General features: G+C 66.4%; 51 protein-coding genes, 8 tRNA genes and 1 pseudogene (2 of these 60 cut by a window edge). 9 read left to right on the plus strand and 51 right to left on the minus strand.

What is annotated here, in order from left to right; translation table 11 throughout:
• Window positions 1-1,007 carry the 3' portion of a DEAD/DEAH box helicase gene (locus HWX76_RS15705; protein ID WP_050012927.1) on the plus strand. Its footprint begins 550 nt before the window's first position, so only the last 1,007 of its 1,557 coding nucleotides appear in the window; its start codon lies beyond the left edge, outside the window; its stop codon occupies window positions 1,005-1,007.
• 395 nt (window positions 1,008-1,402) lie between these two features.
• The gene (aceA, locus tag HWX76_RS15710; RefSeq protein ID WP_050012928.1) at window positions 1,403-2,710 is read left to right on the plus strand and encodes an isocitrate lyase; all 1,308 of its coding nucleotides are present in this window, start codon (window positions 1,403-1,405) and stop codon (window positions 2,708-2,710) included.
• A 210-nt stretch (window positions 2,711-2,920) separates the two neighbouring features.
• On the opposite strand, the gene HWX76_RS15715 is transcribed toward aceA, so the two are convergent.
• Complete coding sequence (locus tag HWX76_RS15715; protein WP_050012929.1) at window positions 2,921-3,355, minus strand: universal stress protein; 435 nt, start codon at window positions 3,353-3,355, stop codon at window positions 2,921-2,923.
• A 159-nt stretch (window positions 3,356-3,514) separates the two neighbouring features.
• A complete protein-coding gene (locus HWX76_RS15720) occupies window positions 3,515-4,420 on the minus strand; it encodes a LysR family transcriptional regulator (RefSeq protein WP_050012930.1) in 906 nt (301 codons plus the stop codon).
• Window positions 4,421-4,578: 158 nt separating this feature from the next.
• On the opposite strand from HWX76_RS15720, the gene HWX76_RS15725 reads away from it, so the two are divergent.
• Together HWX76_RS15725 and aceB are read left to right on the plus strand one after the other, a co-directional pair.
• Window positions 4,579-5,346, plus strand: a complete 768-nt coding sequence (locus HWX76_RS15725) for a haloacid dehalogenase type II (RefSeq protein ID WP_089488575.1) — start codon at window positions 4,579-4,581, stop codon at window positions 5,344-5,346.
• A 68-nt stretch (window positions 5,347-5,414) separates the two neighbouring features.
• The gene (gene aceB / locus HWX76_RS15730; RefSeq protein ID WP_050012932.1) at window positions 5,415-7,007 is read left to right on the plus strand and encodes a malate synthase A; all 1,593 of its coding nucleotides are present in this window, start codon (window positions 5,415-5,417) and stop codon (window positions 7,005-7,007) included.
• 138 nt (window positions 7,008-7,145) lie between these two features.
• Here aceB and HWX76_RS15735 read toward each other — a convergent pair whose 3' ends face one another.
• Window positions 7,146-7,559: a gamma-glutamylcyclotransferase family protein gene (locus HWX76_RS15735; RefSeq protein WP_050012933.1), complete on the minus strand. Its 414-nt coding sequence runs from the start codon at window positions 7,557-7,559 to the stop codon at window positions 7,146-7,148.
• 280 nt (window positions 7,560-7,839) lie between these two features.
• Between HWX76_RS15735 and HWX76_RS15740 the strand changes: the two genes are divergently transcribed.
• Window positions 7,840-8,721 carry a helix-turn-helix transcriptional regulator gene (locus HWX76_RS15740; protein WP_050012934.1) on the plus strand — a complete coding sequence of 294 codons (882 nt, stop codon included), beginning with the start codon at window positions 7,840-7,842 and terminating at the stop codon, window positions 8,719-8,721.
• A 25-nt stretch (window positions 8,722-8,746) separates the two neighbouring features.
• Here the strand turns inward: HWX76_RS15740 and HWX76_RS15745 are convergent, their stop codons facing one another.
• The 9 genes from HWX76_RS15745 to gltX form a co-directional block, all read right to left on the minus strand.
• Window positions 8,747-9,211 carry a GNAT family N-acetyltransferase gene (locus HWX76_RS15745; RefSeq protein WP_069617696.1) on the minus strand — a complete coding sequence of 155 codons (465 nt, stop codon included), beginning with the start codon at window positions 9,209-9,211 and terminating at the stop codon, window positions 8,747-8,749.
• A 349-nt stretch (window positions 9,212-9,560) separates the two neighbouring features.
• Window positions 9,561-9,637 (minus strand) — tRNA-Asp (locus tag HWX76_RS15750).
• A 73-nt stretch (window positions 9,638-9,710) separates the two neighbouring features.
• Window positions 9,711-9,786: transfer RNA gene (locus HWX76_RS15755), tRNA-Glu, on the minus strand.
• Between the two features lie 67 nt (window positions 9,787-9,853).
• Window positions 9,854-9,930: transfer RNA gene (locus tag HWX76_RS15760), tRNA-Asp, on the minus strand.
• 80 nt (window positions 9,931-10,010) lie between these two features.
• Window positions 10,011-10,086, minus strand: a tRNA-Glu gene (locus HWX76_RS15765).
• Window positions 10,087-10,149: 63 nt separating this feature from the next.
• Window positions 10,150-10,226 (minus strand) — tRNA-Asp (locus HWX76_RS15770).
• 78 nt (window positions 10,227-10,304) lie between these two features.
• Window positions 10,305-10,380 (minus strand) — tRNA-Glu (locus HWX76_RS15775).
• Window positions 10,381-10,518: 138 nt separating this feature from the next.
• Window positions 10,519-10,594: transfer RNA gene (locus HWX76_RS15780), tRNA-Ala, on the minus strand.
• Window positions 10,595-10,721: 127 nt separating this feature from the next.
• On the minus strand, window positions 10,722-12,131 hold the full coding sequence (gene gltX, locus HWX76_RS15785) for a glutamate--tRNA ligase (protein WP_050012936.1): 1,410 nt from the start codon (window positions 12,129-12,131) through the stop codon (window positions 10,722-10,724).
• 273 nt (window positions 12,132-12,404) lie between these two features.
• On the opposite strand from gltX, the gene HWX76_RS15790 reads away from it, so the two are divergent.
• The gene (locus tag HWX76_RS15790) at window positions 12,405-13,322 is read left to right on the plus strand and encodes a patatin-like phospholipase family protein (RefSeq protein ID WP_050012937.1); all 918 of its coding nucleotides are present in this window, start codon (window positions 12,405-12,407) and stop codon (window positions 13,320-13,322) included.
• A gap of 170 nt (window positions 13,323-13,492) precedes the next feature.
• On the opposite strand, the gene HWX76_RS15795 is transcribed toward HWX76_RS15790, so the two are convergent.
• The 9 genes from HWX76_RS15795 to HWX76_RS15835 form a co-directional block, all read right to left on the minus strand.
• The gene (locus HWX76_RS15795; RefSeq protein WP_050012938.1) at window positions 13,493-14,167 is read right to left on the minus strand and encodes a C40 family peptidase; all 675 of its coding nucleotides are present in this window, start codon (window positions 14,165-14,167) and stop codon (window positions 13,493-13,495) included.
• A gap of 128 nt (window positions 14,168-14,295) precedes the next feature.
• Entirely contained in the window at window positions 14,296-15,918 is a 1,623-nt protein-coding gene (locus HWX76_RS15800) for a dipeptide ABC transporter ATP-binding protein (protein WP_124631406.1), read from the minus strand.
• Window positions 15,915-17,012 (minus strand): ABC transporter permease, encoded by a 1,098-nt coding sequence (locus tag HWX76_RS15805; RefSeq protein ID WP_124556746.1) that lies wholly within the window; start codon window positions 17,010-17,012, stop codon window positions 15,915-15,917. The genes HWX76_RS15800 and HWX76_RS15805 overlap by 4 nt, the downstream gene beginning before the upstream one ends.
• A 48-nt stretch (window positions 17,013-17,060) precedes the next feature.
• The gene (locus tag HWX76_RS15810; RefSeq protein WP_050012941.1) at window positions 17,061-18,104 is read right to left on the minus strand and encodes an ABC transporter permease subunit; all 1,044 of its coding nucleotides are present in this window, start codon (window positions 18,102-18,104) and stop codon (window positions 17,061-17,063) included.
• A 50-nt stretch (window positions 18,105-18,154) separates the two neighbouring features.
• On the minus strand, window positions 18,155-20,029 hold the full coding sequence (locus HWX76_RS15815; protein WP_124594008.1) for an extracellular solute-binding protein: 1,875 nt from the start codon (window positions 20,027-20,029) through the stop codon (window positions 18,155-18,157).
• 140 nt (window positions 20,030-20,169) lie between these two features.
• Complete coding sequence (locus HWX76_RS15820; RefSeq protein WP_050012943.1) at window positions 20,170-20,526, minus strand: hypothetical protein; 357 nt, start codon at window positions 20,524-20,526, stop codon at window positions 20,170-20,172.
• 165 nt (window positions 20,527-20,691) lie between these two features.
• Window positions 20,692-21,387, minus strand: a complete 696-nt coding sequence (locus HWX76_RS15825) for a winged helix-turn-helix domain-containing protein (RefSeq protein WP_124556744.1) — start codon at window positions 21,385-21,387, stop codon at window positions 20,692-20,694.
• Window positions 21,388-21,403: 16 nt separating this feature from the next.
• Complete coding sequence (locus tag HWX76_RS15830) at window positions 21,404-22,795, minus strand: HAMP domain-containing sensor histidine kinase (protein WP_050012945.1); 1,392 nt, start codon at window positions 22,793-22,795, stop codon at window positions 21,404-21,406.
• An 11-nt stretch (window positions 22,796-22,806) separates the two neighbouring features.
• On the minus strand, window positions 22,807-23,481 hold the full coding sequence (locus HWX76_RS15835) for a response regulator transcription factor (protein ID WP_050013034.1): 675 nt from the start codon (window positions 23,479-23,481) through the stop codon (window positions 22,807-22,809).
• A 218-nt stretch (window positions 23,482-23,699) separates the two neighbouring features.
• On the opposite strand from HWX76_RS15835, the gene HWX76_RS15840 reads away from it, so the two are divergent.
• The gene (locus HWX76_RS15840; RefSeq protein ID WP_050012946.1) at window positions 23,700-23,999 is read left to right on the plus strand and encodes a DUF4148 domain-containing protein; all 300 of its coding nucleotides are present in this window, start codon (window positions 23,700-23,702) and stop codon (window positions 23,997-23,999) included.
• 108 nt (window positions 24,000-24,107) lie between these two features.
• Here the strand turns inward: HWX76_RS15840 and cyoD are convergent, their stop codons facing one another.
• The 7 genes from cyoD to HWX76_RS15875 form a co-directional block, all read right to left on the minus strand.
• The gene (cyoD, locus tag HWX76_RS15845; RefSeq protein ID WP_050012947.1) at window positions 24,108-24,440 is read right to left on the minus strand and encodes a cytochrome o ubiquinol oxidase subunit IV; all 333 of its coding nucleotides are present in this window, start codon (window positions 24,438-24,440) and stop codon (window positions 24,108-24,110) included.
• Entirely contained in the window at window positions 24,441-25,049 is a 609-nt protein-coding gene (gene cyoC, locus HWX76_RS15850; RefSeq protein ID WP_027784811.1) for a cytochrome o ubiquinol oxidase subunit III, read from the minus strand.
• Window positions 25,049-27,052, minus strand: coding sequence for a cytochrome o ubiquinol oxidase subunit I (gene cyoB / locus HWX76_RS15855; protein ID WP_050012948.1), 2,004 nt, complete (start codon window positions 27,050-27,052; stop codon window positions 25,049-25,051). Before cyoB ends, cyoC begins: the two co-directional genes overlap by 1 nt.
• Before the next feature lie 3 nt (window positions 27,053-27,055).
• Entirely contained in the window at window positions 27,056-27,943 is an 888-nt protein-coding gene (cyoA, locus tag HWX76_RS15860) for a ubiquinol oxidase subunit II (RefSeq protein ID WP_050012949.1), read from the minus strand.
• Between the two features lie 284 nt (window positions 27,944-28,227).
• Window positions 28,228-29,757 (minus strand): NADH-quinone oxidoreductase subunit M, encoded by a 1,530-nt coding sequence (locus HWX76_RS15865; protein WP_050012950.1) that lies wholly within the window; start codon window positions 29,755-29,757, stop codon window positions 28,228-28,230.
• Between the two features lie 465 nt (window positions 29,758-30,222).
• Window positions 30,223-30,819 carry a LysE family translocator gene (locus tag HWX76_RS15870; RefSeq protein ID WP_244137975.1) on the minus strand — a complete coding sequence of 199 codons (597 nt, stop codon included), beginning with the start codon at window positions 30,817-30,819 and terminating at the stop codon, window positions 30,223-30,225.
• 46 nt (window positions 30,820-30,865) lie between these two features.
• Window positions 30,866-32,125 (minus strand): NAD(P)/FAD-dependent oxidoreductase, encoded by a 1,260-nt coding sequence (locus HWX76_RS15875; protein ID WP_176016058.1) that lies wholly within the window; start codon window positions 32,123-32,125, stop codon window positions 30,866-30,868.
• Window positions 32,126-32,233: 108 nt separating this feature from the next.
• On the opposite strand from HWX76_RS15875, the gene HWX76_RS15880 reads away from it, so the two are divergent.
• Complete coding sequence (locus HWX76_RS15880) at window positions 32,234-32,953, plus strand: class I SAM-dependent methyltransferase (protein WP_050012952.1); 720 nt, start codon at window positions 32,234-32,236, stop codon at window positions 32,951-32,953.
• 48 nt (window positions 32,954-33,001) lie between these two features.
• Here HWX76_RS15880 and HWX76_RS15885 read toward each other — a convergent pair whose 3' ends face one another.
• Genes HWX76_RS15885 through HWX76_RS15970 form a run of 18 tightly spaced genes read right to left on the minus strand, consistent with a single transcriptional unit; the run spans window position 33,002 to window position 49,876 of the window.
• Window positions 33,002-33,424 carry an excinuclease ABC subunit A gene (locus HWX76_RS15885; RefSeq protein WP_089488578.1) on the minus strand — a complete coding sequence of 141 codons (423 nt, stop codon included), beginning with the start codon at window positions 33,422-33,424 and terminating at the stop codon, window positions 33,002-33,004.
• 23 nt (window positions 33,425-33,447) lie between these two features.
• Entirely contained in the window at window positions 33,448-33,870 is a 423-nt protein-coding gene (locus HWX76_RS15890; RefSeq protein ID WP_089488579.1) for a signal peptidase, read from the minus strand.
• Window positions 33,871-33,902: 32 nt separating this feature from the next.
• On the minus strand, window positions 33,903-35,126 hold the full coding sequence (locus HWX76_RS15895; protein WP_050012954.1) for a beta-ketoacyl synthase N-terminal-like domain-containing protein: 1,224 nt from the start codon (window positions 35,124-35,126) through the stop codon (window positions 33,903-33,905).
• The gene (locus HWX76_RS15900; RefSeq protein WP_050012955.1) at window positions 35,123-36,352 is read right to left on the minus strand and encodes a beta-ketoacyl-ACP synthase; all 1,230 of its coding nucleotides are present in this window, start codon (window positions 36,350-36,352) and stop codon (window positions 35,123-35,125) included. The genes HWX76_RS15895 and HWX76_RS15900 overlap by 4 nt, the downstream gene beginning before the upstream one ends.
• Window positions 36,352-37,077: a 3-ketoacyl-ACP reductase FabG2 gene (locus HWX76_RS15905; RefSeq protein WP_050012956.1), complete on the minus strand. Its 726-nt coding sequence runs from the start codon at window positions 37,075-37,077 to the stop codon at window positions 36,352-36,354. Before HWX76_RS15905 ends, HWX76_RS15900 begins: the two co-directional genes overlap by 1 nt.
• Window positions 37,074-37,577, minus strand: coding sequence for a hotdog family protein (locus tag HWX76_RS15910; protein ID WP_050012957.1), 504 nt, complete (start codon window positions 37,575-37,577; stop codon window positions 37,074-37,076). Before HWX76_RS15910 ends, HWX76_RS15905 begins: the two co-directional genes overlap by 4 nt.
• A 1-nt stretch (window position 37,578) precedes the next feature.
• Window positions 37,579-38,766 (minus strand): beta-ketoacyl-[acyl-carrier-protein] synthase family protein, encoded by a 1,188-nt coding sequence (locus HWX76_RS15915; protein ID WP_050012958.1) that lies wholly within the window; start codon window positions 38,764-38,766, stop codon window positions 37,579-37,581.
• Window positions 38,763-41,171: an MMPL family transporter gene (locus HWX76_RS15920; RefSeq protein WP_176016023.1), complete on the minus strand. Its 2,409-nt coding sequence runs from the start codon at window positions 41,169-41,171 to the stop codon at window positions 38,763-38,765. Before HWX76_RS15920 ends, HWX76_RS15915 begins: the two co-directional genes overlap by 4 nt.
• A complete protein-coding gene (locus HWX76_RS15925) occupies window positions 41,171-41,836 on the minus strand; it encodes an outer membrane lipoprotein carrier protein LolA (protein ID WP_050012960.1) in 666 nt (221 codons plus the stop codon). The genes HWX76_RS15920 and HWX76_RS15925 overlap by 1 nt, the downstream gene beginning before the upstream one ends.
• Window positions 41,827-42,255 (minus strand): thioesterase family protein, encoded by a 429-nt coding sequence (locus HWX76_RS15930; RefSeq protein WP_050012961.1) that lies wholly within the window; start codon window positions 42,253-42,255, stop codon window positions 41,827-41,829. The genes HWX76_RS15925 and HWX76_RS15930 overlap by 10 nt, the downstream gene beginning before the upstream one ends.
• A complete protein-coding gene (locus HWX76_RS15935; protein ID WP_124631410.1) occupies window positions 42,252-43,862 on the minus strand; it encodes an aromatic amino acid ammonia-lyase in 1,611 nt (536 codons plus the stop codon). The genes HWX76_RS15930 and HWX76_RS15935 overlap by 4 nt, the downstream gene beginning before the upstream one ends.
• Window positions 43,849-45,555 (minus strand): glycosyltransferase family 2 protein, encoded by a 1,707-nt coding sequence (locus HWX76_RS15940; protein WP_176016024.1) that lies wholly within the window; start codon window positions 45,553-45,555, stop codon window positions 43,849-43,851. The genes HWX76_RS15935 and HWX76_RS15940 overlap by 14 nt, the downstream gene beginning before the upstream one ends.
• Window positions 45,555-47,243, minus strand: coding sequence for an AMP-binding protein (locus HWX76_RS15945; protein WP_124556732.1), 1,689 nt, complete (start codon window positions 47,241-47,243; stop codon window positions 45,555-45,557). The genes HWX76_RS15940 and HWX76_RS15945 overlap by 1 nt, the downstream gene beginning before the upstream one ends.
• Entirely contained in the window at window positions 47,240-47,860 is a 621-nt protein-coding gene (locus tag HWX76_RS15950) for a hypothetical protein (protein WP_176016059.1), read from the minus strand. Before HWX76_RS15950 ends, HWX76_RS15945 begins: the two co-directional genes overlap by 4 nt.
• A 17-nt stretch (window positions 47,861-47,877) precedes the next feature.
• Window positions 47,878-48,126, minus strand: coding sequence for an acyl carrier protein (locus HWX76_RS15955; protein ID WP_176016025.1), 249 nt, complete (start codon window positions 48,124-48,126; stop codon window positions 47,878-47,880).
• On the minus strand, window positions 48,123-48,428 hold the full coding sequence (locus HWX76_RS15960; protein WP_050012966.1) for a phosphopantetheine-binding protein: 306 nt from the start codon (window positions 48,426-48,428) through the stop codon (window positions 48,123-48,125). The genes HWX76_RS15955 and HWX76_RS15960 overlap by 4 nt, the downstream gene beginning before the upstream one ends.
• Window positions 48,403-49,197 carry a lysophospholipid acyltransferase family protein gene (locus HWX76_RS15965; protein ID WP_050012967.1) on the minus strand — a complete coding sequence of 265 codons (795 nt, stop codon included), beginning with the start codon at window positions 49,195-49,197 and terminating at the stop codon, window positions 48,403-48,405. The genes HWX76_RS15960 and HWX76_RS15965 overlap by 26 nt, the downstream gene beginning before the upstream one ends.
• Window positions 49,181-49,876, minus strand: coding sequence for a beta-ketoacyl synthase chain length factor (locus tag HWX76_RS15970; protein ID WP_089488582.1), 696 nt, complete (start codon window positions 49,874-49,876; stop codon window positions 49,181-49,183). Before HWX76_RS15970 ends, HWX76_RS15965 begins: the two co-directional genes overlap by 17 nt.
• Before the next feature lie 506 nt (window positions 49,877-50,382).
• Here HWX76_RS15970 and HWX76_RS15975 point away from each other — a divergent pair.
• Window positions 50,383-50,637: pseudogene (locus HWX76_RS15975) on the plus strand (IS30 family transposase); the annotation flags it as partial.
• A 298-nt stretch (window positions 50,638-50,935) separates the two neighbouring features.
• Here HWX76_RS15975 and HWX76_RS15980 read toward each other — a convergent pair.
• The 5 genes from HWX76_RS15980 to HWX76_RS16000 all read right to left on the minus strand — a co-directional run.
• Window positions 50,936-51,029, minus strand: a tRNA-Ser gene (locus HWX76_RS15980).
• Window positions 51,030-51,139: 110 nt separating this feature from the next.
• On the minus strand, window positions 51,140-52,393 hold the full coding sequence (locus HWX76_RS15985) for an aspartate kinase (protein WP_050012969.1): 1,254 nt from the start codon (window positions 52,391-52,393) through the stop codon (window positions 51,140-51,142).
• 342 nt (window positions 52,394-52,735) lie between these two features.
• Complete coding sequence (gene tilS, locus HWX76_RS15990; protein WP_124631412.1) at window positions 52,736-54,157, minus strand: tRNA lysidine(34) synthetase TilS; 1,422 nt, start codon at window positions 54,155-54,157, stop codon at window positions 52,736-52,738.
• 46 nt (window positions 54,158-54,203) lie between these two features.
• Entirely contained in the window at window positions 54,204-55,175 is a 972-nt protein-coding gene (locus tag HWX76_RS15995; RefSeq protein WP_006478433.1) for an acetyl-CoA carboxylase carboxyltransferase subunit alpha, read from the minus strand.
• A 103-nt stretch (window positions 55,176-55,278) separates the two neighbouring features.
• Window positions 55,279-55,917 carry the 3' portion of a DNA-3-methyladenine glycosylase gene (locus HWX76_RS16000; protein WP_050012971.1) on the minus strand. The gene runs 189 nt beyond the window's last position, so only the last 639 of its 828 coding nucleotides appear in the window; the start codon falls outside the window, past its right edge; the stop codon is at window positions 55,279-55,281.

A 55,917-nucleotide genomic window follows, 5' to 3' on the forward strand; every position in this document is an offset into this window, starting at 1 on the left:
TCCTGGTTGCGACGCCGGGCCGCCTGCTCGATCACCTCGAGCGGGGCCGTATCGACCTGTCCGAACTGAAGATGCTGGTGCTCGACGAAGCCGACCGCATGCTCGACATGGGCTTCATCGAAGACATCGAAACGATCGTCGCCGCCACGCCGGAATCGCGCCAGACGATGCTGTTCTCGGCCACGCTCGACGGCAAGATCGGTTCGCTGACGGGCCGCCTGCTGAAGGACCCGGAGCGCATCGAGATCCAGCAGCGCCTCGAGTCGCGCACGAACATCGCGCAGACGGTCCACTACGTCGACGACCGCGATCACAAGGATCGCCTGCTCGATCACCTGTTGCGCGACGACGCGCTCGACCAGGCGATCATCTTCACGGCGACCAAGATCGACGCCGACCAGCTCGCCGGCCGTCTCGCCGACGCAGGCTTCGAATCGGCCGCGCTGCACGGCGACCTGCCGCAGGGCGCGCGCAACCGCACGATCCGTGCGCTGCGCGAGCGCCGCGTGCGCGTGCTGGTGGCGACCGACGTCGCGGCACGCGGCATCGACATCCCGGGCATCACGCACGTGTTCAACTACGACCTGCCGAAGTTCGCGGAAGACTACGTGCACCGTATCGGCCGTACCGGCCGCGCGGGCCGTTCGGGCACGGCGGTCAGCCTCGTGCACCACGCCGAGCAAGGCGCGCTCAAGCGCATCGAACGCTTCGTGCGCTCGCCGCTGCCGGTCAACGTGGTCGAAGGTTTCGAGCCGCGCAAGTCGCCCCCGCGTAACGGCGGCACCGGCGGCCGCGGCCGTCCAGGCGGTGGTAACGGCGGTCGTCGTTTCGGCGGCAAGCCGGGCGGCGGTTATGGCGGCAACGGCAATAGCAGCGGCAACGGTCGCAGCTACGGCGGCGGCAATGGCGGTGGCTGGAGCGGCAAGCCGGGCGGCAGCCGTGACGGCGGCCCGCGTCGCGACGGCCAGCGCAGCGGCGCCCCGCGCCGTAGCAATTCGGCATCGTAAGCATCTGGGCGGCCCTGCAGCCGCCCCCGCGGATGGGCATCTCGCCCATTCAACCAACCGGCGCATCCGCGCCGGTTTTTTTTCGCCCCACCGCCAATTTCACGATGCAGGAAATTTTTTTGCGTCGTAAAAAATCATGCTGCACGGCACAACCCGTGCGATTGCGGGATAGGAAAACGCATTTCTTATCTCGAAATGACGAATGCAACCCGTTGATTAAAAACAATTAAAAAATTCCGCACTTCCCGAGCCAGCCCCTGTTTCGCTCCCGCCGATTTGCCTAGACTCTTATACAAGACTTCGCGAACGGGAACGCATCGCTTCCCCGCCTCGCGAACCGCATCGTCACCGCCAGATTCGGCCCGTCACGCATACATCGCATCAAGGAGCTCATCATGTCGCGTCAGCAACAGGCACAGGAACTGCAGCAGCAATGGGAAACCGATCCGCGCTGGAAGGGCATCAAGCGCAGCTACTTGGCCGAGGACGTGGTCCGCCTGCGCGGCTCGATCCCGATCGAGCACACGCTGGCCAAGCGCGGCGCGGAAAAGCTGTGGAGCCTCATCAACAACGAGCCGTTCGTCAACGCCCTCGGCGCGCTGACCGGCAACCAGGCGATGCAGCAGGTGAAGGCCGGCCTGAAGGCCATCTACCTGTCCGGCTGGCAAGTGGCCGGCGACGCGAACGTCGCGGGCGAAATGTACCCGGACCAGTCGCTGTATCCGGCGAACTCGGTGCCGCTCGTCGTCAAGCGCATCAACAACACGCTCACGCGCGCCGACCAGATCCAGTGGTCGGAAGGCAAGAACCCGGGCGACGAAGGCTACGTCGATTTCTTCGCGCCGATCGTCGCCGATGCGGAAGCCGGCTTCGGCGGCGTGCTCAACGCGTTCGAGCTGATGAAGGCGATGATCGAGGCCGGCGCGGCGGGCGTCCACTTCGAGGACCAGCTCGCGTCGGTGAAGAAGTGTGGCCACATGGGCGGCAAGGTGCTCGTGCCGACGCGCGAAGCCGTCGCGAAGCTGTCGGCCGCGCGTCTCGCGGCCGACGTGATGGGCACGCCGACCGTGCTGGTGGCCCGCACCGACGCGGAAGCGGCCGACCTGATCACGTCCGACGTCGACGACAACGACAAGCCGTTCCTGACCGGCGAGCGCACGGTGGAAGGCTTCTTCCGCACGAAGCCGGGCCTCGAGCAGGCGATCTCGCGCGGCCTCGCGTACGCACCGTACGCGGACCTGATCTGGTGCGAAACGGGCAAGCCGGATCTCGAGTACGCGAAGAAGTTCGCGGAAGCGATCCACAAGCAGTTCCCGGGCAAGCTGCTGTCGTACAACTGCTCGCCGTCGTTCAACTGGAAGAAGAACCTCGACGACGCGACGATCGCCAAGTTCCAGAAGGAACTCGGCGCGATGGGCTACAAGTTCCAGTTCATCACGCTGGCCGGCTTCCATGCGCTGAACTACTCGATGTTCAACCTCGCGCACGGCTATGCCCGCACGCAGATGAGCGCGTTCGTCGAACTGCAGCAGGCCGAGTTCGCGGCGGCCGACAAGGGCTTCACGGCCGTCAAGCACCAGCGCGAGGTCGGCACCGGCTACTTCGACGCGGTGACGCAGACGGTCGAACGCGAAGCGTCGACGACCGCGCTGCACGGCTCGACCGAGGACGAACAGTTCTTCGACGGCAAGAAGGTCGCGTAACACGCCAGGCGTTACGCCGATGCCCGCCGCGTCTCGCGACGCCGCGGCATCGGCCACCGGAACAACAATCAGGGAGGAGACGGCAGGCGCGCGAGTCCCATCGCGCAACCGGCCGCGCGGCCTGCGGGCCGCCAGCAACGCTGCGCGCCGGCTTCGTCCGGCGCGCCCTTTTTCCGATGCGCAGCCCGCCCCGCCACGGCCGGCGCTGCCCTACCGATAGACGATCACCGGAATTTTCGTATGGGTCAGCACGCGCTGCGTCTCGCTGCCGATCAGCAGGCTGCCGAGCCCGCGGCGTCCGTGGGACGCCATGAAGATCACGTCACACCCGCCGCGTTCGGCCGCCTCGATGATGCCGAGATACGGCGACGGATGCACGCTCGTCCACGTGTCGCACGCGACCCCGGCCGCCTTCGCGGCCGCTTCCACCTCGTCGAGATGCGCGCGCGCCTCGCGCTCGCTGCGCGCGCGGAAATCGGCGGGCGGCTCGATGATCACTTCGGAAAACGGCGAGTACGGGTATTGCGGCAGGCACGCATAGGCCGTGACCTGCGCGCCGACCGCGCGCGCCAGGTCGATCGCGCCGTCGATCGCCTTTTGCGACAGTTCGGAACCGTCGGTTGGAACGAGGATGTGCCGGAACATCGCGCCCTCCTTCGTCAATCGCACGCCGCGCGCCCCGGCTCCGGCCGAGCCGGCCGCGACACCGCGTGCATGCCTCTTACGATTGTAGTGGGTGAAACCGCGCAAGCCGCACCGCCAGCGGGTTCGCCCTCATATCGGAAACACGCGGGCGCGCGGCGCCTACTCGCCCCAATAGCCGGGCCGCTCGTACGTGTGCTTCAGGTAATCGAGAAACAGGCGCACGCGCAGCGGCAGATGTCGGCGCTGCGGAAACACCGCGTGAATGCCGATCGGCGGCGCGGCGAACGCATCGAGCACGCTGACGAGCCGGCCGGCCGCGACGTCCTCGCCGACTTCCCACCACGAGCGCCACGCGAGGCCGTGGCCGGCGAGGCACCATTCGTGCAGCACCGCGCCGTCCGAGCATTCCATCGTGCCGTTCACGCGGATCGACACGACCTTGTCGCCTTCCTGGAACGCCCAGCCGCGCTGCTGGTTCGCATTCGCCGCGAGCGCGAGGCAGTTGTGCCGCGCCAGTTCCGCGAGCGTGGCCGGCGTGCCGCGCCGTGCGAGATACGCGGGCGACGCGACGCACACGCGGCGGTTCTCGCCGAGCTTCAGCGACACGAGCGACGAATCGGGCAGCTCGCCGAGCCGCACCGCGCAATCGAACCCCTCGTTGACGAGGTCCACCATCCGGTCGGACAGGTCGAGCGTGACCGACACGTCCGGATGCGCGCCGCTGAATTCGGGCACGAGCGGCGCGACGTGCCGCCGGCCGAAGCCGGCCGGCGCGGAGAGCCGCAGATGGCCGCTCGCCTTGACACCGCCGGCGGACACGCTCGCTTCCGCGTTCTGCATCTCGTTGATGATGCGCTGGCAATCCTCGAGGAACGCCGACCCCTCGAACGTCAGCGTGAGCTTGCGCGTCGTGCGCACCAGCAGCTTCACGCCGAGCCGCTCCTCGAGTGCGTCGAGGCGGCGGCCGATGATCGCCGGCGCGACGCCTTCCGCGTGCGCGGCCGCCGACAGGCTGCCTTTGGCCGCGACCGCGGCGAACGTTTCGATCTGTTTGAACCGGTCCATGACTCCGTCGAGAGGACGGCCTCGCCGTCCTTCAAATAGCTTGAGCCGCACAAGATTAGGTATATGAAAGTAAAAGATCAAGTGATGTTTAGCGTCTTTTTTAGCAGCTTATATCACGAATAGAATCGACCCGACCTCTGAAACTGGAGCGCAAGGCTATGTCGGCCACAACGACACTCTCCTCCCCCGACGCCATCCTCTTCGACGCATTCGGCACGTTGTTCGACGTGCGTGCCGTGCTGGCCGCGGCTGAGCAGATGTTTCCCGGACACGGGGAACGGTTGTCGCAGCTGTGGCGGCGCAAGCAGATCGAATACTCGCAGCTGCGCACGCTCGCCGATCCGGCCGGCGCGCACTATCGCCCGTTTCGGGACATCACGCTCGACGCGCTGCGGTTCGCCGCGCGCAGGCTCGGGCTCGCGCTGAACAGTGCGGCCGAGAAACGCCTGATGGACGAATACGCGTGCCTGTCCACCTATCCCGACACGGTGCCCGCGCTGCGCCAGCTGCACGCGCTCGACCCGCGCCCGCCGCTCGCGATCCTGTCGAACGGCACCCCGCAGATGCTCGACATCGCGATCAAGAGCGCGGGCATGACCGGCCTGTTCGATCGCGTGCTGTCGGCCGACACCGTGCGCGCGTACAAGCCGAGCCCGGCCGCGTATGCGCTCGGCACCGCCGCGTTCGGCGCGAACCCGCGCGGCATCGTGTTCGTGTCGTCGAACGCGTGGGACGTCGCGGGCGCCACCTGGTTCGGCTACACGACGTTCTGGCTCAACCGCACGGGCGCGCCCGCCGAGGAACTCGGCGCGCCGCCCGACGGCACGGGCGCCGGCATGGCCGACCTGCTCGCGTTCCTCTCCACCCCCGCCCCGGCTCCGTCCGGCAGACCCGCAAACCGCACGCGCCCCGGCCCGGGTGCATGACGTTTCGCAGCGCTGCCGCCTTCCCCTTTCACCGAAACCGCAACTGACCGACCAAGGAGATGAAACTCATGAGCACCCCGATCACGCTGCCGCAAGGCATGACGATCACCGGCGAAATCAAGCCGGGTTACGAAGCGATCCTGACGCCCGACGCGCTGGCACTCGTCGCGTCGCTGCATCGCACGTTCGAATCGCGCCGCCAGACGCTGCTGCAGGCGCGCGTCGAGCGCACGAAACGCCTCGACGCGGGCGAGCGCCCCGATTTCCTCGCCGAGACGCAGGCGATCCGCGAAGGCGACTGGAAGGTCGCGCCGCTGCCGGCCGACCTGCAATGCCGCCGCGTCGAAATCACGGGCCCGGTCGAGCGCAAGATGATCATCAACGCGCTGAACTCGGGCGCCGATTCGTACATGACGGACTTCGAGGATTCGAACGCGCCGAGCTGGACGAACCAGATCGACGGCCAGATCAACCTGAAGGACGCGGTGCGCCGCACGATCTCGCTCGAGCAGAACGGCAAGTCGTACCGGCTGAACGACAAGGTCGCGACGCTGATCGTGCGTCCGCGCGGCTGGCACCTCGACGAGAAGCACGTGACGGTCGACGGCCAGCGCGTGTCCGGCGGCATCTTCGATTTCGCGCTGTTCCTGTTCCACAACGCGAAGGAACTGATCGCGCGCGGCTCGGGCCCGTACTTCTACCTGCCGAAGATGGAAAGCCATCTCGAGGCGCGCCTGTGGAACGACATCTTCGTCGCGGCCCAGGAAGCGATCGGCGTGCCGCGCGGCACGATCCGCGCGACGGTGCTGATCGAGACGATCCTCGCCGCGTTCGAGATGGACGAGATCCTGTACGAACTGCGCGAACACAGCTCGGGCCTGAACGCCGGCCGCTGGGACTACATCTTCTCGGCGATCAAGAAGTTCAAGAACGACCGCGACTTCTGCCTGGCCGAGCGTTCGAAGATCACGATGACAGTGCCGTTCATGCGCGCGTACGCGTTGCTGCTGCTGAAGACCTGCCACAAGCGCAACGCGCCGGCGATCGGCGGGATGAGCGCGCTGATCCCGATCAAGAACGATCCGGAAGCGAACGACAAGGCGATGGGCGGGGTGCGCTCGGACAAGCAGCGCGACGCGACCGACGGCTACGACGGCGGCTGGGTCGCGCATCCGGGCCTCGTGCCGATCGCGATGGAAGAATTCGTCAAGGTGCTCGGCGACCAGCCGAACCAGATCGCAAAGCAGCGCGACGACGTGCAGGTCGAAGGCAGGAACCTGCTCGACTTCCAGCCGGAAGCGCCGATCACCGAAGCCGGGCTGCGCAACAATATCAACGTCGGGATCCACTACCTCGGCGCATGGCTCGACGGCAACGGCTGCGTGCCGATCCACAACCTGATGGAAGACGCGGCGACGGCCGAGATCTCGCGCTCGCAGGTGTGGCAATGGATCCGCTCGCCGAAGGGCGTGCTCGACGACGGCCGCAAGGTCACGGCCGACCTCGTGCGCGAATTCGCGAAGCTCGAGCTCGACAACGTGAAGCGCTCGGTCGGCGGCAACACGCAGCCGTACGAACGCGCCGCGGCGATCTTCGAGCAGATGTCCACGTCGGAAGGCTTCACCGAATTCCTGACGCTGCCGCTGTACGAGGAAATTTGACGACGCCGTCGGCTGCGATCGCCGGACGGCCACGCCGTGTCGGCGGTCGCATGCGATGACGGGTCACCGGCAGGAAAAAAGCGCCCCGCGGGGCGCTTCCTCTTTTGCAGCGAATCCTGCCACCGCCCGCAGGCACGCTCAGGCGGCTTCCTGCTCGCGCCGGTGCTGAACCCAATCGCCGGACGCGATGCGCGGACGCCCGGCCGCCGCGTGCGCGGCGACCGGATAATACAGGCACGCGTACTGCCGGCCGCCGAGCTCGACCGTTACCTCGTCCGGCTTGAACAGCGAATCGACGCCCGGATAGACGCGCTCGATCTCGTCGAGCACCGGGACGAGCTGCGCGTCGACCTCGTAGACGTCGCCCCACACCAGCGACTTGCCGGCCGTACCGGCGATCATGCCCGGATACGTGCCGAAATCGACCAGTTCGCCCGGCAGCGCGGCCGCGCCCAGCAGCGTCGGCGCGGCGATGCCGTGGCGGGCGGCCGCATGGCCGATGTCGTTGGCCTGTCCGGCTCTCAAGGTGCCATAGACGAATACGTGGCGCATCGTGGTTCTCCTCTTCGATTCGTGTGTTGCCGTGTTGGCGTGCGACCGGTGCGCGATGGGCGCGACGTGGCGCACGCATCGATAGACCGCGATACCGGCCCGATGGTTCGAACCGTCGGTGCGACCGGCTGCGGGCGACCGGCTGCGGGCAGCCACCCCGGATTCGCCGACGCCCACACAAAGTTCATTTGAAGCCGGCATGATGGCCGAAAAACCGCCGCATGCGCACGCGCGGCGCCTTCTAAAATAACGGCATCGCCGCCGCGCCGCCCGAACTTTCATGAATCCGCCCGCCCAAGCCGACGTATCGAACCCGTACGACGTCATCGACATCCCGCCGGAATTCGCGCCGACCGCCGACCATCCGATGCGCGTGCGCGCGCGGCAGGTCGATGCCGGCCGCCGCATTCCGCTGCACACGCATGCGTGGGCGCAGCTCGCGTATGCGTCGCGCGGCGTGCTGCGCGTGGCGACGACCGGCACGACCTGGATGGTGCCGCCGTCCCGCGCGATCTGGGTGCCGCCGCACGTGTCGCACGAAGTCGTGATCGTCGAAGAGGCCTACTTGCGCACGCTGTATATCGACGAGTCGATCGTGCCGGGCGGGCTCGATGCATGCCGCGTCGTCGAGGTGACGGGGCTGCTGCGCGAGCTGATCGTCGCACTCGACGCGCGCGACCTGAGCGCCGCGCGCGAGCGCCTGCTGTGCGGGCTCGTGCTCGACGAGCTGAGTCATGCCGAACCGTTGCCGCTCGCGGTGCCGATGCCGGACGAAAAACGGCTGCGCCTGCTGTGCGAATCGGTACTCGCGCAGCCCGCGCATGCGGAGTCGCTCGAACACTGGGCGAGCGAGGTCGGCGCGAGCACGCGCACGATCTCCCGGCTCTTCAAGCAGGAACTGGGCGTGAGCTTTTCGCAGTGGCGCCAGCAGGCGCTGCTCGCGCGGGCGATCCCGCTGCTGAACCAGGGGCGACCGCTGTCGCACATCGCGCGCGAACTCGGCTACCAGAGCCAGAGCGCGTTCTCGGCGATGTTCCGCCGCGCATTCGGCGAAAGCCCGCGCGCGTTCATGCTGCGCGGCTACGAGCATCGGGGCCCGGAAGGCGACGTCGCGGAAAACGAAACGCCGGACGACGACGGCGCGATCGACGCGGCCCGCTGATCGCTCGTTCCCGCGCGCCGGACCGTCAGACCGGCCGCACCATGTGGCGGATCGAGCCGAGTTGCGCGAGCCGCGGCCCGGTGACGCGGTAGCCCATGCGCAGATACAGATGCGCGGCAGGATTGTCGACGAACACGCGCAACTGCAGTTCGTGCAGCCCGCGCGCACGCGCCCAGCGATGCGACATCTCGAGCATGTAGGTGCCGGCGCCCTGCCCGCGATGGCCGGCCGCGATCTGCACGTCGCGGATGTGCAGCGAATCGCCCTCCTCGGTCACACGCAGCACGCCGATGCGCTCGCCGTCGGCTTCGAGGATGAAGTTTTCGGATTCGCGCCAGCTCGCATAGAACAGGTCGCTGCGCCACACGAGCCCATGGCGCTTGTAGTAGCCGCCCATGTTGCCGTGCGTCAACGCTTCGGCATACGGAAAATCGCCGGGCTCCGCGGGTCGGAGCTGATACAGGAGTCGCAGGTCGGTCGGATCGAGCATCGCGCAGGAGTCGGAAACGCATCCCGCCACGATAGCGCAGTCGCGTGCGGATGCAATCGCGAATTTCTCGTAGGGGCGCGGCGCGCGGTGTGGGGTGTCAGCGGAAGGCACAATGGACGATTCAAATGAAAAAGCCCGCACGAGGCGGGCTTCTTCATTTTCTGGCGGAGCGGACGGGACTCGCCTACATCCCGCAGGCCGCGGCTGCGCGTGCACGCGCAGCCCTTCGAGTCCCGTCGGAAGCCGCGCAGGCGGCTTCCTCCGCTCCGCAGTCACGCGCCCGCGAGCGGGCACAACGACCGAATGCACAAACAACAATGCCCGCACAAGGCGGGCATTGTTGTTCGTTTGGCGGAGCGGACGGGACTCGAACCCGCGACCCCCGGCGTGACAGGCCGGTATTCTAACCGACTGAACTACCGCTCCAGTCTTGCTGCTTGCCTGGCAGGCGTCGGTTACTTCCTGCCGGCGCGTCGTTTGTTCGAACGACGCCGAAATCTGGCGTCCCCTAGGGGATTCGAACCCCTGTACTCACCGTGAAAGGGTGATGTCCTAGGCCTCTAGACGAAGGGGACAACGTACTGCTTACATCCTTAACGAGAAAGCCCGTTCAAAAAAACGCTTTTTGAACGGGCTTCGTTCTGGCGGAGCGGACGGGGCTCGAACCCGCGACCCCCGGCGTGACAGGCCGGTATTCTAACCAACTGAACTACCGCTCCAGCTTTTCTGCACCACCGCCTGCAGGATCTCGTCACGTTCCTGCACGCGTTGCGACACTTCCATGAAACGCCGCTGAATCTGGCGTCCCCTAGGGGATTCGAACCCCTGTACTCACCGTGAAAGGGTGATGTCCTAGGCCTCTAGACGAAGGGGACAACGTACTGCTTACATCTTTAATACAAAAGCCCGCTCAAAAACGTCTTGAACGGGCTTCGTTCTGGCGGAGCGGACGGGACTCGAACCCGCGACCCCCGGCGTGACAGGCCGGTATTCTAACCGACTGAACTACCGCTCCAGCTTTCTTACCCAACCTGCAGGACGTCGGTTACGTTCCTGCAAGCCTTGCAACGCTTCTACGAAACGCCGCTGAATTTGGCGTCCCCTAGGGGATTCGAACCCCTGTACTCACCGTGAAAGGGTGATGTCCTAGGCCTCTAGACGAAGGGGACAAAATCTTTTCAGATTTGTCTGACTTTCGCGATTTACTTTACAGTCAACAGCGAAGGCCGAAATTCTAACTGCTTTGAATCATTTTGTGAAGCATTTATTACTACCGCTGCTTCGCAAATCAATCCAGCTTGTTCTGTTGGTGGAGGTAAGCGGGATCGAACCGCTGACCTCTTGCATGCCATGCAAGCGCTCTCCCAGCTGAGCTATACCCCCTTGCAGAACAGAAGTGAGATTATATGGACCGATTTCGAACTTGTAAATACCCTTTTTACGATTCGCGCGAAATTTTTTGCGAAGCCGCCGCGCGCTCATGCGCGGCGGCTTCGCGCTCGCCCATACGTCAGCCCAGCGCGGCCTCGATGCGCGACACCACGACGTCGCGACCGAACAGCACGAGCACCGCATCGATCGACGGCGTGTGCGTCGTGCCCGCCACCAGCAGACGCACCGGCATCGCAAGCTGCGGCATCTTCAGCTTGTGCGTGGCGAGCGTCGCCTTCAACGCCGCGGACACTGCCTCCTTCGTCCAGTCGGCCGCCTTCAGCGCGACGACGAGATCGGCCAGCGCCGGCCGCACCGCATCGGTCACGTGCTGCGCGAGCGCATCGGCGTCGGGCGCCGGCACACGGTAGAACATCGTCGCGCCTTCCGCGATCTCCTTGACCGTCGTCGCACGATCCTTCATCAGGCCGACCACCGCGTCGAGCGCGGGGCCCGTCGCGATCGCCGCGTCGTCGATGCCGAGCGCATCGAGGAACGGCTTCGCGAGCGCCGCGAGGCGCGCGTTGTCGGCTTCCTTGATGTAATGCGCGTTCAGCCAGCTCAGCTTGCTGTGGTCGTACTGCGCGGGCGACTTGCCGAGGTGCTCGAGATCGAACCATTCGACGAACTGTTCGCGCGAGAAGATCTCGGCGTCGCCGTGCGACCAGCCGAGGCGCGCGAGATAGTTGACGACGGCCTCCGGCAGGAAGCCTGCGTCGCGGTACGCCATCACGCTCATTGCGCCATGCCGCTTGCTCATCTTCTCGCCCTGCTCGTTCAGCACGGTCGGCAGGTGCGCATAGACGGGCGGCTCGCCGCCGAGTGCGTTCAGGATGTTGATCTGGCGCGGCGTGTTGTTCACGTGGTCGTCGCCGCGGATCACGTGCGTGATGCCCATGTCCATGTCGTCCACCACCACGCAGAAGTTGTAGATCGGCGTGCCGTCCGGGCGCGCGATCACGAGGTCGTCGAGTTCCTCGTTCGAGATCTCGACACGCCCCTTCACCGCGTCGTCCCACACGACCGTGCCCGTCAGCGGATTGCGGAAGCGCAGGACCGGCTTCACGCCGGCCGGCGGCTCCGGCAGCACCTTGCCGGGCTCCGGACGCCACGTGCCGTCGTAGCGCGGCTTCAGGCCGGCTTCGCGCTGGCGTTCGCGCAGCGCGTCGAGTTCCTCGGCCGACATGTAGCACGGATACGCGAGGCCCTTCTCGAGCATCTGCGCGAGCACTTCGCGATAGCGGTCCATCCGCTGCATCTGGTAGATCGGGCCTTCGTCGAAATCCAGCCCGAGCCATTGCATCCCTTCGAGGATCGCATCGACCGCTTCCTGCGACGAGCGCTCGACGTCGGTATCCTCGATGCGCAGCACGAACGTGCCTTTCATCTTGCGGGCGAACGCCCACGGATAGAGTGCGGAGCGGATGTTGCCGAGGTGGATGAAGCCGGTGGGACTCGGCGCGAAGCGGGTACGGACAGGACGGGTCATAAACGGTAACTCGAACGCCTGGGGCGCATGAATGATTCGACGCGGGACGACGGCAGCCCGGACAGCAACGGAGCCGGCGACGCCCGGAACGGGAAAGAAGCCGGAATTATACTCGCGCCGGACATCGCGCCAAGCGCGCCGCTTGCTTTATGATGTGCGCGCCGCGGCCGCCAGCCGGTGCGGCGCCGGCCGCGCGGAACCCGCTGCGCGGCCTCGGAAACCCTCGCCGCCGCGGGCCGTGTGACCCGCCGCCAAGCCGCCGGAGAACCATCGATGTCGTCCCCTCGCCTGTCGCGCCGCCACTTCACGATCGCGTGCGCGTCCGCCAGCCTCGCTGCCTGTACGTCCTTCGGCGACAAGTCCCGCCCCGGCACGGCCCTGCCGCAGGAGAAGCCCGTCAAGATCGGTATCGCGCTCGGCGGCGGCGCCGCGCGCGGCTTCTCGCACATCGGCGTGCTGAAGGCGCTCGAGGCGCGCGGCATTCCGATCGAGATCGTCGCCGGGACGAGCGCGGGCTCGGTGGTCGGCGCACTCTACGCGTCGGGCATGAACGCGCTGCAGATCAACAAGATCGCCCTCGACATGGACCAGGCGGCGATCAGCGACTGGGCGCTGCCGTTCCGCTCGCGCGGCCTGCTGCAAGGCGTCGCGCTGCAGAACTTCCTGAACAAGACGCTCAACAACCGGCCGATCGAGAAGATGGCGAAGCCGCTCGGCATCGTCGCGACGGACCTGCAAAGCGGCCAGCCGATCCTGTTCCAGCAAGGCAACGCGGGGCTCGCGGTGCGCGCGTCGTGCAGCGTGCCGTCGGTGTTCGAGCCGGTGAAGATCGGCACGCGCGAATATGTCGACGGCGGCCTCGTGAGCCCTGTGCCGGCGTCGTTTGCGCGCAAGATGGGCGCGAGCTTCGTGATCGCGGTCGACATCTCGGCCCGCCCCGACGGCGCAGCGACCAACAACCCGATCGAGATGCTGCTGCAGACCTTCACGATCATGGGCCAGACGATCAAGACCTACGAGCTCGACAAGTACGCGGACGTCGTGATTCGCCCGAACCTCGCGGCGATGGGCGGCAGCGACTTCAACCAGCGCAACGCGGCGATCCTCGCGGGCGAGGAAGCGGTCGCGCGCATCATGCCGGAACTGCAGCGCAAGCTCGCGGCGGCGCGCGGCGTGGCCGTGGCCGCGTAAGCCGCCCAAGCCACGATGAGCGGGAGGCCGCGGCACGCGCCGCCTGCCGCCCGTGGCCGACGCAACGACTTCCGCCCCGCCGTCGACGCCGCCCCAAAAGCAAAAAACCCTGCCGCCTTTCGGTGACAGGGTTTTTTATTTTATCGTCCGGCCCGCGCGACCGGCAAACGTCAGTTGCTGCCGTTCGCCGAATCGTCGCCGAGCGTCGCGCGCACGCGCTGACGCAGGTCTTCGGGCTTCATCGGGAATTCCGATTCGATCCGGCGCGCACCGGTGAAACGCTTTTCCCAGTAGCCGCTGTCGAGATCGTCGACGCGAACCGTGCTGCCCGTCGACGGCGAATGCACGAACTTGTTGTCGCCGATATAGATGCCGACGTGCGAGAACGTGCGGCGCATCGTGTTGAAGAACACGAGATCGCCCGGCTTCAGGTTGCTCATGCTCACCTTCTCGCCGACGCGGCTCATTTCTTCCGCGCGACGCGGCAGCGACATGCCGAGCGTGTCCTGGAACACGTAGCGCACGAAGCCGCTGCAGTCGAGGCCCGAATCCGGCGAGTTGCCACCCCAGCGATACCGCACGCCGATCATGTTCAGCGCGCCGACCACCACGTCGCCTGCCTTGCCCGCCATGCCGGCAAGGAACGACTTCGCGCCGCCGCTCGACGGCTGCGCGCTGGTCTGCTGGAGGGGGGAACCCGACCCGATCTGAGTCGAATTGCTGACATTCTGGTTAAAACTGCTGACTTCGTCGGCGAACGCGCCGGGTGCTGCTGCGAACAGGGCGCCGATGAACAGCCCGGCGATGGTGCGCGCGCATGCCTGGGTCAGGGATCGATGCTGCATTGGTCGATGGAATATGCTTAAAAATCAGCTGATTGGCGGAAAATTTCGGTCGATACTAGCCAGCGCGTAATCGTTTGTCAAAACAAATTAATAAATACAATCGAGATGGTCAGACCATTGGCCGCCTATCACGCTTTCCAGACCGCTTTCAACAGCTTTTGTGTGTAAGGATGTGACGGTCGGGTGAAGATGTCGGACACCTCCCCCGACTCGACGACGGCGCCGTCCTGCATCACCGCGACGCGGTGCGCCATCGCGCCGATCACCTCCAGGTCGTGGCTGATGAACACGTAGCCGAGGTTGTATTTCTGTTGCAAATTCGCGAGCAGCTTCAGCACCTGCTGCTGGATCGACACGTCGAGCGCCGACGTGGGCTCGTCGAGGATCAGGATGCGCGGCTCCAGCACCAGCGCGCGCGCGATCGCGATCCGCTGGCGCTGGCCGCCCGAGAATTCGTGCGGATAGCGGTGCAGCACCGTGCGGTCGAGGCCGACTTCGCGCAGCACCGCGAGCGACTTCGCGCGGCGCGCGTCGGGCGTCATGTCCGGGCGATGCAGCTCGAGCCCCTCGCCGACGATCCGCTCGATCGTGTGACGCGGCGAAAGCGAGCTGAATGGGTCCTGAAAGACCACCTGCATGTTCGAGCGCAGCGCGGTCTGTTCGCGGCCGCGATAGGTCGACAGCGCACGCCCCTGGAATTCGATCTCGCCGCCGGCCGTCTTCTGCAGCCCGAGCAGCGCCATCGCGAGCGTCGACTTCCCCGATCCCGATTCGCCGACGATGCCGAGCGTTTCGCCCTGCCGCACCGACACCGACACGTCGGCCACGGCCGTCACCGGCACCGTGCCGAACCAGCCGGCGAAGCCCGGCCGCTTGCGCGCGAACTGCACGCTCACGTGGCGCGCGTCGAGCACGACGGGCGCGATCGGCATCACCGGCGTGACCGCGCGTTGCGGCCGGCTGTTCAGCAGCCGCTGCGTATACGGATGCTCGGGCGACGCGAAGATCCGCTCGACGGGCCCGCTCTCGACGAGCCGGCCATGCTCCATCACCGCGACGCGCTGCGCGAAGTGCCGCACGAGATTCAGGTCGTGCGTGATCAGCAGGATCGCCATCCCGCGCTTTTCCGCCTCCTCGCGCTGCAGCTCGAGCAGCAGGTCGACGATCTGCGCGCGGATCGTCACGTCGAGCGCGGTGGTCGGCTCGTCGGCGAGCAGCAGGCGCGGCCGGCACGCGAGCGCCATCGCGATCATCGCGCGCTGCCGCTGGCCGCCCGACAACTGGTGCGGGTAGCTGTCGACGCGCTTCTCGGGCTCCGCGATGCCGGTGCGCGCGAGCAACGCGATCGCCCGCTTGCGCGCCTCGACGGCCGATACGCCGTCGTGCAGCACGATCGTCTCGCCGATCTGCACGCCGATCGTATACAGCGGATTGAGCGCCGTCATCGGCTCCTGGAAGATCATCGCGATGTCCGAGCCGCGCAGCCCGCGCATCTCGCGCTCGCTCTTGGCCGCCAGATCCTGCCCGGCAAAACGGATCGCGCCGGTGACATCGGCGTCGCGCAGCAACCGCAGGATCGACAGCGCGGTCACGCTCTTGCCGGACCCCGATTCGCCGACGAGCGCGACCCGCTCGCCGCGCCCGATCGCGAGCGTCACGTCGTCCACCGCGACCGTGTCGCCGAAGCGCACGTGCAGATGCTCGAGCGACAGCAGCGGTTCGTCCGCCTTCGATACGACTGCGTCGCTCATCGCTGCCCTCCCGCCGCGCGCACCGAATCGGCGATCCGCGTGTCGAGCGCGTTGCGCAGCGCATCGCCCATGAAGGTCAGCAGCAGCAGCGTCGCGACCAGCACGCCGAACGTCGACAGCGAGATCCACCACGCGTCGAGGTTGCCCTTGCCCTGCGCGAGCAGCTCGCCGAGGCTCGGCGTCGGCGGCGGCACGCCGAGCCCGAGGAAATCGAGGCTGGTGAGCGCGAGAATCGAGCCGCTCATCCGGAACGGCAGGAACGTGATCACCGGCGTGAGGCTGTTCGGCAGCACGTGGCGCCAGATGATCTGCCAGTTCGTGAGTCCCATCGCGCGGGCCGCGCGCACGTAGTCCTGCGTGCGGTTGCGCAGGAACTCGGCGCGCACGTAGTCGGCAAGCCCGATCCAGCCGAACAGCGACAGCAGCACGATCAGCAGCAGGAAGCTCGGCTCGAAGATCGACGCGAAGATGATCAGCAGGTACAGCTCGGGCAGCGAGCTCCAGATCTCGATCAGCCGCTGCCCGACGATGTCGATGCGCCCGCCGAAGAAGCCTTGCACCGCGCCCGCGGCGATCCCGAGCAGCGTGCCGATCACGGTCAGGATCAGCCCGAACTCGACCGAGATGCAGAACCCGTACACGAGCCGCGCGAGCAGGTCGCGGCCCTGCGCATCGGTGCCGAGCCAGTTCTCGCGCGACGGCGGCGCCGGGTTCGGCACGTTCGAGAAGTAGTTCAGCGTGTCGTAGTAATAGCGGTTCGGTGGATAGACGACGAAGTTGCCGGGCGCCTCGAGCCGCTTGCGCACATACGGATCGAGATAGTCGGCCGGCGTCGGGAAATCGCCGCCGAAGGTCGTCTCCGGGTACGCATGGAACATCGGGAAATAGGTCTGGCCGTCGTAGCGCACGACGAGGGGCTTGTCGTTCGACCACAGCGGCGCCGCGAGGCTCGCGGCAAACGCGACGACGAAGATCACGAAGCTCCAGTAGCCGAGGCGCTGCTGCCGGAAGCGCTGCCACACACGGCGGGCCGGCGACGGCGACACGCGCGCGCGCGCGGCGTCGATGCGGGGGGATGCGACGGCCCGGTTCATCGCGCGCCTCGCCCGCTGGCGCCGGGCATGCGAATGGCTCGTTTCATGTCAGCGCTCCAGGTTGTCGAATTGAATGCGCGGATCGACCCACACATAGCAAAGATCGGAAATCAGCTTGGTCGCGAGCCCGATCAGCGTGAACAGGTACAGCGTGCCGAGCACGACCGGGTAATCGCGCCGCACGACCGACTCGTACGACAGCAGCCCGAGGCCGTCGAGCGAGAACAGCGTCTCGATCAGCAGGCTGCCGGTGAAGAACGCGCCGATGAACGCGGCCGGGAAGCCGACGATCAGCGGCAGCATCGCATTGCGGAACACGTGCTTCCACAGCACGCTGCGCTCGGAGAGCCCCTTCGCGCGCGCGGTCAGCACGTATTGCCGGCGGATCTGGTCAAGGAACGCATTCTTCGTGAGCATCGTGATGACCGCGAAGCTGCCGACGACCGACGCGGTGATCGGCAGCGCGATGTGCCACAGATAGTCGAGCACCTTGCCGACGAGCGACAGCTGCGCGAAGTTGTCGGACGTGAGGCCGCGCAGCGGAAAGAGCTGCCAGAACGAGCCGCCGCCGAACAGCACGAGCAGCAGCACGCCGAGCACGAAGCCCGGAATCGCATAGCCGACCAGCACGACGAGGCTCGTCGCGACGTCGAACGGCGAACCGTTGCGCACGGCCTTCGCGATGCCGAGCGGCACCGAGATCAGGTACGTGAGGAAGAACGTCCACAGCCCGATGCTGATCGACACGGGCAGCTTCTGCACGACCAGCGACCACACGCTCTGGTGGCGAAAGTAGCTTTCGCCGAGATCGAAGCGCGCGAAGCGCTTGAGCATCAGCCAGTAGCGTTCGAGCGGCGGCTTGTCGAAACCGTACAGCGCCTTGAGCTGCGCGAGCTGCTGCGCGTCGACGCCGGTGTGCGCGCGCATCCCGAATGGCGTCGCGCCCTGCTCGGTCGCGCCCTTGCGCAACTCCTGCACGGCCTGCTCGACCGGGCCGCCCGGCACGAACTGGATCACCGCGAACGTGAGCGTCAGCACGCCGACGAGCGTCGGGATCATCAACAGCAGGCGTTTGAGGATGTAGCTCCACATAGGGCGTCGACTCGTGATCGGTGGCGGGTTGGATGAAGGGCCGGCGCGGGTCAGTGATCGGGCTTCGCCCACCAGGTCGACACGACCCAGCCCTCGGCCGAATAGTACAGCGGCAGCGTCTGCGGATAGGCGAGCGTGTGCCGGTACGCGACGCGGTGCGTCGTGCTGTACCACTGCGGCACCGCGTAGTAGCCGTGCATCAGCACGCGGTCGAGCGCGTGCGTCGCGTCGAGCAATTCCTCGCGCGTCTGCGCGGTGCCGAGCGCGTGCAGCAACGCGTCGACGGCCGGCGATTTCAATCCGATGAAGTTGTCGGAGCCCGGCTCGTCGGCGAACTTGCTCGCGTACCGCGAGTATTGCTCGGCGCCGGGCACCTGCACGCCCGGCAGGCGGATCGTCGTCATGTCGTAGTCGAACGCATCGAGGCGCTTTTGCAGCAGCGCGTAATCGGCCGTGCGAAACCGCACGGCGATGCCGAGCTTCGCGAGGTTGCGCTGGTACGCGGTCACGACGCCTTCCATCGCGCCGCCCGCATCGTCGAGGATCTCGAAAGCGAACGGCTCGCCCTTCGCATTGCGCAGCGCGCCGTCGCGATAGGTCCAGCCGGCCTGTGCGAGCAGCGCGCGCGCCTTCAACAGGTTCGCGCGCAGCGAGCCCGGCGGATTCGTGTTCGGCTGCGTGACCATCGGGCCGAACACGGCCGGATCGAGCTGCGCACGCAGCGGCTCCAGCAGCTTCAGCTCGCCCTCGCCCGGCGTACCGGTCGCCTGCAGGTCGGTGTCGGCGAAATAACTGTTCAGGCGCGTGTACGCGCTGTAGAACAGCTGGCGGTTCAGCCATTCGAAGTCGAACGCGAGGTCGAGCGCCTGACGCACGCGCACGTCGCGGAACAGCGGCCGGCGCAGGTTCATGAAGAAGCCCTGCATGCCGGCGCCGTTGTGCTGCCGGAACTCGCGCTTGATCAACTCGCCGCTGTCGAAACGCTTGCCGACGTCGCGTCGCGCCCAGTTGCGCGCGACGTACTCGACGAGCACGTCGTATTCGCCGGCCTTGAACGCCTCGAGCCGCGCAACGCCGTCGCCGTACAGCTTGTAGACGATCCGCTCGAAGTTGTGGGTGCCGACTCGCACCGGCAGGTCGGCGCCCCAGTACGCGGGGCTGCGCCGGTAGGTGATCGTGCGGCCGTTGTCGTAATGGTCGATCACGTACGGGCCGCTGCCGATCGGCTGCTCGAACGCGAGCTGGTCGAACGGGATGCGCGAGCCGTCCGCGCGCAATCCCCACTTGCGCGAGAACACCGGCACGCCGCCGGCGATCAGCGGCAACTCGCGGTTCGCGCTGTGGAATTCGAAGCGCACGGTCGCCGGATCGACGACCACGGCCTTCGTGATTTCGGCGAAGTACGCGCCGAACTGCGGTGCGGCCTGCTTGCTCTTCAGCGTGTCGAACGAAAACTTGACGTCGTCCGCCGTGACGCGATCGCCGTTCGAGAAGCGCGCGCGCGGATTCAGGTGGAACGTGACCGAGCGGCGGTCCGGCGCGACGTCGATGTCGTCGGCGAGCAATCCGTACGCGGACGCCGGCTCGTCCAGGCTGCCGGTCGCGAGGCTCTCGAACAGCATGTCGATGCCGGGCGCGGTGTTGCCGCGCATCGTGAACGGATTGAACTTGTCGAACGACGTCAGCCGGCTCGGGTTCGCGAGCACGAGCGTGCCGCCCTTCGGCGCGTCGGGGTTCACGTAGTCGAAATGCTTGAAGCCCGGCGGATACTTCGGCTCGCCGTACTGCGCAATCGCGTAGGCCGCATGCGCGGCGGGCGCGGCCAGCGCCGCGTGCAGCGCCAGCACCGCGGCCACGCGGCCGGCGGCCCGCAGCGCACCGAGGCAGGCGCGCGCGGCGGCGGCCCGGGGCGAACCCTTCGTCATAGAGGCCCTGTCGTCGAATGAGGGTAGTAACGTGGAGCGATTCTACCCATTCAATCCGTCGAGCCAAAAGAAAACCGCCACGCGGGCGGTTTCCTCACGAGCCGTTGTCGCGCGCGCGGCATGCATGCGCGACCGGTCGATCAGCGCCAGCCGTTGTGGCGGCCGTGATCCCAGTGACCGCGATCGCCGCCCCAGCCGCGACCATGGTGGCGATACCATTCGTCGCGGCCCCAGTAGCGGCGGCCGTCCCAGTAGCGGTCGCCGTGCCAGCCGATCACGATCGCCGGCGCCGGCCCGTACACGGGCGCCGGTGCGTAGACGGGCGCCGGCTGGTAGACGACCGGCGGAGGCGGCGGCGCATACACGGGCGCGGGCGCGACGTAGACCGGTGCCGGCACGCCGACGTTGATCCCGACATTGACTCCCGCCATTGCTGCGCCCGACACGAGCAAGGCCGTCATACCGGTCACGAGCGAGGCAACACGCAAAGTCTTCATGGATTCCTCTTCTGGTTGTGTCATGTGTGATTCGACTATAGCGGCAAGCGCCCGCCCCGCATATTTCAAGTTTGTAAGAACTGATGCGCCGCATCGCAACGGGAAGCCCGCGCTAACGTCTTGTAACAATCGGCGCCCGGCGCCCCCCCTTTCCGGAAACCTCCTTCAACCTGCGCCGCGGCCCGCGTCAAGCGGCGCCGCGCCCGCGTCGAACCGGAAGCCGAATCGCGCCACCGTTTCGATCCGCGCGGAAAACGCATGCGCGGCCAGCTTGCGCCGCAACCGTACGACCAGCGCATTGACCGTTTCGGGTTCGATGTCCGCATCGCCCCACGCATAACGCAGCACGGCGTCGCGCCCGACCGGCCGCCCCGCTTCGCGCAGCAGGCATTCGACCACGCGAAATTCCCGGGCGCTGAGCGCGAGCCGCCGGCCCCGCTCGTCGAGCGCGCGCGTCGCCGTGTCGAGCCGGATCGATTCCCGCATCGCGATGACGCCCGTGCGGCGCCACAGTGCGCGCAGCCGCTCGTGCAATTCGACGAACGAGCACGGATGGGCCAGGCACACGTCGCAGCCCGCGTTCAGCATCCGTGCACGCTCGGCGGACGTGGTGCCGGCGACGATCGCGGCAATCGTCGCGCTGCCGGCCGACGCGGCGAGCGGCGGGAATCCGTCGAGAAGCGTCGGCACGGAAGCGCCATCGGTCGCGAGGATCACGATCGCGTCGAACCGGTCCTGCGTCGCCGCGAAACAGCCGTCGCGCCATTCGTCGACGCGTTCGACGCCGTGCATGCTTTCCCGAAACGCCTTGTCGAGCCGCGACGCATCAGGCGTCGGCGGCGCAATCAGCAGGATGCGCATCGATCGGCCCCCTCCGTCACGCGAGCGAACGCGGCCAGCATTCGACCGTGATCGCCGCACCGGCCGGCTGCGCATCGCCGATCCGCAGCACGAAACCGTGCACGCGCATCACCGCCGACACGATGCTCAACCCGAGCCCCGAGCCGTTCACGTGGCGCGTGCGCTCGCCGCGATAGAAGCGCTCGAGCACCGCATTGCGCTCGCCGGGCGGGATGCCGGGCCCGGTGTCCTCGAACCGGACGAGCGGACCATGCGACGTCGTCTGGAGTGCGACGCGCACGCGGCCGCCGGGCGGCGTGAATTTGATCGCGTTGTCCGCGAGATTGCTGAACGCCTCGAACAGCAACGCACGGTCGCCATGAATGCCGTCGACCGCGGCCGCATCGAGCTCCAACGACACGTCGACCGCCTCGGCCAGCGGCTCGTAAAGTTCGCACACGTCGCGCAGCAACGCCGCGACGTCGACCGCGGCAAACCCGCCGCGCCGGCTCAGCGTGCCGATCTCGGAGATGCGCAGCATCGCGCGAAAACGTTCGAGCAGCCGGTCGGTTTCGTCGCGCGCCGACGCCAGCAGCGCAGCCGACGCGGGATCGTGTGCGCAGAACGGCTGGTCGGCTAGCCGCGCCAGCATCGTATGCACGCGTGCGAGCGGCGTGCGCAAGTCGTGCGCGATCCCGTCGCAGGTATGGCGCACCTCGCCCATCAGCCGCTCGACTTCGTCCAACATATGGTTCACGAGATGCGCGAGCAGGTCGAGTTCGTCATAGCCGCCGACCGGCAGCCGCTTGCCGAGATCGCCCTCGGCGATCTGCCGCGTGACGCGCCGGATCTCGGCGACGCGGCGCATCTGCCGCATGCCGAGCATGCTGCCGCCCGCGACGCCCGCGATCAGGATCATCACGCCGCCGATCACGAGCCCGCGAATCGCGACGTCGCGGATCTGGATGAAATGCGACAGGTCGCGCGCGACGACCAGCGTCATCCCGTCGTCGCGGCGCACTGCCATCGCGCGCGTGATCGGCGACGATTGACCGTCGAGCGGCGCGAGCGTGCGGTTCAGCGTCCGGCCGTGGCGATCGGTACGCAGCACGGGCGGCGTCGCGATGTCGCCAGCCACGCGGCGCCCGCTCGCGTCGAACAGCCCGTAGAAATTCGTATGCATGTGCTCGTGCTCGAGCCGCCGATGGATCGCGAGCGGCAGCTCGGCGTCGGGAATCGAATCGAAATAGATCAGTTGCCACGCAAGCACCTCGTCGGTGTCGCGGGCCATCGTGTGCGTCGCGGCCACGCTGATCACGCCCGCGAGCAGCAGCAGCGACACCGAGAAGATCGCCGCGTAAGCACACAGCCAGCGAAACGTCGTCGTATGCCAGCGGCGCGTGAAGTTCGCCGCGCGGGCTGCGTCCATCCGTGCCTCCATCAAGCGAGCATGTAGCCCGATCCGCGCACCGTCTGGATCATCGGGTTCGCGCCAGGCGGATCGATCTTCTTGCGCAGCCGCCCCATGTGAACGTCGATCAGGTTGGTGCCGGGATCGAAGTGATAGCCCCACACGGCCTCGAACAGCATCGTGCGCGTAATCGTCTGGCCCGCGTTGCGCATCATGAATTCGAGCACGCGGAACTCGGTCGGCAGCAGCGGAATCTCGTCGGCGCCGCGGCGCGCACAGCGCGAAATGAGGTCCAGCTCGAGCGCGCCGACCTTCAGCAGCGTCTGCTGCGGCACGCCCGATGCCTGCCGGCGGCGCAGCAGCACTTCGATGCGCGCGCTCAGTTCGCCGGAATCGAACGGCTTCGTCAGGTAATCGTCGCCGCCCGCACGCAGACCGCGAATGCGCTCGTCGACGTCGCCGAGCGCGCTCAGCATCAGCACCGGCGTATCGATGCCGACCGTGCGCATCGCGGTCACGATCGCGAGACCGTCCGCCCCCGGCAGCATCCGGTCGAGCGTGATCGCGTCGTACGATGCGCTCATTGCGCGCATCATTCCTTCTCGGCCGTTGTCGATCCAGTCGACCTCGAAGCCGCGTGCGGTCAGCTCGCCGACGATTTCGTTCGCGGTCACCGCATCGTCCTCGACCGTCAGTACTCGCATGGTTGCCCTCGCAATGAACGTCAAGACGGGCGCGCACGATGCGCCCGCCGCTATCGTAAGCGCCGCGATCGCCGCGCGGCGCCAGATGAAAATAGCTTCATCCTGCGTCGCGGCACGCGCCTGTGAAACATGTTTCATCCGTGCGTCGGCCGCGCTGCGGCCGGGGCCGCCTACGCTGACGTCATGCGGCATCGGGCCGCGAAACCAGGAGCTACCGGATGAAACTGTCGACCACCGTCGCCTGCATGCTGCTCGCATGCGCCAGCACCGCCGCATTCGCGGGGCCGCACCTCACCCCGCAGGAATGCAATGCATACCCGTTCGTGCACACGGGCCGCGACGTCACGCGGGCGGACCTCGTGCGCGAGCTGACCGAACTCGAACAGGTCGGCTACGATCCCGCCCATGCGAGCCCGTACTACCCCGACGACCTCGACGGTGCGAAGCGTCGGCTCGCCGCCGAGTACCGCGCGGACTGCACGCATGCGCTGACGGCCGATGCCGGCGTGCGGCACTGACCGCCCTGCCCCGCGCGACGCAGCAGCGGGAAAAAACGAAAAGGCGGCACGTGCCGCCTTTTCTTCATGAACGCGCATGGAGGTGAACCCGATGCGCCGCGCCGCCGCTCAACGCGACATCATGTTCATGCTCACGTTGTGCATCACCCACAGCGTGCCGACGATCAGGATCGCGGCAGTCAGCACCGTATAGCTGAACGCCATCACGTTCCAGCGCTGGCCCGACGAGCCGTTCATGTGCAGGAAGTACACGAGGTGCACGACGATCTGCACGAGCGCGAGCACGGCGAGCCCGATCAGCGACGCATGCGGCGACAGCACGCCGCCCATCACGAGGCCGAACGACGCGGCCGTGAGCAGCACCGACAGGATGAAACCGGCGACGTAGCCGCCGACACTGCCGTGCCCTTCTTCGAGTTGAGACGAATGCGAATGGGCCATTTAGATCACGCTCGCGAGATAGACAAAGGAAAACACGCAGATCCACACGATGTCGAGGAAGTGCCAGAAGAGGCTCAGGCACGTCAGGCGTCGCAGGTCGCGATCGGTCAGGTCGCCGCCGCGCAACACGATCTGCGCGGCCAGCACGATCATCCACAACAGGCCGGCCGTCACGTGCAGCCCGTGCGTGCCGACCAGCGTGAAGAACGCCGACAGGAACGCGCTGCGCTGCGGGCCGGCGCCTTCCGCGATCAGGTGCGAGAACTCGCGCAGTTCCATCGCGAGAAACGCCGCGCCGAGCACGAACGTCACTGCGAGCCACGCGAGCAGCGCACCGCGCCGCTGCTTGTACGCCGCGAGCATCGCGAAACCGTACGTGATGCTCGACAGCAGCAGCGCGGCGGTTTCCACCGCGACGCCCGGAATGTCGAACAGCTCTTTCGCGGTCTGCCCGCCCGCGTACTGGTGGCCGAGCACCGCGAACGTCGCGAACAGCGCCGCGAAGATCACGCAGTCGGTCATCAGGTACAGCCAGAACCCGAACACCGAATGCGACGGCGGATGGTCGTCGTGCTCGAGCAGGGTTGCGCTCAAGGTTTTCTGCAACATCAGTTGGCCTCCAGTTCCACGTCGTCGACGCGCGCCGGGCGCTTCGTCGGCTGCTTGTCTTCGGTCTTGCGCACCGTCGACGCAGGGATGTAATAGCCGTCGTTATCGCGCGAGCTGTAGATCACGAGCGTCGCGATGATCCCGACGAGCCCGCCGATCGCCATCCACCAGATGTGCCACACCAGCGCGAAGCCGAGCACCAGGCTGAAGATCGCGATCACGAGGCCCGCACAGGTATTCGACGGCATGTGGATGTCGCGGATCACGGCCGGGTTCGGCCGGCCTTCGCCGCGCGCCTTCATGTCCGCATACGCGTCGAGCGTGCGCACCTGCGGGATCACCGCGAAGTTGTAGTCGGCCGGCGGCGACGACGTCGCCCACTCCAGCGTGCGGCCGCCCCACGGGTCGCCCGTCGTGTCGCGGTACTCCGGCAGATGGCGGTTGCGGATGCTGACCACCAGTTGCAGCAGCTGGCACGCGATGCCGATCGCGATCAGCACGGCGCCGAACGCGGCGACCAGCAGCCACGGATGCCAGGCCGGGTTGTCGTAATGGTTCAGGCGGCGCGTCATGCCCATGAAGCCGAGCACGTAGAGCGGCACGAACGCGACGTAGAAGCCGACCTGCCAGAACCAGAATGCCGCCTTGCCGAGCTTCTCGTTCAGCTTGAAGCCGAACGCTTTCGGAAACCAGTAGTTGAAGCCCGCGAGATAACCGAACAGCACGCCGCCGATGATCACGTTGTGGAAGTGCGCGATCAGGAACAGGCTGTTGTGCAGCACGAAGTCCGCGCCGGGAATGGCCATCATCACGCCGGTCATGCCGCCGAGCGTGAACGTGACCATGAAGCCGATCGTCCACAGCACGGGCGTCGTGAACTGGATCCGGCCGCGATACATCGTGAACAGCCAGTTGAACACCTTCACGCCGGTCGGAATCGCGATGATCATCGTCATGATCCCGAAGAACGCGTTCACGTTCGCGCCCGAGCCCATCGTGAAGAAGTGATGCAGCCACACGAGGAACGACAGCACCATGATCGCGCAGGTCGCGTACACCATCGTCTTGTAGCCGAACAGCGGCTTCTTCGCGAACGTCGCGATGACTTCCGAGAAGATCCCGAACGCCGGCAGGATCAGGATGTACACCTCCGGATGGCCCCACGCCCAGATCAGGTTCAGGTACAGCATCGCGTTGCCGCCGGCGTCGTTCGTGAAGAAGTGCATGCCGAGGTAACGGTCGAGGCCGAGCAGCGCGAGCGTCGCGGTCAGGATCGGGAACGACGCCATGATCAGCACGTTCGTGCAGAGCGCCGTCCACGTGAACACCGGCATCTTCAACAGCGTCATGCCGGGCGCGCGCATCTTGATGATCGTCACGAAGAAGTTCACGCCGGTCAGCAGCGTGCCGACACCGGAGATCTGCAGCGCCCACAGGTAGTAGTCGACCCCTACCCCCGGACTGAACTGCAGCTCCGACAGCGGCGGGTACGCGAGCCAGCCCGTCTGCGCGAATTCGCCGATCACGAGCGACAGGTTGATCAGGATCGCGCTGACCGCCGTCATCCAGAACGACAGCGAGTTGATGAACGGGAACGCGACGTCGCGCGCGCCAATCTGCAGCGGCACGATCAGGTTCATCAGGCCGACCATGAACACCATCGCCATGAAGAAGATCATGATCACGCCGTGCGCGGTGAAGATCTGGTCATAGTGGTGCGGCGGCAGGTAGCCGGGCGCGTTGTACGCGAGCGCGAGCTGCATGCGCATCATGATCGCGTCGGCGAAGCCGCGCAGCAGCATGATCAGCGCGACGATGATGTACATCACGCCGAGTCTCTTGTGGTCGACCGTGGTCAGCCATTCCGTCCACAGCCATTTCCAGCGGCCGGTGATCGTCAGCGCGGCGAGAATGCCCAGCACGACCAGCCCCATGAAGGCGCCGGCCCCCATGATGATGGGCTGATCGAACGGGATCGCCGAAAGTGTGAGTTTGCCGAACATGCGTTACCCCTTCGTGCCGCAGGCGGCGTCCTTCAGGTCGAGGACGTGGCCATCGTTGTATTTCGCGATGATGTTGTGGAAGAGCCGCGGATCGACCGACGAGAAGTAGCGCACCGGCGCCTTTTCGCTCGGCTGCGCGACGCTGCCGTATACGGTCGCGTCGAGCCGGTCCGGCGACGCCTTCACCTTCTGCACCCACGCATCGAACTGCTCGCGCGGCTCGGCGAGCGTGCGGAACTTCATGTCGGAGAACCCGCGGCCGCTGAAGTTGGCGGACGTGCCCGCGTAATTGCCGGGCTCGTCGGCGATCAGGTGCAGGCGCGTCTGCATGCCGGCCATCGCGTAGACCTGGCCGCCGAGCTGCGGGATGAAGAACGAATTCATCACCGAATCCGACGTGATGCGGAAGTTCACCGGCGTGCCGACCGGAATCGCGAGCTGGTTCACCGACGCGATGCCGAATTCCGGATAGATGAACAGCCACTTCCAGTCGAGCGCGACCACCTCGACGTCGATCGGCTTCACCGCCGATTCGAGCGGCTTGTACGGATCGAGTTCGTGCGTGGTCTTCCACGTGAGCACGCCGAGGAACAGGATGATCAGCGTCGGCACCGTCCAGATCACGACCTCGATCGCGGTCGAGTGCGACCAGTTCGGCGCGTAGGCGGCGTTGCGATTCGACGCGCGGTAACGCCACGCGAACCATAACGTCAGCAGGATCACCGGCACGACGACGATCAGCATCGCCCACGTGGACGTCGCGATCAGCGCCTTTTCGGCCGCCCCCACGCTTCCTTTCGGATTTAGTACATCTAAATTACAACCTGACAGGCTCAATGCCGCGCCCATTGAAAGCAGCGCCGACCAGCCTCTTGATGCTCTTCTTTTCATCACACAGCCCGAGGGTCATTGAATCCGTTTGCGTATGCCCGATGCGCATTCGATTCACGAAATTGGCCGAATCATACGTCGCGCGAGTGCGATGAAAAACCGGTGCATGCGGCAAATCATCATTGCAAAATCTGCCGTGAGTCACATTGTCGCGGGGCAATTTCACGCAGCCGGAAGCGCGCCCGGCACTTGCCGTGCCGGGCCGCGGATCGATGTGTGCGCAACGATGCGCGCCGCGCGATGCGGCGGGCTTGCGCGGCGTGGTGCGGCTCGGTGTGCCGCGCTCAGTCGTGCGTCGATGCCATGTACGACGGCAGCGCCGGCGCGGGGCCATCCCCCGCCGGCACCTTCGAATGGCTCGCTTCCTGGATCAGCTTGCCGACGGTCGGATCGATCGCATCGGTGAACGGCTTCGGATCGATGCCGACCGCCAGCACGATCAGCGCGAGCGACGCGAACATCACGATCTCGCGACGGTTCAGGTCGGCGAGCTTCGCGATCCGCTGGCTCGCGACCTTGCCGAACACCACGCGCTTGAGCATCCACAGCGTGTACGACGCGCTGAGGATCAGCGTGAGCGCCGCGATCGCGCCGATCCAGAAGTTGAAGCGGATCGCGCCCATGATCACCATGAACTCGCCGACGAACCCCGACGTGCCCGGCAGCCCGACGTTGGCCATCGCGAACAGCAGCGTGAAGGTCGCGAAGCGCGGCATCACGCCCGCCACGCCGCCGTATGCGGCGATCTCGCGCTGCCGCGTGCGATCCACGAGCACGTTCACGCACAACAGCATCGCGCCCGCCACGAAGCCGTACGACACGAGCTGCACGATCGCGCCTTCGACGCCGATCCGGTTGAACAGGAACAGCCCGAGCGTGACGATGCCCATGTGCGCGACCGTCGAATACGCGAGCAGCTTGCCGAGATCGGTCTGCGCGAGCGCGATCAGGCTCGCGTAGACGATCGCGAACAGCGACAGCGCGATCACGGCCGGCGCGAAGAAGTGGCTCGCGTCGGGCGTGATCGGCAGCGCAAAGCGCAGGAACCCGTAGCCGCCGAGCTTGAGCATCGCGAGCATCAGCGCGGCGCCCGTCGGGCCGTCCGTGTACACGTCGCTCAGCCACGTGTGGACCGGCCACATCGGCACCTTGACCGCGAACGCGGCGAAGAAACCGAGGAACACCAGCAACTGCGGCGCGAAGCCGAGCTGCAGCGTGCGCCACACGGCCATGTCGAACGTATGCGACTGCGCGTACAGGTACAGCATCGCCATCAGCAGCAACAGCGAGCCGGCGAACGAGATGAAGAAGAACTTCACGGCCGCATACACGCGGCGCTCGCGCCCCCACGTGCCGATCAGCAGGTACAGCGGGATCAGCGTCGCCTCGAAGAAGATGAAGAACAGCAGCCCGTCCTGCGCGACGAACACGCCGACCATCAGCCCCGACAGGATCAGGAACGACGCGTAGTACTGCGCGACGCGCACGGTGACCGATTCCCACGACGCCACCACTACCACCAGCGTCGTGAACGCGGTCAGCACGACGAGCCACAGCGACGCGCCGTCGATGCCGACCCGCCATCCGGCATTGAATGCCGCGAGCCAGTCGCGTCTTTCGACGAACTGCATCGCCGCCGAATGCGCGTCGAAACCGGCAATCAGCGGAACGACGGCCGCCAGCCCGGCAATCGAGCCGACCAGCGCAATCAGTCGTATTCGGCGGAAATGCTGGTCGGAACCGGCGCGCAGCAGGCCCGCGCCGAACAGTATCGGAACCCAGATGGCCAGGCTCAGAAAGGGGAAATCATGCATGTCAACAACGCCTTGAGGAGGTCGCGCCTTGCATCGGGGACAGGCGCGACGAAAGGAACGAAATCAAATCGACAGGTAGATTTCGTGAATCGCCAATGTTGGCTAAATGTAAAGCAGCATCACCGGAAAACTTGATGCCGCTCAAACGCGATCGGGTTAACCAGCATAAGGCGATTGATTGTTTTCTGCAGCGCAGCAGAGCATTGTTTTTCGCCTTCGGCGTAGGCCAATGATTTATATGCGTAATTTTTTGTATTGACCGATGCGGCGCGCGCCAGGAATAGACGCAGCGCCGCATTTTTGATACCAACCGGTCGTTTCGAAGGGCCGGAACGACCGGATTGACGGCTCGCGGTGGGGAGATCGTGCAGGGTCGCCTGCCTTACACACGCCCTTTCATTTTTATTTCACAGGGGTCGCGTGATCTTTTCCGCGACAGGAATCGATCGCACGACCATAGAAAGCTCATTTCACGATCGAATACAGCAGCGACCCCGAAAACAGAACCAGCAGCACCGACGCCGAACGAAATAGCGCCGTGATATGACGCGGCCCGGATGCCAGTATCCTCGTCACGCGCCCGAGGCTCGCCCAACCCGCTCCAATGGGCACGAGGACCAGCAGAAACGCACCGAACGCGACGGCCCCGTTACCGACGTTCTGAAACGCCTGGAGTGGAAACGCCGTACTTGCAAGCAGAAAAGCCTTCGGATTCAATAGCGTGGCGACGACGACATCGTGCCACGTCACCGGCTTCGAACGCCGATCCTCTTCCAGCGTGCCCCGTGCCCACATTTTTGCCGCCAGCAGCAGCAGATACGACGCGCATGCCAACTTGATCACGCTCAAGATTTGAGGATGCGCCATGGCGAACGCCAGCAGCGAAACGCCCCAAGCCGAGATAGCGATGACGTAGCCTGCGCCTTCGGCGAACAGGAGCGGGAGGGTTCGCGTCAGACCAACGCTTATTCCGGACGAAAAAAGTAACGTGTTGGTCGGTCCCGGAACGATCAATACCAGGGCCGAGTAAAGGCATATCGTAATGAGTTGATGCGTATCCACTGCAATCTCGATCGAAGGGGTGAGCCAATGTATTCGGCTTCGCGCGCTACGAGGCGATGTCGGTCCCGCCTATCGAACTGCACAACTGCGCAAGAATATCGAGACCCCGCGCCGGCTCCCGTACAAACGGATTCGTCTGGTCCCACGCATAACCCGCCAGAATCGAGCAGACCATGCGTTTCACGTCGGAGGCCTTGTCTTCGTGAAACACGATGTCTTGCAGCGCGCCCGAGTACCAGCGTTCGACGAAGGCGCGGAAGGTGTCGATGCCCTTGCGCAGCGCGATGTCGTAATCACGTGCCCAGTCGACCGACTCGCCACGCAACTGCCGTTCGAGTGCGGCGACCGCCAGTTGAGCCGAGCGCATCGCGATCGTCACGCCCGACGAAAAGATCGGATCGAGGAATTCGCCCGCGTTGCCGAGCAGCGCATAGCCGGGGCCGTGCAGGGTCTCGACGTTCGACGCATAACCCGAGATGCGGCGCACGGGCATCACGAACGGCTTGCTGCCGACCAGTCGCGACAATGTCGGCTCGCTTTGCAGCAATTCGCGCAACAACGATTCCTGTCGCGCGTCCGGCACGTCGAGAAACCCGGCATCGGCCACGCAGCCGACCGACGAGCGCCCGTTCGTCAGCGGGATCATCCAGAACCACACGTCGCGTCGCTCCGGATGAACGGCGATGCAGATCTTGTCGCGATCGGTCGACCCGGCCGGCAGGCTGTCCTCGACGTGCGAAAAGAGGGCCGCTCGCGTCGGCAGGCCGGTCGGCGCGTCGAGATCGAGCAGTCGCGGCAACACGCGGCCGAACCCGCTCGCATCGAGTACGAACGACGGCTGAACGGAATAGTCGTGCCCGGCTTCGTCGACGATGTCGAGCCGCGGCTTGTCGCCCGGCTGGAAGGCGCGCACCGTATGGCCGAATCGCACGTCCGCGCCCTGTTCGGCCGCACAACGGATCAGCAGATCGTCGAAGGCCGCGCGCTCGACCTGATAGGCCGTCCCCCAGCCCACGGAAAACTTCTCGCGAAAATCGAACGACGACATCCTGTCGCGATAGACGAAGTACGCGCCGTTCTTGAACTGGAAGCCGGCCTCGACGACCGCCTGCAGCATGCCCGCCTCCTCGAGATACTGCATGCTCTGGGGCAACAGGCTTTCTCCGATCGAAAAGCGCGGAAAATGCTGACGCTCGAGCACCAGCACCGAACGGCCGGCCTTGCGCAGCAGCGCGGCCGCGACGGCACCGGAAGGCCCGGCCCCGATGATCGCGACGTCGATGGAATTCGATTTCATTTCACTCATGCTTGCCAATTCAGTCCGATTGATTGGGTATCTTATGTTTCTGACGCCACGATCCGGCGTTGCCAACTACAATAGGCGCTCAACAAATCCAAGATCGATGAGAGACCCATGACGTCCTCCCGCACGCACGCGCCCGCCTATGTTCCCGAAACCCGGTTCGGCATCTGGTTTCTTCGCACGCATACGTGGGAACATCACGTGCTCAAGGTTGCGATCGACGATCTGAAGCGGCTCATCGCGGCGCCGCTGCCGTCGGCCCCCGTCCTCCTCGACGCAGGATGCGGTCAGGGCAAGTCGTTTCGCCTGCTGAGCGAAGCGTTCGCACCCGCCAGGATCATCGGTATCGACTGCCACGACGACTCGCTCGCGCATGCGTCGGAAGCGGCGCATCGCTGCGCCACGCCCGTCGAACTGCGGCATGCCGACTGCACGCAGATTCCGCTTGCCGATGCGAGCGTCGACATCGTGTTCTGCCATCAGACCTTTCACCATCTCGTCGATCAGGACCATGCGCTGGCCGAGTTTCGCCGCGTGCTGAAACCCGGCGGACTGCTGCTGTTCGCCGAATCGACCGACGCGTACATCAAGTCGTGGGTGATCCGGCTGCTGTTCCGCCACCCGATGGAGGTTCAGAAAAGCGCCGACGGCTACCTTGCCATGCTACGCGACGCCGGGTTCGGTTTCGACACCCGCAACGTGTCGTTCCCCTATCTGTGGTGGAGCCGCGCGAAAGACTTCGGACTCCTCGAGCGCATCGGCCTGTACGCACCGAAACCCGGCAAGCGCCGCGAAACGCTCGTCAACGTCGCCGCGCGCAAGCCTGCCTGAGCCAGCAAGGCCGCCGTTCGGCGGCCCCCTGCTACCGGCCGGTGCCGGTTACTGCTTCAACGTCACGACCTCGCCCGTCAGCGCCGCGCCGGCAACCACCGCGCCGGCACCGCACGTGTACTCGCTCGGGCTGGAGCGCGACACGTTGCGGTAATTGCTCTTGATGCCGACCACCGCATTGCCGCCCTCCTTGCGCGCGCGCGCCTGAAGCTCGATCACGGCCGACAGGAATACATGCTGACACGCCGCCTCGTCGCTCTTGCCGAACGCGTTGGTCTTCTTGTTGGTCGCGAACGTCCCGTACGACTTCATCACGCGCGGATGCGGCTGATCGCCGAAATAGAGCGCGACGCCGTCGTCGAGCTTGCCTTCCTCGCTCTTCAACGCGCTGTCGATCGGATAGTCGCGGATCGTATCCCGTGCGTAGGCGGCCGAAGCCGCGAACGTCGCGCCGATCAATGCCAGTGCCATGCGATATTTCACGTGTGCCCCCGTCATTGAGCATTCAACTGCACGACGTCGCCCGACACGGCAATCGCGCCCGCACTGCCGCTCACGCCACACGTATATTCGGTCGTCGAATTCGAGCTTTTTTCATGGAAGCGCGTCGTCACGTTGATGACCGCATTCCCGCCGTGATGCTTCGCATAAATGCGAAGACGGTTCAGCGCTTCCGCCAGCGCTTGCTCGCACGTCGGCTGCTCGCTTTCGACCCGGCGCACGCGCACCGATTCCGAACGCGGACCGATGCTGGTCTTGACCTCCGGATGCGGCTGCGCACCGAAATAAATCGCGACGCCGCTCGTGTCCGGTGCCGTTGCCGCTGCCGGCAGAGGCAGCGAACGCACCACGGTGCCGCACCCGGTCAGCAACGATGTCGCGACCAACATGCCGGCCAGATGTCGTGTGTGCTTCATTGTTATCGTCCTCTCAGCTCAGTAAGTTCACTTCAATCGCCCTTCCAGGCGTCCAACAACACACTTGCACAGCTGCCGCCGAATCCGAACGAAACCGACAGCGCGCGTTCGATCGCGAATTCGCGCGCGTCGCGCACGAGCGGCATGCCGGCTATCGCGGGATCGGGCACATCGCCGACGGCCGAGCCCGCGACGAAGCCGTCGCGCATCATCAGGATCGTATAGATCGCTTCATGCGCACCGCTCGCGCCGAGCGGATGCCCCGTCATTCCCTTCGTCGACGAGAACGCCGGCACGTCGCCGCCGAATACGTCGCCGAGCGCTTTCAGTTCCTCGACGTCGCCGCGCTGCGTCGACGGCGCGTGCGTATTGACGTAGTCCGGACGCCGTTCGCCGCCATGTTCGAGCGCGCCACGCATCGCGCGCGCCATCCCCGGCGCATGCGGCATCGCCATGCCGGCGTTGTCCGTGCATTGGCCGAATCCGCTGATCTCCGCATGAATTCGCGCGCCGCGCGCGCGTGCATGCTCGAGCGATTCGAGCACCAGAATGCCGGCGCCGGACGCGATCACGAAACCATCCCTGTCAAGCGCATACGGACGCGACGCGCGGTCCGGCGTGTCGTTGAAACCGCTGGACAACACGCCCATCGCGTCGAACATCAACGTCATGTTGTCGTGCAGCGCCTCGCTTCCACCGGCCAGCACGATGTCCTGGCACCCGGAGCGGATCAATTGCGCCGCTTGCCCGATCGCGAGCGCCCCGCTCGTGCACGCGGACGACGGCGAGTACGACACGCCCTCGATGCCGAACACCTGCGCGACGCATGCCGACGCCGTGCTGCTCATCGCCTTCGGCACGACATAGGGCGGCGTCTTGTCGATGCCGCGATGCTGCGCGATCGTCATCGCGTCGTCGTAGTCGGCCATCGATCCGATGCCGGACCCGACGATCGCGCCCACGCGCGGCGAACGGAGCACGTCGGCAGCGAGGCACGCATCGTCGAGCGCCGACGCGGCCGCATGCGCGGCAAAGCGCGCCGTGTCACCCATGAAGCGTTCGTGCTTGCGGGCAAACCGCGCTGCCGGGGCGACCGACGCCACGCCGGCGACCTGGCTGCGAAAACCGCGCTCGCGCCATGCGTCCACGCGGCTCACACCCGAGTGACCGGCGCGCAGCGCGGCCGATACTTCGTCAAGCGCGTTGCCGAGGCACGACACGATGCCGAGCCCCGTGACGACGACGCGCGCCGTCATGCGGCGACCCGCCGGAAGATCAGCGACGTGTTGATCCCGCCGAACGCGAAGTTGTTGCTCATCACGAATTCCGCTTCGATCCGGCGCGCGTCGCCGACGATGTAGTCGAGCGGCGCGCAGGCCGGATCGATCGTATCGAGATTGAGCGTCGGCACATACCAGTTGCGCTTCATCATCTCGATCGTCCACCACGCCTCGAGCGCACCACATGCGCCCAGCGTATGCCCGACATAGCTCTTCAGCGAGCTGATCGGCATGCGTTCGCCGAATACGGACGCGGTCGCATGACTTTCCGCGACGTCGCCCCGGTCGGTCGACGTGCCGTGCGCGTTCACGTAGGCGATCGCATCGGCATCGAGCGCCGCATCGCGCAGCGCGACACGCATCGCGACCGCCATCGTCTCCGCGGTCGGCTGGGTGATGTGCGCGCCGTCGGAATTGCAGCCGAAACCGACGATCTCCGCATGGATCGTCGCGCCGCGCGCCATCGCGTGCTCGTATTCCTCGAGCACGAGCGTCGCCGCGCCTTCACCGACCACCAGCCCGTCGCGATCGGCATCGAACGGCCGCGGCGTCAGGTTCGCGGCATCGTTGCGCGTGCTCGTCGCGTACAACGTATCGAACACCGCGACCGCCGGGCCGGACAACTCCTCCGCGCCGCCCGCCAGCATCAGCGCCTGCTTGCCCGTCGCGATCGCCTCGTACGCGTAGCCGATTGCCTGGCTGCCGGACGCGCAGGCCGACGACGTCGGCACGATCCGGCCTTTCAGATCCCAGAACAGGCTGACGTTGACTGCCGTCGTGTGCGGCATCATCTGCACGTAGCTGTTCGACGTGACGTCGCGCATCGATCCCGTCTCGATCATCGTGCCGAACGCGCGGATCGGCTCGACCGATCCCGACGACGACCCGTACGCGACGCCCATCCGGCCGTCCCGGATCGACGCGTCGTCGCCCAGCCCCGCATCGGCCAGTGCCAGTTCGCTCGCGCGCACCGCGTACATCGATACGGGCCCCATCGAACGGGTCTTCTTGCGCGGATACGTGCGCGGCAGCTCGAACGCCGGCAGCGGGCACGCGAGCCGCGTATGCAGCGCTTCGTAGCAGTCCCATTCCGGCATGTAACGCACCGCGTTGCGCCCGTCGCGCAGGCGCGCCTCGATGTCCGCCCAGCTTTGACCGAAGGCGGTCACGCCGCCCATTCCCGTCACGACCACTCGCTTCATCACACCATCCCGCCGTTGACGCCGATCACTTGTCGGGTGACGTAGGTCGCCGCATCCGACATCAGGAAGCCGACCACCGCCGCGACTTCGTCAGGCTGGCCGACGCGGCCCATCGGGACCGTCTTCAATGCCTGTTCCAGCGGCACGTCGTCGAGCATGCCGGTATCGACCAGCCCGGGCGCGACGCAATTGACCGTGATCTTTCGCGATGCCAGTTCGACCGCCAGCGCCTTGGTCGCGCCGATCAGGCCGGCCTTCGCGGCGCTGTAGTTGACCTGGCCGCGATTGCCCATCACGCCCGACACGGACGCGATCGTCACGATCCGGCCGCCGCCGCGCAGACGCACCATCGGCATGGTCAGCGGATGAACGACGTTGTAGAACGCGTCCAGCCCGGTTTCGATCACGATATCCCAGTCCTCCTCGGACAGCGCCGGAAACGCGCCATCCCGCGTCACGCCCGCGCTGCAGACGATCCCGTAGTACGCGCCGTGCGCGTCGACGTCGGCCTCCAGTTCACGCCGGCACGCCGCGCGATCGCGCACGTCGAACTGCAGCACGCTCGCCGTGCCGCCCTGCGCGCGAATCGTCGCGGCGACGCTTTCCGCGTCGTCGCGGCCGGTGCGGCAATGAACCGTCACGGCGAAACCGTCGGATGCCAAGCGCAGTGCCACGGCGCGGCCGATGCCGCGGCTCGCCCCTGTCACGAGAACTCGCCGAGTCATGAATTGAAACTCCCTTCGATAAAAGTCTGAAAATCGCTCGGTTGGTACACCTTGACGACGGCTTCCGCGCAGCACTCGCCGTCGGCATGAATCGCGCACTCGTACGCGCCGTGCCCCTCGTCGCCGCGCAACAGTTCCCGCGCGACGATGCGCAGCGTCGTGTCCGTGCGGAACGCGGGGCGATGCGCGACATAGCGGTTCGCGCCGAGCAATACGCCCGGCTTCGCCCGGCCGCCCGCATGCGCGGCGAGCAGGCCGACGTGCGCGGCGATCGCCTGCGCCATCAGCTCGATGCCGATCCACGCCGGCATCGCACCGCTGTCGTCGGCGTACCACGCATCGCGGCGCGCCATCGCGCTCACCTCGATGCCGGTTTCCGAGCAGCGCTCGATCGAGTCGAGCAGCAGCATCGTGCCGCGATGCGGCAGCACGTCGCGCACGTCGCCGACAGGAATATCCGCGCCGCCGTGCAGCGCGTCGATCAATGGTCCGGCTTGCATGTCAGGTCCCCAGAATCAGGCTGGCATTGCTGCCGCCGAAAGCGAACGAATTGCTCATCACGTAACGTCCGGTGGCATCGCCGGCCAGACGGCGCTCGCCGTCGACGAGGTCGAGTGCCGGCAGCGCCGGATCGTGCTCGCCGTCCCAGACGTGCGCCGGCAGCGCGATCCCGCGGGCCAATGTCAGCCAGCCGAATCCCAGCTCGGTCGCGCCTGCCGCGCCGAGCATGTGCCCCGTCAGCGGCTTGGTTCCGCTCGCCGGCACGCCGTGCGGAAACACGCGGGCCATCACGTTCGCTTCCATCTCGTCGTTCAGCCGCGTCGCGGTCGCATGCAGGTTCACGTAGCCGATCGCGGACGCAGCCACACCCGCGTCCGCGAGCGCGGCGCGCAACGCGTCCTCGGCGCCGTGGCCCGCCGGATCCGGCGCCGAGATGTGATGCGCATCGCTCGACTCGCCGACGCCGGCCAGGCGAACCGCCGCTTCGTCGCGGCTCATCACGAACAGCGCGGCGCCTTCGCCGATCGTGATACCGCAGCGGTTCCGGCTCATCGGATTGGTCCGGCCCGGGCTGACCGATTCGAGCGACGCGAAGCCCTGCAGCGTGAGCTCGCACAGCGAATCCGCACCGCCGACGACGACCGCATCGCAGAGCTTCAGCCGCAGCAGGCGGCGCGCGGCCGCGAACGCCTTCGCGCTCGACGTGCAGGCCGTCGACAGCGTATAGGCCGGCCCGCCGACACCGAGTACGGCCCGCACGAACGGCGCGGCCGTGCCGATTTCCATCTGTCGATAGTCGAATCCGGCGGGTGTCGTGCCGGTCGCGGCACGCTCGGCGAGCGCCTGTTCCGCCGCCTGAATGCCGGACGTACTCGTGCCGATCACGACCCCGACCCGGCGCGGACCATGGCGCGCGATCGCCGCGGCGATGGACGATTCGATCTGCGCGAGCGCGGCGAGCAGCAGCCGGTTGTTCCGGCAGTCGAAATGCGCGAGCGCGTCAGGCGGCGCGATGTCGAGCGCGGACCGTACGTGCCCGACCCAGCCGCCGGCGGGAACGTCGGTACGCGGCGTCATGCCCGGTGCGACGCCCGCGCGCAATGCGGCGACGATCTCGTCGGTCGTTGCGCCAAGCGCGTTGATCATGCCGGGCGCGGACAGGTAGACCGGCGTCTGTTTCGAATTCATGCGCGACGCTCCTTGGCGGATGGCGTGGCGAGCGGTGCGAACAGCACCGACAGTACGATGCCGATCGCGAGCGTCGTGCCGAAGCTGCGCAGCGCGGGCATCGCGCTCGCGCCGAGCATGCCGAACGACAGCAACGTCGTGGCCGCCGACAGCAGCACGCCGGTCCATACGGCGCCGATCCCGGCCTGGTCGCGCAGGCATCCTTCGCGGAGGAACACGGCGTAATTGGCGCCCACGCCAAGCACCAGCATCAGTGCCAGCCAGTTGAACAGCGTGAGCGGCACCCGCGCATAGCCGAACGCCGCGAGCGTCAACGCGATGGCGAACACGACCGGCAACGTCGTCGCGATGCCGCCGCGCATGCCGTATCGCCACGTCAGCAGCGCGGCGACCACGACCAATGCGCCGATCAACCACAGGCCGCTGTCGACCCGATACGCGCCGAACAGGTTCGACACGCTCGCGGCCTTGTCGACCCACGATACGCCCGGCAGCGTGCGCGCGAGGGCCGCGAACGTCGCCGCGTTCGTCGCATCGACCCGTTCCGGAATCGCGAGTGCCGCATCGACGGGACCGGCGCCGCCGTTCACGCGCCCGAGCCACAGATGCCGGAACGGCGCCGACCAGCGTGCCGCCAGCCAGCTGTCGACCGACAGCGTCGCCCGAGCATCGCGGGAAAACGCCTGAATCCATGCGTCGGCGACGTCGTCGCGGAAACCCGCTTTCGCGAGCGTCTCGCGCAGCGCGGCGACATCGGCGAACACGTGCGTGTCGAGCACGGCGCGGTCATGTGCCTGCTGCTTCGCCGACGGCACGAACGTCGCGATCGACTGGATGCGGCCGAGCTGCTGCCGATCGAGCGCTCCGACCAGCGCCTCCGAGCGCTCGAGTACCTGTTCCTGCGACGCACCCTGGATGACGAAGAACTGTGCCGTATTCGCCAGTCCGACCGCCGCCCGGATATTGCCTTCCTGTCGAGCAAGACTCGCATCGCGCTGAACCAGCAGATGAATGTCGTCATCGCTCGTCAAGCGCGCCCAGCCCGGAATCGCGACCAGCGCAACGAGCACCGCGGCGGCCACGGCACGCCGGCCCGCGAGCAGCGACTGCCATCCGCTCAGCAGGCGCGCGGCGCCCGAGAAAACGCGGGACGGCACGCGCCGCGGCGCCTGCGTCAGCATGAGCGGCAAGAAGCCGGTCACGGCGGCGAATGCGCAGAGGATCCCGACGATCGCAAAGCACGCGATCTGCTTGAGCGCCGGGAACGGCACCCACATCAGGATCGCGTAACCGAGCAGGCTCGTCGCCAGCGCCACCGCGAGCGCCGGCCGCACCGCCGCCGCGCCGCGCCGCGCGTCCCACTGCCGCCCCGCGGACAGGTACGCGACGAAATACTGGATCGAATAATCGACGGCCTCGCCGATCAGGCTCACGCCGAACACCAGCGTCAGCAGGTGCAGCTTGCCGAATACGAGCAGCGTCGCCGCCAGCGCGCACACGATGCCGAATGCCGTCGACGCAAACGCGAGCACCAGCAGACGCGGCGAACGGAATACGCTCATCAGCAGCAGCGCGATGCCCGCCAGCGACACGGCGCCGATCACGTGCACGTCGCGCTCCGCGCTGGCGCGTGCGGCTTGCGCATAAAACACCGCGCCGGCCCGGTCGACACGAACGCCGCGAAAGTCCGTCGCCAGCGCTTGCTCCGCATCGGCCGTCGCGATACGCACCGCGTGCTGGACCCTGGATTCATAGGCCGAGCCCGGCAGCGACGTCATCACGAGCACACCCGTTGCCCCGTCGCGATGCGACACCAGCATCCCGTCTTCGAGCGACAGACTCGATGCGGCGAGCGGCAGTTCGCCGAGCCAGTGCTGCAGCCAGCCGAACGGATCGTCGGCCACGGCGGTCTGCAGCCCATCGACCGGCGGCGCATAGAGCCGCCGGGTCAACCGTTCACCGAGCGTGGCGTCGCCTTGTTCGAGCGACCGGCGATCCGCGTCCGTCAGCAGGCCGAAACGGGCCGGCAGGTAGGTGGCCGCGATCTGCGACAGGTCGAACGGCGGCACCTCGACCGTCACCGACCGAAATGCGCCGCTCGCGCCGAGCCGCGCGCCAAACCGCTTCGCGGCGGCTTTCGCGCGGGCGGCGTCCCGGTCAGTCACCAGGTAGACGGTGCGATTGCCGAGCGCATCGCCCAGCATGTCGACCGCGCGTTCGGCAACCGGGTTCGCCTCGGTGGCCGGCAGCAACGCTAGCAGGTTCGTCTGCAGCGGCGCCGGCCCGCTGAAGCGCCACAGGATGTAGGCGACGGCCGCCAGCGTGACGAGCAGCCATGCGGCGCACTGCACGCGCCGCCGGGCCCGTTCGCCCGCCACGCCGATCGCGTCGCGCGCCGGGTCCATCAACGCGCCTCCAGCCACGCGCGCTCGGCAGGCGCAGGCGCGTCGACCGGCGTCGTCCGCCCGAACTCGAGCACGGTCACGTTGCCGTTCGCGAACGTCATGTCGAGCCGGCCGAGATAGGCGCCGCCACGCATGTCGAGCATGCGGATCGCCTGGGCGAGCTGCGGCTGATTCGGCCGCAGGACCATTCGCCAACGCTCCGGCGTGCCGCTCGCGTCGACGTCGAATTGCGCGTACAGCGCGGACAGGTCGCCGCCCAGCATGTCGCGCATCATGCGCGACACCTGTGCGACGCCACGGCCGCCACTACTGGACGCGACGAGGCGCCCGTCCGCGCCCGCCTCGCGCACGCCGCGGTCGGTAATCACATAAGTGGCCTTGTAGGGCGTCTCGATTCGCCAGATGACGCCCGACCGGCGATCGAACAACATCGATCCGGTGCTGACGAGCGGTTGCTTCATCGCCGACAGCGTCTGGGTCTGTCGAAAATCCGCGCGTATCGCGTCGACCCGCGCCAGCCGCATCGCGATGTCGGACACGAGCGCGGCATTCTCCGGCCGGGTCGCGGGGGTCGGCACCGGAGCGGCCATCGCGTCACCGCCGGCGAGCACCGCACAGGCGGCGAACATCGCCACCAGCCGTCTGCGGATCGGATTCAGGCCCATTGCGCACGCACCCGTTCGATCAGGGCCGGCGGCGCCACGAACTGCAGCTCGCGCGTCGTCGCATCGACCGCCAGTTGCACCGTATACCCCTTCGTCAGACGCTCACCGGAGGCCGCATCGACGATTTCGTAACCGATCTTCAGCCGGTTCTCGAATTCGAGCAGCGTCGCACGCACGTCGAGCTGCTGGCTGTAATGGGCCGGGCGAACGTACTTCAGATGTGCCTCCACGACCGGCCACAGGTAGCCTGACGCCAGCATCGCCGGATAGTCGTAGTCGATCATGCGCAGCAACGCCGCGCGGCTGCTTTCGAAGTACTTCAGGTAATGACCGTGCCAGCAGACGTTCATCGCGTCGACATCGTGAAACAGGACCTCGACGCGAGCCGTCGCGGTCAGCGGCGGACGAGATGCGTTCATGCCGCCTCCCCGCGCCGGATGCCGCCGGATGCTTCGCCGATCGGCTCGCATGCCGCAAGACGCGCGGTCAGCGCACGCAGCTCCGCTTCGAGCGGCCGGTCCTCGACCACCAGCGGCGACTGGCGGCCAACGTCGTCGATGAACGCGCGCAGCGCGGGCGAAAGCTGTGTCCCGGGGGCGTCGCGCAGACGCAGCCGGGCGGCCTGCACGGTCGCGAGCACATGCGCGGCGGCAACCTGTTCGGTCAGCGCCAGCACGCGCAGGCAATCACGCGCGGCGATGGTCCCCATGCTGACCTTGTCCTGATTGTGCGACTCGGTCGAACGCGAGAACACGCTGGCCGGCATCGTATGCTTCAGCGCCTCCGCGGTCCACGCGGAAGAAGAAATCTGCACGGCCTTGAACCCGTGGTTGATCGCCACGCGCTCCGGCGCCGCGCCGGTCAGGTTGCGCGGCAGTCCGTTGCTGAACTTGTCGTCGACCAGCAGCGCGAGCTGGCGGTCCATCAGATCGGCGAGGTTCGCCACGGCGGTCTTCAGCGCGTCCATCGCGAACGCGATGTGACCGCCGTAGAAATTGCCACCGTGCAGCACGCATCCTTCGTCCGGATCGATCAGCGGATTGTCGTTCGCACTGTTCAGTTCGTTCTCGATGTCGCGACGCATCCACGACAACGCGTCGCGCGCCACGCCGATCACGTGCGGCGCGCACCGCACCGAATAGCGATCCTGCAGACGGCGTCCGGGCAGTTCATCGCGCCCGGCGAGATCGCCGCGTATCCATGCGGCCGCCTCAGCCTGCCCCGCATGCGGTTTCGCGTCGAACAATCGTGCATCGAAGTGCCCCGCCCGCCCGTCGAGCGCGACGGTCGTCAATGCGGTCAGGCGGGCCGCCATCCGCGTCAGGTGATCGGCACGGGCGAAGGCAAGACAGGCCAGGCCGGTCATGACCGCCGTGCCGTTCATCAAGGCCAGTCCTTCTTTCGGTGCAAGCGACAGCGGCGCGCGACCGATCGCGTCCCACGCGGCGCGCGCGTCCCGTTCGTCGCCATCGAACGATACGGTGCGCTCGCCGACCAGCGCCGCTGCGACATAGGACAGCGGTGTCAGGTCGCCGCTGGCGCCAACCGAGCCTTCCGACGGAATGCGCGGCAGGATCCGGTGATTCACGAGATCGGCCAGCCGTTCGAGCAACATGAACCGCACGCCCGAGTAGCCGAACGCGAGCGAGTTGAGCCGAGCGACGACGATCGAGAGCGTTTGCGTCGCGTCGAACCAGTCGCCCATCCCGCACCCGTGATAGCGCGTCAGTTGCAGCGGCAGCGCTTCGACGAGCGCCGGCGGCACCTCGACCACGCACGCGTCGCCATAGCCGGTCGTTACCCCGTAAAGCGTGCCGCCATTCGCGAGATAGTCGCGCAGCCAGGTTGCGCCGCGCTCGATCCGCGCGCGCCATTCGGGCGCCGCGTTCAGCGCGACCGGCGCACCGTCGCGGGCGACCGCGACGACGTCCTCGATCGTCAGATGCCGGCCGCCGATCACGACGGGCGGCCGGTTCGCGTGCGCGGCGACGGTCGCCGCGGCGTCGTTCATGTCATGCTCGGCCACGCGGACCTCCATCGGGCCGCGCCCAGAAATCGAAGAAGTTGAACCATTGATAGGGAGCCTTGCGGCAATAGTGTTCGAGCCGCGCGGCATAGCGCTGCGCCCATTCGGCAACGTGGCCCGCGCGCTCGCGGCGCGGCAGCTCGATCCGGTCGGCGAACGGTTCGAAATAGAGCCGGTAGCCGCGCCCCTCCTTCAGGCAGAAGAACAGGTAGACCGGGCAACCGAGTGCGTGCGCGAGGATGTACGGGCCCTGCGCGAACGGCGCCGTCGCGTCGAGGAAACAGGCGTCGACCGTCTTGCCGGAATCGCGCGGCGGCACGCGGTCGCCGACGATCACGAGCAACTCGCCCGCGTCGATGCGCGACTGCATCATCATCGCCGTATCCGGTCCGAAGTCCGCCACTTCGACGAGCTGCTTGCCGAATTCCCGATTCGCGCCGGCCAGCACACCGGTAAAACGCTTCGCATGCTCGGTGTAGACGATCGCCGTCACCTTCGTGTGCGCGTCGCGCAGCGCAAGCGCCCGGGTCATCTCCAGGTTGCCCAGGTGCGCGCCGATCACGAGCGCGCCGCGCCCGCTCGCGGCGAGCGTATCGAACGCGGACGAATCGTCGAAGCGCACGTCGAGTTCGTCGAGACGGCCGGACCATGCGACGAACTTGTCGAATCCCGCCTGCGCGAAGGCAAGCATGTGCCGGTACGCACTGCGCCATCCCGGCTTCGGCACGTCCGCCGCTCGCGCGTCGCGCAGCCGCGCGATATAGGCATGCGACGCGGTGCGCGCCGTGCGATTCGTCAGCACGAAGTAACCGACGATCGGATGCAGCCAGAGCGACGTGAAGCCCTTGCCGAACCAGCGGCAACTGAGCGCCAGCAACGCCATGCCGATACGGCTGCCGCGTTCCGGCAGGCGCCACCACGCGCGCGTGTGCGCCGCCGGCGATGCGCCGCGCCGCCCGACGAGCCGACGGGTCAGCAGCATCGGTGCGCGCGCCAGCATCCCCGCGACGAGCCGCGCATGGCTCATGCTGATGCGCACGTTGTCGCGCCAGACGTCGAAATGCGACACGCCGTCGGCCGGGTAGACGACGCGCGTCGGGACCGTCTTGAACGTCAGCCCGCGCCAGTGCAGCCGGACCAGGATTTCGCTGTCGAAAGCCATTCGGGTCGGCATCGATACCGCGTCGATCAGTTCGCAAACGGCAGCGACCGGATAAAGCCGAAACCCGCACATCGCATCGGGGATGTCGAGCGACAGCGTTTCGATCCATACCCACACGTGCGTGAGGTAGCGGCCATACAGGCGGGCCTTCGGCACGCTGTCGTCGAAACGCGGCCGGCCCAGGATCACGGCGTCCGGCGCCGCCTGCGCGGCCGCCACGAACGTCGGCACGTCGGCGGCATCGTGCTGGCCGTCGGCATCGATCTGAATCGCGTGCCGATAGCCGCGGGCGCGCGCGGCGCGCAATCCTTCCATGACCGCCGCGCCCTTTCCGGCGTTGACGGGCAACCGCAGCAGCGTCACCGACGGCGCATAGTGCGCGGCCAGCGCGGCCAGCACCTGTTGCGTCGGTGCATCGCTGCCGTCGTCGACCACCAGGATCGGCAGGCCGTGCACGACGAGGCGCGCCAGCGTGCCGCCGATCGCTTCGCGATGGTTGTAGATCGGAATGACGATGCAGGTGTCGCTCATCACTCCGCCGCGCCGTAGACCAACACGCCCGACGTGCATTCCCGCCCGGCGCAGCGAAACGCGAAGCGCGCACGTCCGCGTACGGGGTCGTGCGCGATACGCAACGCCAGCACCGCACCCGGCGGCACCGGCGCCTTGAATTTCAGGTGTTCGATGGAACGGATGGCGCGCGCGGCCGGTATTTCGCGGCCGGCGAGGCGTGCGGCCCAGTCGATTTGCACGACACCGGGCAGGATCGGCAGCCCCGGAAAATGCCCGTCGAAATGCGCGAGCGCGGCCGGCACGCGCAGCTCGTAATGCAACGCGTCGTCGCTGCGCCACGAAGCGAGCAGTTCGAAACCCTCCGGCGTGGCCGTGAACGCGGCCGCCAGCGCGACGGCCGGCAATTTGCCGCGCGCATCGAACGGCATCGTGTGCGGGAATCGCCAGTAGCGCGGCAAGGCGGCCGCGTCGAAGTACGCGCCGAGCGCATGCCGCAAGATCGTGGCAACCGCAAGTCGCCCCTCGCTCGCGAGTGCGTCGCGCCCCGCCGCGGTCAATACCGCGACGACGCCGACGTGCGCACGGGTCGTGCCGTCGACCACCACGGCCGCCGCCTGCTCGACGTAGGCGTGCGCATGTAACCGCGCCTCGAGTTCGGGCAGCGAAACACGCTTGCCGTCGAGCTTGACGACGCGATCGCGCCGCCCCGCGAGTGCGAAGCGACCATACGCGTCGAAGCGCGCGGTGTCGTCGGTGGGGTGCCAGCGGTCGTGACCGAGATGGGCGGAACGCACGCACAGCACGCCGTCGTCATCGCAACGCACGTCGACGCCCGTCAGCGGCTGCCACGCGGACGAGACATCCTGACGCCGCCACGCGATGCCGCCGGTTTCGGTGCTGCCGAAGATCTCCAGCGGCGCGGCGCCGAACGCGTTCGAATAGACGATCGCTGCATCGGCCGACAGCGGGCCGCCCGACGAGAAGAACGCGCATGGCGGCGGCGCCTGCATCGGAAAGCCGGGTAACGCCGGCCAGCGCATCAGTTGCGACGGCGTGGAAACCACCACACCGCCACCGTATTCGGCCAGCCGCTGCTGCAGTTGCAGCGGCTCGAGCACCGGCATTCGGTCGAACGCACGGCCCGCTGCCAGCGGCCACAGAATCCTGAAGAGCAGTCCGTAGATGTGGTGATGCGGCACGCTCGACAGCGTCACCGCCGCCCCGATACGGTCGCCCCATTCGCGCTGCAGCGTGCGCACTTCGGCATCGAACTGCGCGAGCGACTTCCGCACCGGTTTCGCGGTGCCGCTGCTGCCCGACGTATAAAGCGTCACCGCGGCGGCAGCGTCGATCGGGCGGGCGGTGATATCCGATTCGCCCGCCGTGTCGCGCTCGCACGCGGCCAGTGCCGGCGCGTCCAGCACCAGGTCGTATGCATGAGCCAGATCGCCGAGGTAGCCTGGCGCGTTGCTCGCCGGAATCACGATTTCCCCATGGGTCGCCGCGACCGCGAAGAATGCGCACGCGAACGCGTACGGATCGTCCGTGCAGATCGCGACCCGACGCGCGCCGCGCGCGTCCACCAGCCGGGCGATGGCGTCCACGCGGGCCCGCAGGTCCCGCAGCGTCAGCAGCGCGGTGCCGTCGCGACAGACCGCCACGCCGCTATCGACTTCAGCACACAGCATCTCGTGCAGTGCGATCATGCGCCCCCCGCCCGTTTCCGCGTCGGTACGACGACGAGCCTGCGCCACAGCCACTCGCCCGCAAGCAGCATCCCGATCAGCACGTACGCGATCAGCCCGTTGTAGAGCGCCCATGATTCACGACTCCAGTACAGCGCCGTATAAACCGAAAAACCGCCGTTGACGATGAAGAACGCGCACCACGCCTGGGTGACGCGCCGCGTATACCGGACGATTGCCGGGCCGGGCTCGGGATAGGTCAGTCGTGCGAATTTTTCGATCATTGTCGGACCGTGCCGCAGGGTGGCGCCGAACGCGACCAGCAAACCGGCACTCACGCATGCGGGATAAAGATGAAGAAGTCGCTCGCTATCGGTCACGGCAATCGCGACCGACAACGCGGTCAATGCACCGGCCACGCACCAGTCGAGCGTCGTGAGCCGTTTGAGCGCCTGCGCCAGCGGGCCCTTGCCGATCGTGCGCTGCAGCCACAGCAACGCAACCAGCAGGCAACCGACGTAACGCGGCGACATGCTTTGCCACGCAAACAGGATGACGAGCGGATAGGCCACGACCAGCGCCACCCTGGCAGCGACCGCTGACCAGCGCGGCAGGATCGTGCCTGTAGTCGCCCGCATGCCCGTCACCGTGATCGTCACGCGCGCACGAGCAGCGCGTGAACGGCGGCAACGACGTCACCGACGGTCCGAACCGACTTGAACTCTTCGGGCTTGATGCGCTTGCCCGTCATTTCCTGAAGCTTGATGGCCAGATCGACTGCGTCGATGCTGTCCAGGTCGAGTTGCTCGAACAGGTGCGTATCGGGCGTCACGCGCTCGGGCTCGATCGCGAAATTCTCATGAAAGATCGCGCGGATGCGCTCCAGGATTTCAGCGTCGGTCACGAGTGGGCCCCTTTTTCCAGCACGGCTTCTTGCGATGCGTGATGAGACTGCTGATCGGCAATGAAGGCCGCCAGCGTGTTGATCGACCGGAAATGCGCTTTCGTGCGCTCGTCGTTCGCCGCGATCGTCAATTGAAACTTCTTGCGCAGCATGATGCCGACTTCCAGTGCATCAACGGAATCGAGCCCGATCCCGTCGGTCGAGAATAGCGGCGCGTCGTCGTCGATTTCGTCGACCGTCATGTCGCTAAGATCGAGCATCTCGATCAGAAGCTGCTTAATTTGCAGTTTTAAAGTATCCATGCTGAAACAGGCGTTGAGTAATGTGTACTTCCACCTCGCGGGCAATGCTGCGAGCGGCAATCGACGGCGGCGCCACGCTCGGCGCCAGCCGGTTCGGATCCATCGGTTCCAGCACGTCGATGCGCATGCGAAACGCACGAGACGGCACGTGATACCAACGAAGCGTCTTGGTAAATACCGGCGGATCGCAATCGATCAGAACCGGCTGGATCCGCGTGCGCGACTGCAGCGCCATATGCGCGAAGCCGCGCGAGAACGCATGCAGGCGATCGCCCCCTGGGCTGCGCGTCCCTTCCGGAAAGATGATCATCGTGTAGCCCGCCGCCAGTTGCCTCGCTCCGGCCTCGACGAGATCAGTGGCATCTGCATTGCTTACGTACTCGGCTGCACGGACGATGCCCCAGAAACACGGGTTGCCCCAGTGACCGCGCTTGACGACGCAGCATGCCTTCGGCGTCAACGACAGCAGCACCATGACGTCGAGCCAGGTCGGGTGATTGGCGACAACGATTGCCGGGCCGCCTTTTGCAAGGCGCTCGACGCCGCTCAGCTCGAGCCTCATCACGCCGATACGCTGCAGTAATGCAACCAGCGCGCGGAAGAAATAATGGATGACAAGTGTCACGCCGCGCTGACGCGAGCGCCGGTGCGGCCATACCCCGCCGACGACGATTGCCAGCAACGAGAACACCGATCCGCACAGCGCAAAAAAAACCAGGCTCGCGCCAGTCGCGAACAGGCGCCAGCCGTAGTCAAGCCGCGCGATCATGCCAGCTCCATCGCCACGATGCGTGCTGACCGCGCCACGACGCCGTCGTGCGCGCCGACAGACAACGCAGCACCGCCGCGCTTTGCGTACCGGCCGCATCGCCGGTCGCCCCCGCCTCACTCGGGCCATCCTCCGCCACTTCACAGACCAGATGACCGGCCGGCTCGCCGGCATCGAGCAGAATCGCCAGCCCCACGCTCTCCGTGTCGTCATCGACGTCGCCGTAGACGGGATCGGCCGGCTCGTGCGCATAGACGAGCAACACCGGCGATGCCGGCGACGTTTCGTATTGGGAATAAGCTTCGAGCAGCGCGTAACCGAGCGTTTCATGCCCGGCCGCGACCGCGGTCGCGGCGGACCGGTCACGCCGGGCGATTCCGAATATGCCTGTAACGGCATTGAGGACCGAAAGACTGAAGGCCGTCGGCGAGACAGGTTCCGCGGCGCCAATGGCGGCGAGAATGCCGCTGGTACGCACCAGTTCGCCGTGACGCGATGCGAATACCACACGCACCGGATTTTCCGTCCCGACACAGTCGTAGGCGACCTGAAGCGCGAGACGCGACAGCCGGCTCAAGCGACGTCGCACCATCGGATCGAGGGCTTCGACGCCCGGCACCCCCGCGGTCGAAATCGACGTCCATCTGGCGATTGGCATGGTCCAATGCAAATCGGCCATTTTTTTGTTCTCTTTGAGATTACTTCGCTGAGGGTAATTTTTCTATTGTGCTGCTCGCCAGTGCGCTGTCACACCCCGCTTTCGCCGAGCGCGCTGTCGTGTATATCGGCCTCAACGGAGGAGACATCGACTTATGGGCTCCCGAGCCACATATGCCCGATAAGACAAGCAATCACATCAGTGAGCACAATACGATCGCACTGCCAACCAGCTTAACTTATCCGGCGCATTGTTTCGGCGAGACTGTAGCAGGACCGTCGCGCAAAATCAACGCGAGGGCCCGGCGCACATCGGCATTTGATACTGTTTGCAAATTGTAATGAAGCCATCGATCCGGGGTCCTCGGAACGCGCTGAAGTATGGCTCGTCAGCAGTCGAAGAAGGATCAGTGAACGCCCCGCCACGCCGGAGGATCGCGCAATACCCAAACACCGGAAAGGCGACTTCTATTGGGCAACGCAAGTGGCCGGATTTCGATCGTCGTCGAACGCCAAAACCGGTTTGTGATGCCGGTTAAAGTAGCCGGCAAGGATGCCGAAGCCGTGGTCAACACATTGATACGACATGCCAGCGAATTATCGCCGAAACGATATAAGTCGCTGGCCTGGGACCGGGGTATGGAAATGGCGAATCACAAAGGCTTTACGGTCGCAACCGACGTTCGGGTCTCTTTCCGCGATCCGCGGAATCCCGGGCAACGCGACTCGAATGAAAACATGAATGGGCTGCCGAGGCAGTACTTCACGAAGGGTACTGACGTCTCTGCCTATTCCCAAGCCGAGCTCGACACCATGGCAAGAGGGCTCAACCAGCGCCCCTCGAGACGCAGAACCTTGATACTCCGGTTGAGCAGTTCCATCAATTTGGGGCATCGACCGGTTAATTTCGCACCCAACGCTAGCCGTTCCTTTACATGGAGCGGCAATAACCCGTCACACCGCCTCCGACCGTCGAAATGCGCACGGACCCGCGCGGAGCAGGGTTGCAAGGGTCTACGGAGGAGCCGAAAAAGAAAAAGCCCCGCAAGTCCGAGAACTTGCGGGGCTTTGTCACCGCTTTTGGCGGAGACGGAGGGATTCGAACCCTCGATCCAGGTTTTGGCCCAGATGCTCCCTTAGCAGGGGAGTGCCTTCGACCTCTCGGCCACGTCTCCCAAACTTTCGCTCGCACCAGGGAGGCAGTGCGACGAGAACGAAATAATATAGGGTTTCGAACCGCGCGTCAATTTCCGTGAGGCATTTTCTTCAATGCATCACGAAAAATTCACGACGCCTGGTCGAGTTCGAACACCTTGTGCAACGCTCGGACGGCCAGCTCCATGTACTTTTCGTCGATCAGCACCGAAATCTTGATTTCGGACGTCGAGATCATCTGGATGTTGATGCCCTCTTCCGACAGCGTGCGGAACATCTTGCTCGCGACGCCCACGTGCGAACGCATGCCGACGCCGACGACCGACACCTTCGACACCTTCGGGTCGCCCTGCACGCGCTCGGCGCTCACATGGCCCTGCACCTGGTTGGTGAGGATGTCCATCGCCTTCTGGTAGTCGCCGCGACCAACCGTGAACGTGAAGTCGGTTTTGCCTTCGACGCTCTGGTTCTGGATGATCATGTCGACGTCGACGTTCGCATCGGCCACCGGGCCGAGGATCTGATATGCGATGCCCGGCTTGTCGGGCACGCCCATCACCGCAATGCGTGCTTCGTCGCGCTGGAACGCGATGCCGGAAATGACTGCCTTTTCCATGGTCTCGTCTTCTTCAAAAGTAATCAGGGTGCCCGAGCGCATTTCTTCGTCGAGCGCAATCAGCGGATCGGTCAGGCTCGACAGCACACGCGTCTTCACCTGGTATTTGCCGGCGAATTCGACCGAGCGGATCTGCAGGACCTTCGAGCCGAGGCTGGCCATTTCCAGCATCTCCTCGAACGTCACGCGATCGAGGCGGCGCGCCTCTTCGACGACGCGCGGATCGGTCGTGTAGACGCCGTCGACGTCGGTATAGATCAGGCACTCTTCGGCGCCCAGCGCAGCGGCCACCGCCACCGCCGACGTGTCCGAACCGCCGCGGCCCAGCGTCGTGATGTGGCCGTCCGGATCGACACCCTGGAAGCCCGTGATGATCACGACCTTGCGGGCGTTCAGGTCGGCCTTCACGCGCTCGTCGTCGATCGAGTGAATGCGTGCCTTCGTAAACGCGCTGTCCGTCTTGATCGGCACTTGCCAGCCGGCATAGCTCACGGCCTCGACGCCGATTTCCTGCAGCGCGATCGACAGCAGGCCGACGCTGACCTGCTCGCCGGTCGACGCGATCATGTCGAGCTCACGCGGGCTCGGCTGGCTCGAAATCTCTTTCGCAAGACCGAGCAGACGGTTGGTTTCGCCGGACATCGCCGAAGGCACGACCACCATCTGGTGCCCGGCCTGATGCCATTTTGCGACGCGTTTCGCGACGTTCTTGATGCGCTCGACCGAGCCCATCGAAGTGCCGCCGTATTTGTGTACGATGAGTGCCATTGTCGTTCTGAACTGGAGGAGAAGCCGCACGGGCGCGCTGGGCAGGCCGCGTTGCCGTTCGGTCACGCGGCTTGTGGCTGTGGACGGACGACGAGGGGGACGGCTGGGACGCAACACGCAAGCGTGACGGATTTTGCCCGGAAGGCCGATCAGGCCGCGCAAACCGGGTACGTCACGCGGAAAACCTGCACAAAACGCTCAAAAATCGAGCCGAGCAAACGACCGAGCGTACCCGATAGACGCCCACTTGACAAGCCGCGCGCCGTGTCGCCGGCCGTTCCGGCGCTGTTTACCAAATGGTGAAAATGGGCGCGCCATCGCGCAGCCGGCAGCCCGCCGCCGCTATGCGATCAGCAGGTCGGGACGCCATTCGAGCCGGCGCCATGCGGCGGCGCCCAACGTCGCGTCGGCAAGCTCGCCGATGTCGCGATTGACGCCCAGCCGCGGCACGTAGATCAGCCGGTCACCCGCGAACAGCAGCGGCACGTCGCGCTGCCAGGCCGGCACGCCGCGCTCCTGGAACAGATTCTTCAGCGTCCGGCCAGGCCCGCCCGGCGACGTGCGCATCCGTTCGCCGCCGGCCCGCGCGCGCGCCGCCAGCCGCGCACCGCGCAGCAGCCCCTCCGGCACCGCATCGGCGCTGCCCGCATCGGCCGGCGCGAACACGAACGTGCCGCGCCATCCCGGCAGGTGCCACACGTCCTGTCCGTCCCATGCGAGTGCCACCTCCGGTTGCGACGTACCCGTGCCGTCGTCGGGCGGTTCGCTGCTGTCGCCCGCTTCCCAGTAGACGACGTCGCGATAGAGCCGCAGGCACTGCCCCGCGTGATCGACGCGCAGCGCATGCGCGTCGTGGGCCGCGCGCAGTTGCCGCATCATGTTGGCGAGCCGGGCCGCCGACGCGCCCGGCAAACCGAGCCGGCGCATCCAGAAGCGCAGCAGGTTCGCGCCGCGCGTGTCGTCGAAGCCGATCAGCGCGTCGCGCGACAGCGCCTGACCGTCATCGCGCGCGGCGACAGCGAAATCCAGCTCGGCCAGATCGTCGAGCAGCCGCTGAGCGGCCGCCGCATGCTGGGCCGCGCGACCGAGCGCGTCGCGAAAGCCCGGGAAATGCACGGCCAGCGCCGGCAGCACGTCGACGCGCAGCGCATTGCGCGCATAGCGCGTATCACCGTTCGATTCGTCGTCGATCCACGCGAGCGCGTGCTGCTCCGCATAGCGCTCAAGTTGTGCGCGCAACAGTCTCAGCAATGGACGCACGCGCTCGATGCTCACGCCGTCGGGGCGATAACGCGGGGCCATCGCGGCGAGCCCCGCGATTCCCGCCCCGCGCAGCAGTTGCAGCAGCACCGTCTCGGCCTGGTCGTCCGCATGTTGCGCGAGCCACAGCGCCGCCACGCCGTGGCGCTCGCCCATCTCGTCGAGCGCCGCGTAGCGACGCTCGCGCGCCGTCGCCTCGATACCGAGCCCACTGTCGCGCGGCACGTCGACGCGCATCGATTCGAACGCGACACCGAGCCGCGCCGCCTGCCCTTCGGCATGCGCGACCCACGCATCGGCGTTCGCGCTCAGGCCGTGATGCACGTGCAGCGCGACGCAGCGCGATGCGCCCGCGACGCGCACGGCCGCATCGAGCAGCACGGTCGAATCGAGGCCGCCGCTGTACGCGATCGCGATGCGCGCATCCGGCGGCAGGCCGGAAAGCGCAACGCCGACCGCGTCGAGTACGACGCGGTCGGTGGAGAATTCGGTGGGCGGGATCACGAGCGGGACGCGCGCGCAGCGGCGCGCGCATTGAATACACGGCCGGTCATGCGCCCGGTGTGGTTTCCTTGAACTTGCCGTAGGCCATCAGGCGCTCGAAGCGGCGCTCGCGCAGCGCATCGATGCTCATGCCCTGGAACTGGCGCAGCGAATCGGCCAGCGCACGGCGCAGCAGCGCGGCCATGCCCTTCGGATCGCGATGCGCGCCGCCGAGCGGCTCGTTGATGATCTTGTCGATCAGGCCGAGCGCCTTCAGGCGGTGCGCGGTCAGGCCCAGCGCTTCCGCGGCTTCCGGCGCCTTCGCGGCGCTCTTCCACAGGATCGACGCGCAGCCTTCCGGCGAGATCACCGAGTAGGTCGAGAACTGCAGCATCATCACGGTATCGGCCACGGCGATCGCGAGCGCGCCGCCCGAACCGCCCTCGCCGATCACCGTCGTGATGATCGGCGTCTTCAGCTCGGCCATCACGTACAGGTTGCGGCCGATCGCCTCCGACTGGCCGCGCTCTTCCGCGCCGATGCCCGGGTACGCGCCCGGCGTGTCGACGAACGTGAAGATCGGCAGTCCGAACTTCTCGGCCAGACGCATCAGGCGTTCGGCCTTGCGATAGCCTTCCGGACGCGGCATCCCGAAGTTGCGCGCGGCGCGCTCCTTCGTGTCGCGACCCTTCTGGTGACCGATCACCATGCACGGATGGCCGCCGAAGCGCGCGAGACCGCCGACGATCGACAGGTCGTCCGCGAACGCGCGATCGCCATGCAGCTCGTGAAAATCGGTAAACAGTTCCGCGACGTAATCGAGCGTGTACGGCCGCTGCGGATGCCGCGCGATCTGCGAAACCTGCCACGGCGACAGGTTCGCGTAGAGGTCTTTCGTCAGTTGCTGGCTTTTCTTCGACAGCCGCTCGATTTCTTCCGAAATATCGACAGCCGAGTCGTCCTGCACGAACCGCAGCTCTTCGATCTTGGCCTCGAGTTCGGCGATCGGCTGTTCGAAATCCAGAAATGTGGTCTTCATGTGTTCGAATCCTTGGGTCTTGCGGCAGCGCGTATTCTACCCGCGCGGGCGATGCTCAAAACCGGCTCTCAACTATTGATGTTTAAAACCCGATAGCCGGCGCTCAGGCGTCGGCGTCGGGCGCATCGAGGCTGCGCCACATGTACCAGGTCGCGACGGTGCGCCACGGCTCCCAGTTGGCCGCAACCTCGCGCGCCTCGCTGCGCGTGACGGGTTCTCCGCTGAAGTAATTGACGCTGATCGCGCGGATCAGGCCCGGGTCGTCGAGCGGCAGCACGTCCGGCCGCGACAGGTTGAAGATCAGGAACATCTCGGCCGTCCAGCGGCTGATGCCGCGGATCTGCGTGAGTTCCGCGATCACGTCCTCGTCGTCCATCGACATCCATTTGTCGACGTGCAGCGCCCCGGACACGAAATGCTGCGCGAGATCGAGGATGTATTCCGTCTTGCGCTTGGACAACCCGCACGCGATCAGCTTGTCCGCGCCGAGCCGGATCACCGGTTGCGGCGCGAGCTTCGGACAGGCGTCCTCGATGCGCGCCCACAGCGACTGGGCGGACGGCACCGAAATCTGCTGGCCGACGACCGAGCGCGCGAGCGTGACGAACGGGTCGCCGCGCTTCACGAGATGCGCGGGACCGAACTTCGGAATCAGTTTCTTCAGGATCCGGTCGCGCTTGACGAGGTCCGCGCACGCCTTGTCCCAATAGGCGGGGCGCACGACGACCTCCTCGCCGTCCGC

This window comes from Burkholderia sp. BCC0398 (assembly GCF_902833245.1).
Classification (GTDB): domain Bacteria; phylum Pseudomonadota; class Gammaproteobacteria; order Burkholderiales; family Burkholderiaceae; genus Burkholderia; species Burkholderia sola.

What these genes read in the sequence shown, in the direction of transcription:
- aceA (WP_050012928.1), top strand. Translation starts at nt 1,403, where the DNA reads ATGTCGCGTCAGCAACAGGCACAGGAACTGCAGCAGCAATGGGAAACC.
- HWX76_RS15715 (WP_050012929.1), bottom strand. Translation starts at nt 3,355, where the DNA reads ATGTTCCGGCACATCCTCGTTCCAACCGACGGTTCCGAACTGTCGCAA.
- HWX76_RS15720 (WP_050012930.1), bottom strand. Translation starts at nt 4,420, where the DNA reads ATGGACCGGTTCAAACAGATCGAAACGTTCGCCGCGGTCGCGGCCAAA.
- HWX76_RS15725 (WP_089488575.1), top strand. Translation starts at nt 4,579, where the DNA reads ATGTCGGCCACAACGACACTCTCCTCCCCCGACGCCATCCTCTTCGAC.
- aceB (WP_050012932.1), top strand. Translation starts at nt 5,415, where the DNA reads ATGAGCACCCCGATCACGCTGCCGCAAGGCATGACGATCACCGGCGAA.
- HWX76_RS15735 (WP_050012933.1), bottom strand. Translation starts at nt 7,559, where the DNA reads ATGCGCCACGTATTCGTCTATGGCACCTTGAGAGCCGGACAGGCCAAC.
- HWX76_RS15740 (WP_050012934.1), top strand. Translation starts at nt 7,840, where the DNA reads ATGAATCCGCCCGCCCAAGCCGACGTATCGAACCCGTACGACGTCATC.
- HWX76_RS15745 (WP_069617696.1), bottom strand. Translation starts at nt 9,211, where the DNA reads ATGCTCGATCCGACCGACCTGCGACTCCTGTATCAGCTCCGACCCGCG.
- gltX (WP_050012936.1), bottom strand. Translation starts at nt 12,131, where the DNA reads ATGACCCGTCCTGTCCGTACCCGCTTCGCGCCGAGTCCCACCGGCTTC.
- HWX76_RS15790 (WP_050012937.1), top strand. Translation starts at nt 12,405, where the DNA reads ATGTCGTCCCCTCGCCTGTCGCGCCGCCACTTCACGATCGCGTGCGCG.
- HWX76_RS15795 (WP_050012938.1), bottom strand. Translation starts at nt 14,167, where the DNA reads ATGCAGCATCGATCCCTGACCCAGGCATGCGCGCGCACCATCGCCGGG.
- HWX76_RS15800 (WP_124631406.1), bottom strand. Translation starts at nt 15,918, where the DNA reads ATGAGCGACGCAGTCGTATCGAAGGCGGACGAACCGCTGCTGTCGCTC.
- HWX76_RS15805 (WP_124556746.1), bottom strand. Translation starts at nt 17,012, where the DNA reads ATGAACCGGGCCGTCGCATCCCCCCGCATCGACGCCGCGCGCGCGCGC.
- HWX76_RS15810 (WP_050012941.1), bottom strand. Translation starts at nt 18,104, where the DNA reads ATGTGGAGCTACATCCTCAAACGCCTGCTGTTGATGATCCCGACGCTC.
- HWX76_RS15815 (WP_124594008.1), bottom strand. Translation starts at nt 20,029, where the DNA reads ATGACGAAGGGTTCGCCCCGGGCCGCCGCCGCGCGCGCCTGCCTCGGT.
- HWX76_RS15820 (WP_050012943.1), bottom strand. Translation starts at nt 20,526, where the DNA reads ATGAAGACTTTGCGTGTTGCCTCGCTCGTGACCGGTATGACGGCCTTG.
- HWX76_RS15825 (WP_124556744.1), bottom strand. Translation starts at nt 21,387, where the DNA reads ATGCGCATCCTGCTGATTGCGCCGCCGACGCCTGATGCGTCGCGGCTC.
- HWX76_RS15830 (WP_050012945.1), bottom strand. Translation starts at nt 22,795, where the DNA reads ATGGACGCAGCCCGCGCGGCGAACTTCACGCGCCGCTGGCATACGACG.
- HWX76_RS15835 (WP_050013034.1), bottom strand. Translation starts at nt 23,481, where the DNA reads ATGCGAGTACTGACGGTCGAGGACGATGCGGTGACCGCGAACGAAATC.
- HWX76_RS15840 (WP_050012946.1), top strand. Translation starts at nt 23,700, where the DNA reads ATGAAACTGTCGACCACCGTCGCCTGCATGCTGCTCGCATGCGCCAGC.
- cyoD (WP_050012947.1), bottom strand. Translation starts at nt 24,440, where the DNA reads ATGGCCCATTCGCATTCGTCTCAACTCGAAGAAGGGCACGGCAGTGTC.
- cyoC (WP_027784811.1), bottom strand. Translation starts at nt 25,049, where the DNA reads ATGTTGCAGAAAACCTTGAGCGCAACCCTGCTCGAGCACGACGACCAT.
- cyoB (WP_050012948.1), bottom strand. Translation starts at nt 27,052, where the DNA reads ATGTTCGGCAAACTCACACTTTCGGCGATCCCGTTCGATCAGCCCATC.
- cyoA (WP_050012949.1), bottom strand. Translation starts at nt 27,943, where the DNA reads ATGAAAAGAAGAGCATCAAGAGGCTGGTCGGCGCTGCTTTCAATGGGC.
- HWX76_RS15865 (WP_050012950.1), bottom strand. Translation starts at nt 29,757, where the DNA reads ATGCATGATTTCCCCTTTCTGAGCCTGGCCATCTGGGTTCCGATACTG.
- HWX76_RS15875 (WP_176016058.1), bottom strand. Translation starts at nt 32,125, where the DNA reads ATGAGTGAAATGAAATCGAATTCCATCGACGTCGCGATCATCGGGGCC.
- HWX76_RS15880 (WP_050012952.1), top strand. Translation starts at nt 32,234, where the DNA reads ATGACGTCCTCCCGCACGCACGCGCCCGCCTATGTTCCCGAAACCCGG.
- HWX76_RS15885 (WP_089488578.1), bottom strand. Translation starts at nt 33,424, where the DNA reads ATGGCACTGGCATTGATCGGCGCGACGTTCGCGGCTTCGGCCGCCTAC.
- HWX76_RS15890 (WP_089488579.1), bottom strand. Translation starts at nt 33,870, where the DNA reads ATGAAGCACACACGACATCTGGCCGGCATGTTGGTCGCGACATCGTTG.
- HWX76_RS15895 (WP_050012954.1), bottom strand. Translation starts at nt 35,126, where the DNA reads ATGACGGCGCGCGTCGTCGTCACGGGGCTCGGCATCGTGTCGTGCCTC.
- HWX76_RS15900 (WP_050012955.1), bottom strand. Translation starts at nt 36,352, where the DNA reads ATGAAGCGAGTGGTCGTGACGGGAATGGGCGGCGTGACCGCCTTCGGT.
- HWX76_RS15905 (WP_050012956.1), bottom strand. Translation starts at nt 37,077, where the DNA reads ATGACTCGGCGAGTTCTCGTGACAGGGGCGAGCCGCGGCATCGGCCGC.
- HWX76_RS15910 (WP_050012957.1), bottom strand. Translation starts at nt 37,577, where the DNA reads ATGCAAGCCGGACCATTGATCGACGCGCTGCACGGCGGCGCGGATATT.
- HWX76_RS15915 (WP_050012958.1), bottom strand. Translation starts at nt 38,766, where the DNA reads ATGAATTCGAAACAGACGCCGGTCTACCTGTCCGCGCCCGGCATGATC.
- HWX76_RS15920 (WP_176016023.1), bottom strand. Translation starts at nt 41,171, where the DNA reads ATGGACCCGGCGCGCGACGCGATCGGCGTGGCGGGCGAACGGGCCCGG.
- HWX76_RS15925 (WP_050012960.1), bottom strand. Translation starts at nt 41,836, where the DNA reads ATGGGCCTGAATCCGATCCGCAGACGGCTGGTGGCGATGTTCGCCGCC.
- HWX76_RS15930 (WP_050012961.1), bottom strand. Translation starts at nt 42,255, where the DNA reads ATGAACGCATCTCGTCCGCCGCTGACCGCGACGGCTCGCGTCGAGGTC.
- HWX76_RS15940 (WP_176016024.1), bottom strand. Translation starts at nt 45,555, where the DNA reads ATGAGCGACACCTGCATCGTCATTCCGATCTACAACCATCGCGAAGCG.
- HWX76_RS15945 (WP_124556732.1), bottom strand. Translation starts at nt 47,243, where the DNA reads ATGATCGCACTGCACGAGATGCTGTGTGCTGAAGTCGATAGCGGCGTG.
- HWX76_RS15950 (WP_176016059.1), bottom strand. Translation starts at nt 47,860, where the DNA reads ATGCGGGCGACTACAGGCACGATCCTGCCGCGCTGGTCAGCGGTCGCT.
- HWX76_RS15960 (WP_050012966.1), bottom strand. Translation starts at nt 48,428, where the DNA reads ATGGATACTTTAAAACTGCAAATTAAGCAGCTTCTGATCGAGATGCTC.
- HWX76_RS15965 (WP_050012967.1), bottom strand. Translation starts at nt 49,197, where the DNA reads ATGATCGCGCGGCTTGACTACGGCTGGCGCCTGTTCGCGACTGGCGCG.
- HWX76_RS15970 (WP_089488582.1), bottom strand. Translation starts at nt 49,876, where the DNA reads ATGGCCGATTTGCATTGGACCATGCCAATCGCCAGATGGACGTCGATT.
- HWX76_RS15985 (WP_050012969.1), bottom strand. Translation starts at nt 52,393, where the DNA reads ATGGCACTCATCGTACACAAATACGGCGGCACTTCGATGGGCTCGGTC.
- HWX76_RS15995 (WP_006478433.1), bottom strand. Translation starts at nt 55,175, where the DNA reads ATGAAGACCACATTTCTGGATTTCGAACAGCCGATCGCCGAACTCGAG.